The organism is Gracilinema caldarium, from assembly GCF_029265695.1.
Taxonomy (GTDB): Bacteria; Spirochaetota; Spirochaetia; order Treponematales; family Breznakiellaceae; genus Gracilinema; species Gracilinema caldarium_A.
In genome coordinates, this window is sequence record NZ_JAJUHW010000005.1 from 1 (window position 1) to 57671 (window position 57671).

Here is a 57671-nt window from a genome sequence, read left to right on the forward strand (position 1 = left end):
CCCTTGCTTGAATCATACTTAAAATAGGGAAGGGCTATAATGTTCCATGTGTCGGTAGTTCTAACAGCAAGATACACCGGAATACGGCCGTCTGTGTCAGGTTCCCCCAGGGTATATTCCAACTGAGCGTCTTCTAAAACCCGATTATTCAGCAGAAGCTGAGTTCTATCTTTTATATAATTGTCAAGGTCGTTCTTGCTGGAAAAGGCTTCTCCCTCTTTAAGACCTGCAGCATTCCGCAGTGCAAAGGGTTGGGTGATTCCTTGAATATTAAAAGTAATGGTATGGATATAATAGGGACTGTCAGTACTCTGTGCTGCTGCGGGCATTTGGATAAGAACAATCAATGAAAATAAAATGATAATGCCCGGATAAAAGACGTGTTTGTTATTTTTTGTGTTTTTCATAATACCTATCCTTTTTTATTTATTTTTATTTTATCCCAGAGTCTTAAGTACAAGGTCTATATCGCTTTTATCAATAGTTTTAATTACCGCACCTTCGGCGGCGGGGATGATAAATCGGAGCTTTCCCTGCTGCTTTTTCTTGTCTGAATACATGGCTTGAATGATTTTTTCAGGGTCCCAGAAAGAAAGAGGATAGCGGGAAGCAATACAATAACCCAGCTTTTCAAGTAAAGTAAGAATACGGGTTTTCCTTTCTTTTGGGGTAATGCCGAGTAATTCGCCGAGTTCACATGCCCTTCCGATCCCCCAAGCCACCGCTTCTCCGTGGCTCACCGTTCCAAGTCCTGCGACCGCTTCCAAAGCATGTCCGTAGGTGTGTCCCAGGTTGAGCAGCGCTCGTTCCGTCCCCGTTTCTTCGGGATCGGATTCTACAATTTTCCCCTTTGCGGCAACACAGCGGTGAATCAGATCAGAAAGCCATTCTTGTTTTGATGTATACGAAAGAAAATCTGGATCATCAAAATTGATAGGATACTGCTGCAAAATATCGATAATAGCAGGATCCGCTAAAATACCAGTCTTAAGAATTTCTGCGAAGCCCGATTTCCATTCGGAAGCAGGCAGGGTTTCTAAAACCGAAAGGGGCATAAAAATTTCATCCGCCGGATGAAAGGCTCCGACGAGGTTTTTAATGCCAAGAAAGTCAAAGCCGGTTTTGCCGCCCACCGAAGCGTCCACCATGCCAAGAACTGTGGTAGATACAAGGCGCACCACAATGCCCCGCATGTAAATAGCCGCCGCAAAAGCGGTAAGATCAGTAACAACACCGCCGCCAATACCGATAAATAGACCGTCTCGGCCAATACCAGCTTCGGCAGCGGCTCTTAATATCTGTTCCACCGATTGCCAATTTTTAGCATCCTCGCCGCTCCGGATAACGCAAAGACGAGCATGATTTATACCAGGAATTGATGATGCTATCGTCTTAGTGTTTGTATCACACACAACAAGACTCTGGGACAGGGAATAACCAGCGCTCAGCCGTTCCATCTCTGGGATACTTTGGCTTATGAGCACCGAACTTGTTTTCCCCTTAAAAGTAAAGGAGTGAAGCACATCACGAACCATGTATTTCTCCGGAGCCTGCCAGAAGGGATATCAAATACAAATGATGAGGTTTTTTAATTAGATGGACATCTTCAAAACTTTCAGAAAAAATAAAAAAATAATCTTTTGAAAAGAGTGGTGTTGCCGTTTCTAGATCAACCACCTTTAAATAAGTAAGACCATGACGTATGCAACTGTGTTCGACAATAAAATCTAAATCGCTAACACCAATCAAAACTACCGTAGTGCAGCCACGAATTTTTGCCCTGTTAATTTCTGCATCAATACTATCCCGGTACATAGCTACGTTTCTAATAGTACGCTTGAAGTACCGGTAACTGCGTCGGGCTATTTCATTGATCCCATCGGGCGTAATCGCATATTGAATGTTCCGGCTATTGATTTTTTTAATCGTAATCCAGCCCTTAAGGGTAAGACGCTTAAGTATTGCATTGGTCATGCCAAGGGATGTACCCGTACTATGGGCAAGATCCCGCTGTTTTACGGTTCCTGACTGCCGGCTAGAATCATAAATGGTTTCAAGAATTGCGAGTTCTGGGTCTGTTATTTCAACATTCATAGGATGATATAGAAACGAAGCACAACGCCGTTATGGCTGTACACAATGAGGGGTAAAAGCAGGACACGGATAGTATGTGCGGCCGAAACACGCTCCAATTCCAGTATCCAAATGTTCAAGTTTTGAACAACATATCACGGTTCAAAGACTATTTCAAGCGCTACAGCATTCAAAAAGTGAGAGCAGTCTCGATGCAACGGTACAGGCTTTTCTGTAAAAAATGGTGATTGCTCAGTTTTTCTTCTAATAATGCTGAACAATTGGCCAGTATGGTTTCCATATTTTTATTTCCAAGAGGTATGTTCTGGCCTACAAGATTTGTTTCGACATCCTTAAACCGTACAATCACAGAACCTACAAAAATGAGGTGTATCTCTGTAATTGTATTTTTCATGACATTACAAAGAATTAAAAAGGTCCCGCCCTCTGGATCATCACGGTGAAGGTCTCCTATCTTTTTATGAAAAATATAGCTCCAGCTTGTAAGGGGGATTCTGATTCGGCTAATAAGAGCTTTTTCTTCCTGCAAAAGATCCGCCCCGGCGGTAATAAATTTGCTGGCTGAGATCCATCGCGAACTAGCAGCGGACTTGAGTTCATAGGTTGCATCCAATGCAATTAAAACCGCATGGAGATCCGAATATCGGTGGGTGCTCATGATAGCTCCACCGATTGTAGCAAGATTACGGATCCTCGGATTCCCTATAGCGTTGATAATAGTGACCAGGGCCTCTGGAACTATTTTCCCCAGCCGGATGATATCAGAAAGACAAAGGGCAGCCCCGAGCTCAAGATGCCGTTCTGTTCTGCTGTATTTTTTTAATTCTTCTACCTTATCCAGTGAAATAAGATTTTTAGGCATATTGAATATCCTGCCGGTTTGCCCTCTCAGTAAATCGGTGCCTCCGGCAAAAAGAACTGAATCAGGAAAACGATTCCAGAATGTAAAAAGTTCTGAAAGGTTATAGGGGTTAAATACCTGGTTATGGGGTATGTTATTAAGATCTTCCATAGAGCCTTCTTTGCCGGATTTCTGAAACTGTTTTAACCGCCTGGATTAAAAGATTTGGATCGATACAGCGGCATTGTACGTCGATAAAAGCTGATAAAATCTCCTGTTGTTCAGGACGCAAGTTGTGGGAAAGCAGGGCCTCGGTCCCTAAAATAACCGGGGTTTGGCAGAATACGCAGGGATTAAAATTGGATTGGCTAAAACCAGAAAGGATATCCTGATATTCTATAGTTTGCATAAAACCTTCGATGGTAATCACTTCGCCGTCCTTAACCCTGAATGCAGGTATCATGCAAGATGGAACAAGTCTGCCATTAAAAATCACAGAACAGGCTCCACAGAAACCGCTGCGGCAGTCAGCCCTGGTTCCGGTGAGTTTAAAATTATCCCTTAATATATCAACGAGACGTTTATCAACAGAACACTGAGCGACTACATCTTCTCCATTCAAAATAAACGGAATAGTCATAGAGCTCCCTCTGTACATACCAGAGCCTGCTCAATATCCTGAGGCAATACCGGCATGTTTCGTATCGGTTTTCCGATTGCCTGGGCAACCGCCTGGGCAAAGGACCCAGGAATCAGCGTATAAGGCAATTCTCCGATTCCCTTAGGTTGTTCATTGTTATTCCATAAAAATTCAAGATACACCGGAGGAGGAGTGTTTTGCATCATAATTGAATAATATTCCATCGTTTTTGATGGGATTTTTCCATCTACATATTGAAGCCTATTACCGGATACCCACTGCAGGGCATGAATGCTCGATGTATTGAGAGATCTTCTAGCCGCATCTTCCGACAGAATTTTCCCGCCGTCAATGATAAGCCATATTCCGCGTGTTATGGGCTGTAACGTGATGGGTTCAATCTCAACCTCGACCACCGCGGCCCCCCAGCTGAGCATACTGAAGGGTAGTCCATCTTTCATAGCCTTGGTAGGTCGAAATTGGCGCTTTACCGTTATAGGCAAGGGATCCCGGAAACGCTGCCGGCGAATTGCTTCACAAGCCCGCTGTATCAATTTAGTCATGATAGTGGTATTTCGGGAAAGCGAAGAGGGCCCAAAATCAGGCACCATATCGGTTCTTACTGGCGCAAAGGAGATCTGAGAAGTCTCGATGCCAAGGATATCACTTGCAATTGTTGCCCAAATAGACCAGGTTTCAGGACTGGAAACAATGGCACTGCTTTTAATGAGTAAAGAACCATCTTTTTCAAGAGTTGCTTCTATTCCATAGGTTCCAGTATCAGCTCCTTCAAAAAGGAGTCCATTACCTTGGTAGCCCAGACTTACCCCTATACCCCTTAAAACTTTGTCTGTGGGGAAACGGGCTAGACTTCGATGATACCTGCTGATCATTTCATAGGATGCCCATTTACGATGAAAATCGCTCATGGCTGCAACCGTATCAAGCAGCGCCTCTGAAGGAACCGTGTCGCGAATTAAAGTGCCAGTTATAAGGCTGTCACCCTTACAGAGCGCATTCCGTTTTCTCCAGGCAAGCGGGTTTTCATGCAATTGGTCTGTCAGAGTCCAGATGTGGTTTTCTATTGCAAAACTTGCTTGTGAAAAACCGAAACCAGCAAAGGGGCCGGCGGGAGGAATGTTGCTCGAAACGGCATAGCCTTCGACTCTGGTATGGGTACAGCGATACGCGCCGGCGGATCCAAGACTCAAACGGGTTATAAATTCTTCCGCAAAGGGCCCAGCGGCTCCCATATTTACAATTGGTCTGCTTTCCAGCGCGAGAAGGGTTCCTTCATCGTTAGTAAGGCTTCTTAAAAAAAAATGTGAGGCAGGCCGTTTGGGACTGAACTGGAAATCCTCCAACCGGTTCAACATCATTTTAACCGGTTTTTTGCAGATGTATGTGGCAAGTCCTGCAAGACATGCCAGGAGGGAGGGGTACCATATTTTCCCATCCAAATGTATTCCCAGTTCTAAGGGTTCTACGAGTATATCCTCTACAGAAACGGCAAGAACCGATGCTACAGATTTACGAACCTGAAAAGGCCACTGGGTTGCGGTTCGTATCAACATTTTATCATAACTATAGCTTGCAACTGCTCCATGACATTCGGGATACCAGTGTTCCTGGATACCGGTTCTGTAGGTCCCTTCAAGTATGTTTTTATTCCGCTTAAAAAGCCCGTCGATTTCTTTATTTTGAATGTTTTTTTTTGCTAAAATCCGATCAGAATCAAAGGTTTCGCACTCAAAACGGCCATTGGTTTCTTCTACGACGATTTCGCTTGAGGCTGCCAAATCTTCGAGTTTGTTTCGGTCAGGTCCAATCAGGAGTGCCACCGGTTCGCCAATATAGCGAACTTCTGATGCTGCGAGTATCGGAACCGGATCAGAAAGACCTTCGAGGCGATTATTGCCGGGAATATCACGGGCTGTAATAAGGGTATAGGAACTGGTAAGTTTTGGCGTGTTTATTTTTACAAGGGAGCCTGCGGCTACAGGCGATCTTAATATCGTACCGTACAGCATGCCTTGCAATAATATGTCTTCTAATATTCCAGCAGCCCGTGACTGTGCCATCAAGTTATCCTTTAAGTTGCCCAATCGTTTTCATGACCGTTTCGATAACCCGATCTATTTGTTCTTCAGTCATGCCTGGCCAGATTGGAAGTGAAACGGTACGTATGAAGGTATCCATTGCATTTGGAAAATCTGATTCGGAAAAATGATAAAGGTCTGCGTAATAGGGCATAGTATGGAGTGGTATAAAATGGACTGAAACCCCAATACCCTGGTTTTGCAGTAGTTCTATGAATCGATCCCGCGCAGCCGAATCTGAAAAATCAGCGAGTCTCAGGGGATAGAGGTGCCAAGCATTTTCTATTCCTGAAGGGGGAACTATCAATTCAGGCACACTACTGAATCCCTGGTTATACCGTTCAGCAATGTGCCGGCGCATTTCGAGGAGATCGAAAGCTCTTCCAAGTTGGATTCGCCCGATTGCAGCAAGTACATCCGGCATATTGTATTTGTATCCCGGAGCCACAACAGCATATTTCCAGCTGGCCTTAGTGTCTGTATAACGATTCCAAATAGATCTGTCGATTCCATGGGATCGCATAACCGAAATATGATTTGCCACATCTTTATTGTGAGTTACCACCATACCGCCTTCACCGGTCGTGATTGTTTTTGTGGCATAAAACGAAAAGACACCTATGTCTCCAAGCAGTCCGACCCAACGGCCATCAGCAAGACGAGAAGGAAATGAATGCGCCGCGTCTTCGATAACCTGAGCACCGTATTTATGTGCAAGGCTCACTATTCTATCCATATCACAGGCAAGGCCTGCCACATGAACCGGGATAATAGCTTTGACTTTCCCTGTTGGACCATAGCCCATCGCCGGATCTCGGCCGCTTTGTCGGGGGCTATAAGCTGGCAGCCCCTGGGAAAGCCGCTCTAGCGTTCGTTCCAAACTATCAGGATCCATGAGATAGGTGCCGACTTTTACATCAACGAACACCACATGGGCGCCCAGATACCGGACCACTTCGGCGGTGGCAGTAAACGTATATGTGGATGTCACCACAATATCACCGGGGCCCACTCCGCAGGCCTCAAGGGCAAGATGCAAACCGCTTGTAGCAGAATTGACCGCCAGGGCATGAATTTCATCCTGTCTTTCACGAGAAAGGAAAGCAGCAAATTCTTTTTCGAATGAAAGCGCCTCTGTTCCCGTGGTCAGCCAGCCCGATCGGAGTACTCTAAGAACAGCTTCTTCTTCTTCCGCACCGATAAAGGGGCGGGCAAAGGGTATGGGATCAATGGTTTTGCTCATGTTCAGGAATGATAACCGTCGGAATGAACTCATGCAAGAGCCGTCTCAGGAGTACCTTGTCCCGATACTGTTCTGCTTTAGCAGGATCAAAACGGCAAATAGGACGGAGCCCTTCGAGAAGTTGGTGTGGGTTTACGAGCGGCGCTTCCTTCCGCTCCACCCGGCGAATTCGCGGATACTCGGTTTCTACCGGAATTTCATCCTGGCTCCAGAGCCGTTCATCAATCCGTTCACCAGGTCTGAGCCCTATATATTCAATCTTAATTTCCTTGTCCGGTTCAAAACCATAAAACCGGATCATCTGTTCTGCCAGTTCCCGGATTTTTACTGGTTCTCCCATATCAAGAAGGTAGAGCCTGCCATTTTCGCCGACCCCTCCTGCCTTAAGAACCAATGAACAGGCTTCTGGAATTGTCATAAACCAGCGGCGCGCCTCTGGATGGGTTACTGTAACAGGACCGCCCTTTTCAATCTGTTTTTGGAATAAGGGCATAATAGAGCCTCGGGAGCCAAGCACATTGCCAAAACGAACCACCATAAACTGGGAAGCTCCTGAGGCTGAAGCGGAGAGGACCAGCTGTTCGCAGAGAAATTTTGATGCCCCGTAAACTGATACGGGTTCTACTGCTTTGTCGGTCGAAATAAGCACAAAACGTTTGACCCCATATTTTCTAGCTGCTTTTATAAGGTTTTCTGTGCCAAACACGTTGTTTTCTATGGCTGCTACCGGGTTTTCTTCCATCATAGGAACGTGTTTGTAAGCCGCAGCATGAAAAATGACATCAACTTTTAATTTTCCAAGTATGTAATCCACATAGGCTTTATCTTTGAGATCCCCAATAATGGGAACAATCGTTGCCTTTTCGCCAACCCCTTCTTCCTGCAGTATCCTGAGTTCCTTATCAATTTGATAAATTGAATTTTCCCCGTGTCCTAGAAGGTAAAGCCGTTGGGCGCCTCCTGACAAAAGCTGTCTACATAGTTCGCTACCGATCGAACCGCCGGCTCCAGTTACTAGCACACGCTTGCCCCGGAGATATGCTAGGCTTTCTTTGAGGCCAATGGCGACAGGGGTTCTTCCTAGAAGATCCTGGGGATCGATAGAACGGGTTTGAATCAGGTGGGCATCCCCTTCGATAATTTGGGAAATGCCGGGGAGTATGCGGATTTTTTCGAATCCAGCCTTTTTTAAAATCTGGTACAGTTCCCGCAAATACTCCCGGCTTGCGCTGGGAATGGCTATGATAGCTTCGTCGGCGGGATTCATGCGCAAAAGCCGAGCCACATCTCTAATGGGACCCAATACGGGAACCCCTTCAATACTGCGGCCAATTTTTTCAGGATCATCATCAAGGAAGGCGACAACTTCACCAAAAATCCCTTTGGACTTTATTTCCTTAGCCAGGGTTTGTCCGGCAAAACCGGCGCCGATAATGTACAAACGGGCAGATTTGTAAGATGTCATTCGATTTATGCGAAAGCGGCCGATCGATTTTTAGACCCTGCTGATAACTTCAAAAGCCAGGTCGATGGTAAAGGGTGCGTTGTCCAGATCGAGCCGTATTTTCGCCCTCCCTTTTCTTTTATCGACCTTTATAATAGATCCCTCCAGTCCTTTTAGCGGCCCTTCTTGCACAACGATGCGATCCTGTTCATCAAAATAAACCTTGGATTTTTCTGCGATAGAACCGGATTTAATAAAATGGGTAACGATTTCTAAATCATGTCCGGAAAGGGGGTGTACATCCTGGTTTGATTTTAGAAATCTGAAAAAACCGTCGGTTTTTCGCAGGGCCCAGTACAGGGTGTTTGGAATTGGACCCTCGAGTTCGGCGAAAAGATAGCCGGGAAAAATGGGGGCCAGTTCCTGCAGTACCTTACCGTTTCTCCGGATTGCCATGCGCCGCTGGAGAAAGTGAAGGGTAATCGGGGATCCAGGATGCTTTGAGGTAAAAAGATGTATATATTTTTCTTCCGAACCAGTTTTAACTTGAATCGCATAGTATTCCATAGGCTTGTAATACCATAGCACAGACTCCGTTCTTGAGCAACGGAAAGGAACTCACAACCGATTTTAGAAATTGGCTCAGTATTACAAAAATTGTTCCGATATTGAAAACGGAGTATAGGTAGATGAAACGTGCCTTTATATTGTTTTTATTAGCCATAGGGTTAGGCCTTTATATGGAGGCAGAAACTATTTTTGTATCCGTTCTAGAAAAAACGCCCGATGCTGCCCTATACAATTTTGAATCCTCATCAGCGTGGGAATCGGGGGTTTTGGATGCTCTCTTTGATATGGGAGCCATAGTGAGTAACACTCCTATCCAGAACGCTTCCTCTTTTGAGCTTCAAAAAACACTACAGAAAGCACAAGAAGGCGGTGCTAGTTCTATATTAGTGGTTGAACTCGTGTATTTTGCTCTTCCAAATACCCAAAAAAAGGAGCGAGCAGCCCCTGCGGCTGCTAAGTTTTATCGATACTCTGTTGTCTCGGGAAAACTGCTTAAGCAGATAGAATATAATTTGCCTTCTTTGTCAAAGAACTTAGAAGAGGATATGCAGCAGGCAAAAGAACAGACCCGACGGCTGTTCGCAAAACAGTAAGTTATACAAAAGGCAGGTAGAATATGAAAAAATTGATGACGATAGTATTCATTCTCATTTCCTGCGTTAATCTGATGGCTGCCTCTATTTGGGAAGGAGCCGCCGCGATGGCTTCTGGCGGAGAATTACCAGAGAAGGGCTATTATATCGCTACGAATTCATTCCCCAGAAATACCATGGTTGATGTCATGAATCTGGAAAACGGCAAAACACTCCGTGCTGTGGTCGTGAGCGGTATAGATACTCCTGGCCTTTTAGGTATACTTTCTCGGGAAGCCGCTATGGTGCTTGGTATTGATAAGGGCATGGTAGGACGAATTAGGGTTAATATGCCTGCGGACCCTATAGCATTTTCGCGATATACTGAGGAACTTAATAGAAGGGGAGACCCTGATCGGGATCCTGTGGCGGCCCTCTCTTTGGTCGAAGATTCAAAACCTGAGACAAAAAGCGAGAATTCGGATGCATCAACGGCTGCAGTAACTGCCGCTCCAGATGCAGCTGCGGTCATGCCTAACAGGGTAGCCCAGGAACCAACCCCTGCGACTTCTGAACCCCTGTCTCAAACAGCTCTCGAGATTGCAGAACCACAAAACGATACAATACAGGAACTTGCAGATACGGTTCCGCAATCTCAAAATATGGAGACTGAAAAGCCAGAAAGCCAAGTTGCAGCGCAGCCAGAAATTGCCGTTTTAGATACAACACCAAGTAGTACTAATGGCGATGCTCTAGTAGAACCGGTTTCGGAAATCGTATCGAAAGAGACCCCAGAAATTCCGGAGACTGTGTCCCAGACTACTCCTGAAGATACAGAAGCCCAAACATTAGCAGAAGCAACTATAACATCCGCAATTGATGAGCGTTCTGAAGCATCAGAGGCTCCAAATGCCGGTCCGGTAAGCCCAGAAGCTACAACACCAGCTATTGAAGACACGATACCTGAAGGACCGGTAGAACTGGTTCTTGAGCCTGCGGAGGAACGGCCACCTGTTGCAGCTGCGCCAATTGAAAAACCGGCAGTCCCTGAGGCTGTACCGGACAGTGTATTGAAATCTCAAGCTCCTGTGCTGGTTGGCCCTATTCCGGAGGCAGCTCCAAAATTGGTAGATTCTGAACCAGCGCCGATGGTGCCGGAGAAGCCTGCTGTCACAGCACCGGTAGTGCCGGAAAAACCGGATGTCACAGAGCCGCTTGTGCAGGATATACCACCGGTGACGGTATCTCCTATCCAGGAAAAACCTGCCGTAACCCTGCCCATGGTACAGGAAAAACCAATCGTCACAGTACCAACAGTGCAGCCAGAAAAAAAGCCCGAGCTAGGAATCGTAACATTTAGTGTGCCCCTGGTTACCAGTCTTGAAAAGGGAAAATACTATGTACAGCTTGGATCCTTTACTCATGCCGATTCTGTGGAGTTACAGATTAAAAAAATAAGCGGCAAGTATCCCCTGCTTATACAGCTTGCGGGGACCGCTGATAAACCAGTTTATCGTCTTATGATAGGGCCCTTAAATCATGGTGAGAGCGGAGCTGTGGTAACCTATTTTAAAAAATCTGGCTATAAAGATGCCTTTGTGAAACAAGAAGGCTGAGCAGCTTTTAAGACTCCCTGAGTTAAAAAAGGCGGGGTCGGCAATTGGCCCCGCCTTTTATTAATGGTTAATCTTGCTTTTATAGTACTCTTATTTTCCGTGACAGTACTTGTATTTTTTGCCGCTGCCGCAGGGGCAGGGATCGTTTCGTCCAACCTTGGGGTAAGATCGGACCACTGTTACCGATTCCGGTTCTGAACGGCTCGACGGACCTGCAGGCCTGGAGGCGCTCGAAATGGGAGCCGCGCCGGAAGAGGAGGAACTGCTGCTCGCAGCTGCGGCTCCTGCAAAAGATCCTACACTGCCATGGCTTGCCGATTGAATCGTCGCAACTGGCCGAACACGTACTTCCCGATTGTCTGCGCTTTGTACTCTGACCAAATGAACTCGGCTGGCTATTTCTTCGCGGATATCGTCGATCATTTTTTCAAAAATCTGGAAGCCTTCAATCTTATACTCGGTGAGGGGATTTTTCTGTCCGTAACTTCTCAGGTAAACAGCCTCGCGAAGGGCTTCCATGCTTTCAAGATGATCCAACCATTTGCGGTCAATCGCCTGGAGATACTGCATCCTGATAAAGGTGTTCAGGTTTTCGCTGCCCACCAGTGATTCTTTGGCCTCAATATCCTGCTTTAGCTCTTCAATGATACGCTGTTCAAGTTCTTCGGGCCGCTGTGCCTCCGTTGAAGATGCATCAAGATGAATTTGATAGCCAAATTTATTTTTAAGATATTCAAGAAGTTCTTTTACCGCGGCAGATGGATCCCGCCGGAACGTGCTGCGGTACTCTTCCAGGGCTGCTCGGACCATATCGTTGGTAGCATTATGGACCCGTTCAACCAGATGCTGGTCCGCAAGAATTGCATCCCGCTGTTCATATATAAATTTACGCTGCTGGTTAAGTACATCGTCATATTCCAACAGGTGTTTACGAATTTCAAAGTTCCGCTCTTCTACCTTTTTCTGAGCCCGTTCAATACTCTTATTGAGCCAGGGATGATAAATAGGCTCACCTGGTTCCATGCCGATTTTGGACATGAGGTTCTTTATATTGGAACCGCCGAAAAGCCTCATGAGGTCATCGTCCATGGAGATAAAGAACTTTGAACGGCCCGGGTCGCCCTGCCGTCCCGAACGGCCCCTGAGCTGGTTATCGATACGGCGGCTTTCATGACGTTCAGTACCGATAACGTAGAGGCCCCCGAGGTTCTTTACCTCTTCATAATCGGCCTTCCATTTTTCGTATTCTTCTTTATAAATCTTAGCATATTGTTCGGGACTTGCTCCGGTTCCGGCTCGTTTTCGAGCCCGGTGTTCCGGGTTTCCGCCCAGCTTAATGTCCGTACCGCGGCCAGCCATATTGGTTGCGATAGTGACTGCTCCCTTGGCACCAGCTTCTGCAATAATGACCGCTTCCCTGGCATGATTTTTCGCATTCAGTACTTCGTGGCGAATACCGCGGCGGGTAAGCAGGCCAGAGACCTTTTCAGATTTTTCGATAGATACCGTACCCACCAGAACGGGCTGTCCTTTTTTATGAGCCGCTTCAATTTCATCGCAGAGGGCGTCGAATTTTTCTTTCTCGTTGAGATATACCACATCGTCTTCATCGATACGGGCGACAGGTAAGTTGGTGGGAATAACAACCACATCCAGGTTGTATATTTTATTAAACTCTACCGCTTCAGTATCGGCGGTGCCAGTCATACCGGATATTTTTTCATACAACCTAAAGTAGTTTTGAAAGGTGATGGTGGCGAGGGTGCGGTTCCTTTGGGCTATTTTTATCCGTTCTTTAGCCTCAATCGCCTGGTGCAGTCCGTCTGAATAACGGCGGCCATGGAGAATGCGGCCGGTAAATTCATCGACAATCTGGACTTGGCCATCCTGAACGACATAATCCACATCAATATGAAAGAGCTTATGGGCCCGCAGCGCCTGAGTAAAATAGTGAATGTATTCGAAATTTTCTTCATCAAATAGTGAACCTTTAATGAGACCACGTTTTTGGAGAAGCTTTTCTATTTTATTCATCCCCGCATTGGTAAATGAGATATTTTTATTTTTCTCATTTATTTTATAGTCCCCAATGACTTCTTCACCCTGGGCTTCATCAGGATATTCTCCATCTTCTTTCTTTTTTACCTCTTCCAGGGTATCCAGCAGCTTGTCGACTTCGAAAAATTTAAAGGTGTCATCTTCTGCGGCACCAGAAATAATGAGGGGGGTTCGGGCTTCATCAATCAATATGGAGTCGATTTCATCAACCACACAGAAGTGGTGTCCTCGTTGTACCCGTCCTTCCAGGTCCCAGCGCATATTATCCCGTAGATAGTCAAAGCCGAATTCGTTGTTGGTACCATAGGTAATGTCGCACGCATAGTTTTCTCTACGGCGATCATTATCCATGTCGGAAAGGATCGTACCAACGGTCATTCCGAGATAGTTAAAGACCGGGCTCATCCAGGCGGCATCGCGGCTTGCAAGGTAGTCGTTAACGGTAACTACATGAACTCCCTTGCCGGTTATGGCATTCAGGTATGTAGCGGCGACGCTCATGAGGGTTTTACCTTCGCCGGTTTTCATTTCTACAATTTTGCCCTGATGCAGGACGATAGAACCCAGCACCTGTACATCGTAGGGCCGTTCACCCAAGTTTCTTCGGGCTGCCTCACGGGCTAACGCAAAGGCTTCGGGCAACATGGAATCCAGACTTTCTCCATTACGATACCGTTCCCGGAACCGGTCGGTCATGCGTTTGAATTCTTCCGGCGGGAGGGAAGCCGCCCAAGCTTCTTTTTCATTTACTGCGTGCAGAATAGGCAAAAGGGCCTTGAGGTCCCGTTCGTGCTGCGACCCAAAAAGGGCCTTAACTAAATTGTCCAACATAGTTTTGAATGTACCGCTATAAACGACGGTTGACAAGCGTCTCGCAGGCGTCTATCGTGAATTTATCATGATTAGATTTGTCACTGTTGCCTTTTGTAGTTTTTTAGTCTTTTTTTCCTGTTCCAATGCGGAAATCCAATCTGTAGACCGGCAAAATCTCTTTAGACTGGATATCGGCCGGCTCGAAAACCAGATAGACCTGTTCGGCCTGGACCAGTCACCGGCTATGATTAAAACCAATATCGCCATGAGAGATGGTATTTTCTATATATCTGACAGTAAGGGACAAAAGGTTACCAAATTTACATCCTATGGGGACCTCTTATCTATGATTTACAATCCGGAAACCAATCCCCCGCCCTTTACCCTTAAAAAGGGGGACCAAAGTTCGGAGGTTGTAACCCGAAAAGCGATTTCTTATCCGCTGATTCAAAATGGTAATTTGGTCGTAGACTCACGAAAACACCTGTATGTCGAAGACCGATTGCCCCCGGATCGCAGGACCTATGACAATGAAAAACGGGTTCTCTTTGATTCAACGGTGCTCCATTTTGATAACGAAGGAAATTTTATAGAATATTTAGGACAGGAAGGCATCGGCGGTACTCCCTTCCCCTACATAACCAATATTTATACGTCGGTTCATGATGAACTTGCGGTTGTTTGTCGTCTCCCTACCGGATGGAATGTTTATTGGTTCGACTCAAATGGCACCGTGCTCTATGTGGTCCTCATACGGAACGAGGACTTGCCCCTACCTAAAGGGGAAAGCCTGTATCCCTCTCTGGATTCTATAAATGCAGCCCCAGATGGCCGGCGGCTTATCATTAAGGTGGATTATTATAAAGACAGTTACGACGAATCTACAAAAACTAAATCGGGTATCGTATTTGACCGTTCCATACTTTGGGTTATGAATGTTGAAGATGGAACGTATCAAAATAATGTAGAAATTCCTCCCTTTGATCAGGCCCAGCAGAATATAAAAGAAAAGGTAGAACTTGTTTATTCTGTATTGGGGGTAAGCAGGGGCGGCAAGATATTTCTTTCTATTCCTGACACGGGAGGCTACCACATTTTGGTACTGGATCTAGAATCCAAAGACCAAAAGCGTGGTTTTATCCGGGTCGAACAGGATGAACTAGCCTTTAATACTTTTTACCTTTCGGAAGAAGGTATTTTATCTGCCCTGCTTGCCACCGACTATGAGGCAAAAATTGTGTGGTGGAGAACAGAGAAATTTACCGGAGATGTGCGGAAATGATCCTTGCGGATAACCATGCGGCTCGTCACATTGATGAAATTGCTATGCAGGACTGGGGCCTCGCTTCCTCTGCATTGGTAGAAGCCGCTGGCAGGGAATGCGCTTATGCGCTTGTGCGCTCTTTCCGCCGTTTTCATGGTTTTAACATAAAAAATCTTTTTATTCTTCTTGCAGCAGGCTCGGGTAATAACGGCGCCGACGGCATGGTGTTACTAAAAACCCTTATACTTAAGGGCTTCTGTAGACCGGACCAATGTACGGTGGTGCTTTCAAAGAAACCAAGCAGTGCAACGACTGAGTCAGAACCAGTTAATCCGCAGACCCAGGCTTTGCGGGCTCTCCTCACTATGGGCCTGACGGTCGTTGCATGGCAGGATCTAGCAACTACCGAACGGGAAAAGCTTTTTTCTAAGGCCGACATAGTAATAGATGCGCTGAGCGGTACGGGACTGCAGGGCCCGCCAAAAGGGTCTGTTGCTGAACTTATTTTCTTTATCAATGAGAATAGAACAAAAAAAGATGCTCAGCGGATTGTTGCGATAGATGTACCTTCAGGTCTTTCTGATCTATGGGATAAGAGGACTCCTCTCGTTCATGCAGACCTGTGTCTTGCAGTAGAACCGGTTAAGGTGTGTCTTTATAAGCCTGCAGCGCGGCTTTTTGCAGGCAGAATTGTTCCCGTACAGGGCATATTCCCTCAACAGCTTTTAGAAAAAGACGGACAATATAAGCTCGTGTCTTATACACAGATCTCTCTGGATAAGGCCGCGATAGCCCCCTTTGTGGTACCTCCTTATGCCTATAAGCACCGCCGAGGGGTAGTGCAGGTTTTTGCAGGCGCACCCGGTACGAGCGGGGCTGCTTTGCTTGCTGCGCGGGGCGCCCAATCAGGCGGGGCAGGGCTTGTTCAGCTGGTTACCGATGACAGGCTTGCAGAGCACCTCCTGTCCCACGCAGGAGGAATACTGCTTACCTGTCCTACATGGTTAAAGGAACAGGTCCAATCCGGTTCCAGATCCCCCCTCAGTCCCGATGCGGTGGTTATCGGTCCCGGCCTATCCTGGAACGAAGATCTGCAAACCCGATTAGATGCTATCTATGAAAGCCAAAACCAGAAGGCTGTCGGACTCGTCATCGATGCGGAGGCTCTCATCCATGCTTCCCGGAAAACCTTTAGAGGTCCCACCGTCTTTACTCCCCATCCGGCTGAATTTGCGCGGATGCTCATCAATCTCAATGCTTCATCACAAGAGCCAATTCAGGGTGCCACTGATACAGTCATAGAAACACTAAGCGTAGATCCAGTTCCGCTGCTGCGTCTGGCTTCGCAAAATACCAACGCGGTCATGCTGCTGAAAGGCCATGTGATTCACATTGTTGCCCCCGACGGCACTTGTTATATAGTGGATGGGCTGGAACCGGTTCTTGCCATGGGCGGCAGCGGAGACCTGCTCTCCGGCATCATCGGGGCTCTTATGGCCCGTATGAAACGGAACACCGGCCATATCGATCCCGTCCTCTGTGCCCGATGGGCTGCGGTATTGCTGGTAAAAGCAGGGCATCTGCTCTGTCGACAGCATGGCTTTACCGATCCTGGCTCTTTGGCTGAAATAGTTGGAAACTTGGCAGGTGAACTTTGGTTGCAATAAAACGGAGCAAATATGGAAGGTGAAAAAAAAGGGCGAAACAACGAAGAACTGGCCTTTTATTATTCCCGGGATCGTCGTATCGCGTCAGCCCCTGAAAGGGTCAAAATGCTTTATTCCGGATCCTTTGGCCGGCGAAGGAGCTTGTTTGGTTCTTTATTAGCCACAAAATCTCTGGCATTTCTCTTCCTTGCTATTCTCATGCTCAGCGCCACCGCCATGGTAATGTCCTTTCTCTTGCATCGTGAAACTAACCAAACAGTCCTGGGTAATGTGTTTTCACTGGAGGCTTTCAGGTTTCAGGGAGCAACCTATATCGCCATTAAAAAAGAAGCCCGCAGCGATGATGCCTACTCTGGACCCATGGATGTGGCCGTATCTCCCTCTACTAAATCAACTAACCCAGAACAGGTCCAGGTATACACACAGTCCTTTTTTATCGGACTAAAACCACATGAAGAATTTCGGTTTTCTGTACCCTTGGAAGCGGAAAAAATAGTCGTTTTACTTAGATTAAACGAATCTCTCAGTCGTTTTGTCCTTTCAGTAAAGTAGTATCCATCTGGCTCCATTGACCCAAAATAGGATATTCAGTATTGTAAAATCGGAATCAAGAGGCGAGGTCTTAAGCATGTTACAGTTTTATTTTTTGTCGATTCTATGCAATGCGCTGGCTGGCTATGCACTTATAACCGACTCTGAAGCCAAATCCTCTATTTTAGATGGTATCCGTTCTTATGTTCTCGATGAAACCTTCCGGCTTGTTTTAGGGGTGCTTACCATGGTCGTAGGGTTCTTTAAAATACTCTCGGTAATCCGGGGAGACATTCCAGTCATTGGGGATATTCTGCCTGCGGCGGCGGGATTAGTTGCCGGTTTTTCGCTTTTATTTGAATTTTATAAATCCCGATCTACGGTAATTGATGAGCAGACAGAAAAAATCGAAACCTTTCTGACCTCCAATCGTAAATGGGTTGGATATGCGGCCATTATAAGCGCCGGAACCCATTTCCTTTTCCCGACTGTACTGTTTTTTTGATATGGGGAGCCTGTGGAAAGGGATAAAAAACAACGGTCTGTGGCCGGAATTTGTATTAAAGGAGAAAAACTCTTTATTGCAAAACGTATTCCGGGCGGCTCAATGGGAGAACGATGGGAATTCCCTGGCGGAAAGGTAGAAGCAGAAGAGTCGGACCAGGACGCCCTCATTCGGGAGTACAAAGAAGAATTTGGAGTTCCCGTCACGGTCGGCCCCTGTATCGCCACTTCAGAATTTGAACACCACCAGCAAAAACGCTACCTTTTTGCATACCTCGTACATATTCCGGACCTGCAGTTTGAGATGACAGAACACACCCAATATCGCTGGGCAACCCTGGATGAAATAAAAGAGCTCAATTTTGCCGATTCGGATAAAAAACTCATACCTGATATTGCTCACTATTTACAGAATATACAGGGAAATTAAATGTATAAAATGAAAAATCTTCTTAAAAGTGGTCTTCTAGTCGCTCTCATGCTCAGCAGTTCATCCTGTTTTATTGCAAGTCCCGAAAAGGAACTTAAACCTCCCGCAACTTTTCCTCTTTCGCGTTCAGCTATCGGTTATGTTTTAATTACCGATACATACACCCAGTTGCTTGACAGCCTTGGAAATAACAGTGTATCCCTCGGCGTTTTAAGAAAAGGATCTATTCTGCCCGTCTTAGAGCGTAGAATCGTGCAAAGCGAAAGCAAGGCTGAACACTGGATTCTGGTGACGGCCCAAGAAAAGGGCTGGATTCGGGAAGCTTCGGGCCGCCTTTTTGCAACAGAAGCCCAGGCAAAAACAGCTCTCAATTTCATGCAAGAAAGGGAATGATGAACACTATTATTTTATACCTGGCCCCGCTGGTGATTGGGGCGATCATTGGCTATGTAACAAACGCAATTGCAATAAAAATGCTTTTTAGGCCCCTGTATCCCATTAAAATAGGTCCCTTTCAATTACCCTTTACTCCTGGTATTCTTCCCCGGGAACGACACAAACTTGCTGATAACATAGGACGCATGGTAGAACGGGAACTTCTTACCGAAGAAATAATCCGTCAACGTTTATCCAAACCGGATGTTATCCAAGCTGTCGAACAAGGAGTATCCTCTGCCACAGAACAGCTGCTCGATACAAAACTGCAGGGCAGTTCCGATTTCGCCAAAGAAGCTATTGATTTTCTTGTGCACACGATTCATAACCCAGGCTTTATCAATACTGTAGGTTCTCTGTTAGATAACGTTGCGATGGACCTCCAGGGACGGAAAATATCAGACCTTTCAGGAATAGAGATTGATGAACTGCAGGCAAAGGTGCAGCTTGTAATTTCCCAACAGCTTGAACAGCTGCTCCCCGCCGCATCCAGCAGTATCGGAAGCCTCCTGGATTCCCATTACATGGAATTAAAGGATAGGCTTATTAATTTTTTGCGTCTCCCAGAAATTCATGAACAGCTGGAAGTACAGGGCAGGATTTTTTTTGCAAAAAACGTTTCTTAAGCTCAATACATTCCAGAGATTTTTTATTTCCGCAGCCCAGTATGACAAAACCCTGGATGAACGGATGGGCGATATTATCGATGACCTCATTTACCAAATTGATGTTCTTTTAAGCAAAGAAGAAAATAAAATCATGCTTGTCCGTCATGTCCAATCTTTTATAGCCGATTTAGGAACAAAGCGAGAGACCCTGTATCGTCTCACGGGGATGCTGAACGGCCTTATTGCACCAGCCCTCCATAAAGAACTGGGAGACCTTGTACAAAGCATTACCGGCCTAGATCGGAAAGCCCAACGAGAAGTCCTCTGCACCAGGTTTCAGTCATGGATACAGGCAAGCAGCGAAGAAGCCATTAAGGCTTCTCTATTGAAGTATTTAAATCAACATGCAGACAGCCGTATAGGCGAAATAGTAAACATAGAAAAGACTCAAAAAGCCCATATTGATGGATTTATCGCCCATACTTTGATTGATATGGCACACAGAAAAATCGCCGATGCCCTCAAGATGATTAACATACGAAGCATCGTATCAGACCGCATCGAATCCCTCGATATGGAATCGGTAGAACGTATCGTGCTCGATGTTATGGCGAGCCAATTCAAATGGATTAACATATTTGGAGCTATTCTCGGGGCCCTCATCGGTGCAGGTCAGGTGGTGCTCTCATTCTTTCTTAAAGGTCTCAACTGAGCCAAGCTGTCCGCAGGCTCCGGACACGCCGCGGCCCTTTCGGTACCTTCTTGTCACCGTGAGTCCCCGCCGTTCAAGCTCCGCAACCATGGCATCTATTTCCCTGTCAGTAGGTTCTTCAAAATCTGTGCCATCAATACCCATACCATCCACCGGATTCCATGGAATAAGGTTGATGATAACATCGAGCCCTTTGGCAAACTGAGCCAGTGTGATGGCATCTTCTTTTTTGGTGTTCACGTCTTTAAGCAGAACCGCTTCCAAGGTTATCCGTTTGTCATGCTTTGACTGAAAGTATCTCAGGGCTTCCTTAAGCTCTGACAACGGATTGGTTTTACTGACGGGCATTAATTTTTCTCGCATTGCCTCATTTGCAGTCGTAAGGGATACAGCCAGTCTTACCTCAGGCCCATTATCCGCCAAATCTTTAATACCCGAAACAATACCGCTCGTAGAAATGGTTATTCTGCGCCGAGACATTCCGAGGCCCGCGGGGTCGGACCAAATATTCATGGCTGTTCTTAAATTGATTAGGTTGAGCAGGGGCTCCCCCATTCCCATGACTACAATATTTGATATATCACCAGCAGCAGCTTGGCAATGATAAAGCTGCTCGGCGATTTCTGCGGCATTTAGGTTTCGCAAAAAGCCAAGGCTGCCGGTTTTGCAGAACGCACAGGCCATAGGACAGCCAACCTGAGTAGAAATACAGGCTGTTTTCCGCCCCTCTCCGTCCACCAAAACCACAGCCTCAATTTTAGTTCCATCCTGGAGGGCAATCTGCAGCTTAATTGTACCATCCGAATCGGTGAGTGTATCGGCTACGTATGTTTCCATGACCAAAAAACGTTCACTCAGTGTTTTCCGCAATTCCTGGGAAAGATCGGTCATTTGGTCAAAATTTCGAGCTCCGCGGGAAATCCATTTAAAGATTTGCCGGGCCCGAAAAGCGGGTAGGGGTTTTAAAAGTTCGATTAACTCGCCAAGGGTATAGCCTGTGATACTCGGTAAAGCCATTATGCTTGTAATTTCTCTAAGTACTCGGATATGGCTGCATTTCGCTGACCTGTCTTTTGGAATTCAGCGAGAATTTCGATAGCCCGTTCTTTGTCGCCCTTCTTTATCCAGCAATCGGCCAGCTCAATGTACAGGCGGTAATTTTTGGGATCCTGCTGTACAAGACGCCGTAGTGATTCAATCGCATCATCATATTTGCCTTGCATCTTTGAAACCACAGCAAGACCCAGCACCGCATATATATCAAATTCAATATTTAAGGCCCGGTGATAATAATCAGCGGCCTTGTCAAAGTCTCCCATATTGCGGTATGCGTCTCCAGCACGGGTAAGAATGACCTTATTGCGGGGATCCTGTTCCAGAATTTTGTTCCAATATTCAAGAGATTTATGCTGTTGGTTCATGCCACGGTAACAGTCAGCGAGGCCAAATAGAGCATAGAAGTTGTAGGGATCCATTTTAAGGGCCCGTTCAAAATAAGGTACCCCTTCTGCAAAGGTTTTGAGCTTCCGGTGACAGTTCCCAATAGATGTAAGCACCCGGATATCAACATTGTCTTTGTGAAGGGAAAGCATCTTTTCCCAATAATATAATGCGTCCCGGTATTCTTTAAAATCGTAGTGCAGGTGTCCAAGGCCGATCAGTGCATAAGGATTGTTTTCTTCCATCTCAAGGACTCTTAAATAGACCGCCTTGGATTTGCGAAAATCCCGTACTTTCCGGTATGCGTCGGCAACACGGGTAAGCACCGTAATATTGTGATCATCATGGAGGAGGTACTGTTCCCAGATCTCAATAGCCTTTTGGTACTGATTTAATGCCTTGTAGCAATCTGCAAGACCAAAAAGGGCATAATTGTTACCCGGATGATGGGATAGACAGCGGCGGTAATATTCAACCGCTTCACGGAATGCACCCCGTTTGCGGGCTGTGTCTCCAAGGCCGACCAGGGCATAATTATTATCAGGATTCTTCGCTAAAATCTCTTCAAAGGCAGCCATGGCTTCTGCAAGTTTGTTCTCTTTTATAAGCTGATATCCCTTTTTAGACAGTTCAGAGATTTCAGAAAACTCATCCTTTTCTTTTTTATCCCCTTCATTGACAGGGGAGCTTTGTTCCATATTTGGATTTAAAAAATTCTGATCGTCACCCATACTATTTTTCCTCATCCTGTATCAATTTTTGTATCAAAGCACTCAGTTTTTCAATTAACGGTTCTGCTTTGTTTTTATCCGGTGCAAGCCAATACATTTTAAGGGCATCGAGACTGCGGCCATGTTCCAAATACCAGTCTCCAAGGCGGATAAGTCCATCCGAATAGCCAGTGGTGATAAAAATACGTTCCGCCGCCTTAATGTCACCCTTGTTGAATAATTCGTTACCCTTTCTGTTGAGTTGAACTTTTTGTGTCGAATCAAGCTCTGGTCGTGTTGTTGTTTTTATAAATCCGAGGTTTTCGAAACGACCAAACAAGGTATCCTTATTCAACTTTTATCCCTATAAATTATAATATAAAATATAGAGCAAGCGCAACCAAATTTGCAATAAAAAACTGTAAAAAACTCTAAAATATGAGATATGAGCCAATTTCAAAAGTCGGTCACTTTTGAAATTGGCTTTGCGATTGCTTGCGGTTGCGCGCAGTTTCTCTAAAACTGCATGCAACCGCTACGCCAAATCGCGGATTTCAAGGTAGCTCTTTCAAAACTCTCTAAGTTTTGAAAGAGCTTTAGATATTATTGTTCCATTCGATAAAAATCGACTATAGATCGCCCGTATTCTCTGCGATCTATCAATGTGAGTGTTTCAACCTGATCTGGAAAATGATCCTCCCGCGGCCGGTGAATAAGCAAAACAGAGCCCGGTTTCATCAATTTAGACCGTGCAATTGACGCAACGAGCTGCTGCTTAAAACGGTAAGGGAAGGGGGGATCGCAAAAAATGTAATCGAATGAGTGTTTTGCCCGTTTTACAAAGAGTTCGGCGGACATAAAATGACAATTTATCCGTACCGGCGATATAGAAACATTTTTAATGAGGGTGCTTCGTTTTAAGCTGTCCATTTCCACCGCATCAATCGGATCTGCTCCGCGGCTTGCGGCCTCCAGGGCAATAATACCCGAGCCGGAAAAAATATCTAAAAAGGACTTTCCTGTTAAGTCTCCCAGAATTGCGAATACCGATTCGCGCATGCGGTCCATAGCAGGCCGTATAACCCCGTCAGGGACTTCAACTTTTCTTCCGCATAATTGACCTCCGGTTATTCTCATAGGCTTACTCCTGTTTTAGGATCCCGTCGGCTACGCGGAGGCCGCTTGCCCAGGCTGCTGTAATGCCCCGGCTTGTACCAGCACCGTCCCCTGCAAGGTAGACCCCATCCAGGGCCATAAAATAGCGGGGATCCTTAAATTGGGGCTTATTAGCATAGAGCTTTATTTCGGGGTAATACATAATAGTGCTTGGATGTAATACTCCGGGCACGATAGTATCCAGCAGTTTCAGGGCTTTCCAGATGGATCTCAGAAATTTGGCCGGCATGACTAAGCTTATGTCTCCGGGGGTGCAGTCTTTAAGGGTCGGTTCAAAATCAAATAAATCATGATTAAAACCATCCCTAGTTGAACGCTTTCCCATCCTAAAGTCCCCGACCCGCTGCATTAAGGGTTTGCCGCCCCCGGCAAGCATAGCCTGGAGACCGAGCATTTCTGCAAAATCTTGCCCTGATGCTAAGGGTTCGGTAAATTCAACACTCCGGAGCATGGCAAAGTTAACTAATCCATTGGCAGGACGTTCCGCAGACCAGGCGTGGCCGTTCACACTGTAATAGGTTTGACCATGACCTGTTTCATACCGTTCTTTAACCACATGGGCACTACGAGAGTTGGTGCAGAAAGTACGTACCCGTTCGGGAAACAGAAATTTTGGGTCGTAATAATCTTTAACGATAGGGTAGTGGACTTCTCTGGTTTCTACCCGGATACCAACATCAATTGAATTGTCCGAATAGGGAATTCCTATGGTGGCCATGAGTTTTCTAAGGAAGTCAAAACCGCCCCTGCCGGGAGCAATGAGGATAGCCTTATACTCCAGTTCCCGTTTGTTAGTTTGAATAATCTTTTTTTGGGGATCGATACTGATCAACGTCTCTTCCAGGGAGACCTCAACTCCTTTGCTCTGCAGTTCTCCGATCAGTCTATTGATGAGACGCAAGCCCCCATCGGTACCCAAATGGGCCTGCTTTACATCCAGGAGTTCAACACCAATTTTTTGTGCCCGCTGGCCGTAGGCGCTCACATTTTTCCGTTCCATGAGGGATGGTTTTAAGAATGCAGTAACCCGTTCTAGATAATGCTCGGCCATATCTCGGGGCCAAAAATCTATGGGAAAACCTATAGGGTAGGTAAAATTCATTTTGCAATCATTTCGAAGGCCCCCAGAAGATACTTTTGCCTTATCGAGCAGAATGATACGGGATTGTGGCCTTTTTTCTATCAATTCAAATGCCGCACCGAGACCCGTCGGGCCTGTTCCAACAAGAATAACATCAGCCTTTTCCATGGGAGTTATAGTAACATATTTAGATGGCAAAAGACGAGGGGGCTTTTAGTCCTGCAATAATTCTCTCAGTTCCTGGGGACTTACCACCATTCCGTTATCCTGTTCGGCAGGACGCATAGAAAGAAGCTGTTCCAACTGAACAATGCGATTTTTAGAACCCGCTTTGTACTGTTCAAGCTTTTCGGATATCGGGATAAAAGCTGCCCCAATAGTTCCTTTACCCTGTAAGAGGGTATCCAAAAGCTCCACTAAATCTTCCTCTAGATCAAGCACATTATGGACCTGTTCTTCCCAGTCTATGAATTTTTCATTTTCTTGAATTGCATTAATGCAAAATTCCAGCAGGGACTGAAGGTTATCCAGATCCTGGATATAAAGCTCAAGAAACAAGTCCGGTTCAAGTATAAGAGATACCCCTTCGCTTAATAGCTTGAGCTTGCTGTGCAAATAAAATAGGGTGTCTTCAATGTTGATACGTTTTGGCATCACAATCCTCACTTAAGGTATCGGTATGGCAAGTATTCGACTTAAACCTTACTTGACAAGGAAAAACGCTTTCTATAGACTACCATAGCCTCTTTATCCGTCTGTGTCGACGGATCAATCATAAGTCCGTAAGGAGGACCCATGCGTCAGTATGAACTGACGGTCATCTTCCCACTAGAAGAAGACCTCTACAAAGCTGGACGTGAGCTTGTTCTGGCAGATCTTGCCAACCATGGAGCTCAGGTCGAAAAAACCGATGAAATGGGAGATAGAGACCTCGCCTATCCCATCAACAAAAAAACTCGCGGTCGTTACACCCTGTATACCGTCAAAATGGATCCAGCGCAGCTTGTTGCTCTGGAACGGGCCTTTAAACTGAATAATAACATTATTCGCCACCTCTTTGTAAAAGTAGAGGAATAAGGAAATAGTATGGCCGATCTTAACCATGTTATTCTGATCGGACGGCTTACCCGGGATGCGGAACTTAAATATACTGCCAATGGTCAGGCGGTATGTAAATTTTCTGTAGCCGTCAACCGGCGTCGAAAAAATGGTGACCAATGGGTCGATGAACCTAATTTTTTCGATGTAGTTCTCTGGGGCAGATCAGGAGAAACCCTGAATCAATATTTGGTTAAGGGGAAACAAGTCGCCGTAGAAGGTGAGCTCAAGCAGGATCGGTGGGAACAGGACGGCCAGAATCGGTCAAAAGTGGAAATCCTGGCAAACAATGTACAGCTTCTGGGCGGCGGTCAGGGGGGAGGTTCTGCCTCCGCAGGTGAAAATGGTTTTTCACCATCCCGCCGTCAGTCAGAAGCTCCGCAGGGAAGAGGCCCATCGGTGAATGATGGCCCTGGGGATGATGGTTTTGCCGATGATATTCCATTCTAAGGCTTTTTGTTAAGGAGATATTTCATGTCTGATGAGAATATGATGCAGAATGAACGGCCCGGACGGGATCGTTCAATGGATGCCCAGATGGATATGGGTATGACTGGTCGTGACGGCGAAGACCGCAGCGGTCGGGGCGGAAAAGGTAAAGTATATTTTAAGAAAAAGGTCTGCAAGTTCTGCACCCAAAAACAGAAGATCGATTATAAAGACGCTGATGGACTGCGCCGGTATACCACCGAACGGGGAAAGATACTCCCTCGCCGCATCACCGGCACCTGTGCCAAGCACCAGCGTGAGCTTGCGGTAGCAATTAAGCGGGCCCGAATCATCGCACTGTTACCCTTCGTCGCCGACTGATAGGGGTTTTTCATGACTTTCCGTACAAGAATCGTACCCTTTCTGTATCCAGCCTTTACGGCGGTCGTAATGGTGCTGCTTGTACGGAGCGGCCTTTTAACTCCGCTTTTTCTTCTTCCCTTAGGGCTCTTAGGGCAACGGGAGAAAAAAAACGAGGTTTTTTTAGCTATCCTGTTGATGGTACTTATCAATGGGGGACTATCGATCGGTGCATTGCGCACCGATCCTTCTGCATGGAAGCTTATTGCCGCTGATACCTTGTATGTATCTGCTCTGGCTCTGATTTTTGCGATACTGTTGATACCCGGTATAGCTCTTCGTGTTTTTTCATCGAATTTTCGCGGTACCTATCGGGTATTGCTTGCATCGGTAATTGGTACGCTTTTTTTGCTTCCCCTCGTGCTTCTTTCAATGTATGACGAGGGCGTTGCAGGCCTATTTAAGAAACAGGCCGAGACTATAGCGTCGATGCTGACAGAAATGTCTCAAGATACGGTGCAGGGAACTATAAGTGCCGATATCATATTAGAGCTTCTGAAATCAGTTGCTTTACGGGGCGGCCTTTTTGTAAGCCACCTGATGCTCTTTGGTTTTTCTGCATTTTTAAGCAGACAGGGCAGCAAATATCGCTGGGTTCTTTCCAACTTTCATGTTGATTTTATCATGATTTGGTTTTTTTCTTGTTTTTTACTTGCCATTTTAGCAGGCTATGTGTTCAATATCTCAATATTGGAAATAGCCGGGTGGAATGGGGCTTTAAGTCTCGCCCTGCTTTATTTTTTACAGGGATTGGGAATAGTGTTTTTTAATCTTTCCCATCCTATGATTTCGCGATCGGGGCGTTTTTTGCTTCGTACCTTATTGCTTGTTTTGCTGATTAGTCCTGGAATCAACGCAATAGTCCTGACAGGTGTTTTCCTGCTAGGTGTTGCTGAGAATTGGGTTTCCCTAAGGAGACCCCATATTACTGGGCCATCCTCTACTCCGGGGATGTGAAACCGGCGCGTTCGGTTTCTGTGTCCATAAACATAAGGAGCTTGTATCATGAAGGTCATTCTGAACAAGGATGTCAATCCTCTTGGCGAAGAAGGGGATGTCAAAGACGTAGCGAAGGGCTATGCCCGGAACTACCTGTTCCCCCGCGGGCTTGCAGTTCCCTATACGGAACGAAATATGAAAGTTTTCGAAGCCCGCCGGGAAGAAATTGAAGCCCGCAAGGCCGAAAAGCGCAAAGACGCTGCCAGTCTTAAAGAGCGTCTGGAAGGAACTGAACTGGTTATTACCATGCCCGCCGGTGCAAATGGCAAACTCTATGGCGCGGTTACCAACCAGACAATTGCGGATGAACTTATTAAACAGGGCTTCCAGGTAGAACGGAAACGAATTGAAGTACCCGGCAACCATATTAAGAGTGTTGGCAAATTCAAAATCCATGTAAAGCTCTATGAATCCACCACTGCTGAAGTTACCGTGGTGATTCAGGCTCAGGTTACCAAAACTGAAGAAAAGCCCGAAGCCCACAAGGGACACCAGCGGGGTCATCGTGGGGCTCATAAGGAAGAAGCGGCTGCTGAAACTTCCGCCCAAGAGAATGCTTCGGACGCAGCGGAAGCTCGCGAATAATTTTTTTAACCAATCTATTCCCCTGTGCTACATCATTTGCCATATAAAATGGAGTGTAGTGCAGGGGAATTTGCTTTTTAGGAAAGATAATTATGGCTGGAATACTAAAAGATAAAATTCCGCCCCATAACGATGAAGCGGAACAGGCAACCCTGGGGGCTCTCCTTTTAGACGAAGACGCTATCGCAGTTGCAATCCGCTATCTAAGACCCGACGATTTCTATTCGAACGCAAACCGCCGAATCTACAAAGCTATCCTTAATCTGTTTAACCAGGGCCGGAAAGCAGATATCATTACCGTCATAGAAGAACTAAAGCAATCAGGCGAGCTCGATAGCGCAGGCGGTCCCGCTTATGTGGCTTCTTTGACGAACGTAGTTCCCACCAGTGCTAATATCGATTATTATGCACAAATTGTTCAGGACCATTCAGTACGCCGGTCTTTGCTGCGCATTTCAAGTGAAATTTCAGCTAAATCATACGATGAATCTACCGAGTCCCGTCTTATTGTAGAAGAAGCTCAGCGATATATTTTTGATCTTACCGATAACCGGCAAACCCTTACCTATAAGAGCGCAAAGGAAATAATTCCTAAAACTATTGAGGCTATCGAAAAATTATATAATACCAAAGATGCCTTTACCGGTATTCCTTCGGGCTTGCATGATCTGGATTCTATGACGAGCGGTTTTCAGCGTTCTGAGCTTATTATTATTGGTGCTCGGCCTTCGGTCGGAAAGACAGCTCTTGCGCTTACCATGGCAGCCCACACATCAATTAAAGAAAGAATACCGACCGCATTCTTTACGCTCGAGATGTCAGACATGGCCCTCATGCAGCGTCTTATCTCTGCAGAAGCCAGAATTGAATCGGAAAAAATAAGAACTGGACTCCTAAAACCCAGTGATTTTCATAGCTTGATGGAAGCAGCGGGCAGAATTTATGATGCACCCCTGTATATTGTAGATATGCCGAACATGAAGCTGCTCGATTTGCGCGCTCAGGCACGGCGGCTGAGGGCCCAGCAAAAGGTAGAAATTATATTCATCGACTATCTTACCCTGATTACTTCTGAAAATTACCAGCTACCCCGGCATGAACAGATAGCGGAGATTTCCCGGTCATTAAAAAGCCTGGCTAGAGAGCTCGATATTCCTGTTGTTGCCCTTTCCCAGGTACGCCGCGATGCAGAAGGCAAGCGCCCAACCCTTTCTGATATCCGGGAATCCGGTTCAATAGAACAAGACGCCGACGTGGTTATGTTCCTGCACCGAGAGCGTGAATCGGATAAAAAAAGCGACGCCGAACGATCAAAGGCTATTACAACTGAGCTCATTATCGCAAAACAGCGTAATGGGCCTGTCGGAACAGTGGAAATTGTCTTCCTTCCGTCGTACACTAAATTTGAGAATTTATCTCGAGCCAGCGTGTAAATACGGAGGATTTCTATTATGGCATTCAAAGATAATTATGATTTTGACCAGCTCGTAAATGAAGCTGAACGGCTTGTTATCAGCGAACTGGAAAAACAAATATCAGATTATCCAGAACCGCTCTGTCTCTGTGAGGATTGCGTTCTTGATATGGCAACTCTTGCGCTTAATTCAGTAAAACCCCTCTATAGGGTTTCGCTGCTCGGAAGCCTTTATGCAGCCCATGCGATGGATGAGGCATCCTATGCTGAAAGCGTAAGGAATGCTGTCTCCACTGCTATTGCAAAGGTAAAATCTCACCCATCCCATGATTAGTTAAGCTCTATCGGCCCCTCGGATTACAGAAGGGCCACCGCTTAGTCTAACTCAGGCCGCAAGAGGTTTTGAACAGAAGTGTAGGCTCCAGATTTAATAGATTTAAATGGTTCTGTATCGGGATTTTTGCGGTATTCTTCGCGAGTTTTTGTATAGACTGAGTATGGGATGCGGCTCACGGCTACCTCTTCATTTCTGAGACCATGGACATGGAATTCTAAATAATCGCCCTGTTTTCCCACAAACCAGGCAGTAGCCTCTGCTTCTGGATTTGTTTCATCCGCTTTAAGAAGAAGATAGTATTTTAAGGCTTCTATAATGATGGGCTCTAACCCTTCTTTTATAACAATTATTCGGTCTGCAGCTTCTGGATATCCAATGACTATCTCTGTCTGGTCCGTCTGTTTCGTCTGGCCTCGGTAAAAGGCACCGCGGTCAAATTCAGGCAGTACCTGCAGATGGAGGTTCCGGCTCGGCCAATCGATAATAAGAGGAAACTCAGGCTTGAGCGGCGAATCACAGGATGGACAAACTATGGTAAGAAAACTGCCATTACAAAGTTCTTCGATGGCGTTTGGGTTTTGATCAAGATTAACTTCATCGGGAATCTCTACCTCAAAGGGGTGTTCGCATTGGCATGTAATTGTATGTTTCATAACAACTTCCTCCTATTTTTTCCCGAATAAAAATAAAATATCTCCAAATACTGAAAATATAAGCAGACTTAATATAAAAAGGGCGCCAAGCATCTGGAACCAATATACGGCTTTAGGATGGAGAGGCTTTCTCGTGATAAGTTCAATGAAAAATAAAAGAATAAGTCCGCCATCGAGGGCTGGTATGGGAAGTAAATTCATAATGCTCAGGGAAATAGAAATGAGGGCAAGGAAACTTGCGATTGCGGTGAAACCGGCTCCAAAACCTTGGCCAAAACCTTCGGCTGCAATATCCCCGACCATATAGGTAATCCGAACGGGTCCAGATACGGCCTTGGAAAGATTCACCCCCTTAAAAAGAACAGTAAGACTTTTAAGAGATACTGTAAGTGTTTTCAAGGTTTCGCTTGCTCCTTTTACAAAGGCGTCGGGAATAGAATGGGCTGCATTTCGATACCGTATGGTTTTAAACTCTATTCCAATATTGGTTTGCCCCTGTTCATCGTAGGAAAGGATGAGTTCTTTTGAAAGGGTTTGGCCGTTCCGCTCAATTTCAATTGGCAATACTGTCGGTCGATCTTTAAGAATACGATACAAGGCAACAGAATAGGGGATCGGGATTCCCTGTATGCTTACGATTCGATCACCCTGCATAAGGCCGGCTATGTGAGCGGGACTTCCTGTCTTTACTGTTTCTATAATGGGATCGGTCCAAAAATAGATACCGATTCTGCCAGCTCCGGTGTTCGTATCAAGCTGAGGTTTAACCTGTAAAGAAATCTGTTCCCCATTCCGATCAACGAGCAGATTCAGTGTTTCTCCCGGATTTGGTGCTATTTGCTCTTGAATCTCAGTGTAGTTGGAAACTTTCTTCCCATTAATACCGATAATTCGGTCTCCGCTTTTAAGGCCCGCCGCATCGGCAGGGAAACTGGTTCCCTCTATTTCCGATGCAAGTACAATTTTATTGTCCAAGGTTTGTACATCAAAACCTATAGCCCAGACCAAGGTAAGAACCAGCACCGCAAAGATGGCATTTGCAAAGGGGCCTGCAAAGGCAGTAAAGATACGCTTTAATGGACTTGCACCGTAAAAGGTCCCCGGTTCGCGGGGAATGCTTATTGAATTATTTGTTAAGGCTTCCTTAAACTCCGCTTCGCCTTTCATGCGGCAATAGCCGCCGACAGGGAATATACCTATACGATACTCAACGCCGTGGAAGTTTTTTGAAAAGATGGGCTTCCCCCAACCGATAGAAAAGGCTTCCACATCAATACCAGAAAGACGGGCTGCAATAAAATGACCTAATTCATGAACAAAAACGACAACGCCAAGGCCTATAAGACCCAAAATAATTTTTACAATCAATGGTGTAACTCCTTAATACATTCCTGAGCAGCAGCTCGAGACCTCTGATCTACATCAAGAATGGACTGTAAATCAAATTCATCACAGGACCACTCTTTTTCAAGCACCTGTGCAACTATCCGGCCAATATCAACAAATGAAATATGGCCCTTCATGAAAGCCGCAACCGCTTCTTCATTTGCCGCATTATATGCTGCAGGATATCCTTCTCCTAGTCTTGCTGCTTCATAAGCGAGGGGTAAAAGCGGAAACAGTTCAGTTTTGGGCTGTTCAAAATGTATGGTTTGCCCCACAAGATCAAGCCGGCCAAATTGGCAGTAACGCACCTCCGGCCAGAAAAGCGCATTGTGAATAGGCACCCGCATATCAGGTTTGGATATCTGCGCATAGAGCGAACCGTCTTTGAGACGTATTAAGGAATGTACATAACTTTGGGGATGAACCAATACAGAGACCTGTTCAACTTTGAGCGAAAAAAGGCGCACCGCTTCGATTACTTCAAGTCCCTTGTTGGCAAGACTCGCAGAATCTATGGTGATTTTTCCGCCCATTTTCCATGTTGGGTGATTGAGGGCATCCTGCAGGCTAACCTGTTCAAGTTGTTCTCTGCTGTATTGACGGAAAGGGCCTCCCGATGCGGTAAGGATTACCTCTTCTATCGCATCTGCTCCATGGGCTTCGAGAAGATGAAATACCGCGGAGTGTTCCGAGTCCACAGGCAGAATTCGGCAGTGGTTCTTTTTGGCGATAGAAGCAACCAGGGGCCCCGCCATTACGATGGTTTCCTTATTGGCTAAAGCTAAATCGGCTCCTGTTTCAAGGGCTGTAATAGAAGGTAGAAGCCCTGCGGCTCCGGCAATCCCGTTTACTACAATATCGGCACCACTTTCTCTGATTGCCTGTACAAGCCCATCCTGACCCCAATAAGTAATAGCAGATCGGGTCTCTGGAGTTTGCTTTTCCCATTTTTGATGATCAGTTATCACTATTTTTGCTCTCGGGAATTGAGTCCCTAAGGAAAGCAATCCACGAGTATCCTGATGAGCGGAAAGTAAGACTATTTCAAAATCGTTTTCATTAGCAGCAATAACATCCAAGGTGCTCTTTCCGATGGAACCAGTTGCGCCAAGGACTGCAATTTTGCGTTTCATTAGAATAATATCCAGTAGAGGGCATAAAAAACAGGGGCAGCAAGGGCAATCGAATCAACCGAATCGAGTATGCCTCCCCGTCCAGGAATTATAAACCCAGAATCCTTTACTTCCCCGCTTCGCTTAATTGTGGATTCAGCCAGGTCCCCTATAATTGCCACAATACCGACGCAGATTCCCAAAATAATACCAGCTAAGAGCCTGGGAAGAGTATGATTGGTGGTAAAAGCGATCGGAAAGAGCAGGGGAGCTATGATACCAATGAGCAATGACCCCGCCATGCCGCCGATAAACCCTGCAATACTCTTATTGGGACTTGCGGGAATGAGGCCCCGGTTCCCTTTGCCAAAGAGCATACCAATAGCCCACGCAAGAGAGTCGTTGGCAAAGACCATGAGTAAGAAACTAAGGATGATGACCGTCGCATGACTGAGACGGGTCATTCTAATAATCCAAAGCATGAACATACCAGGATAAACCATGACAGAAAGACCGGTTGAAATACGGTCCAGCACAAGGGAAATATCCTGCAGGGAAGAAAACACTCGAGAGGCAATGAGCCAACCAGCTCCAAAAATAAAGGCCGCGGGCACAAGCTCTCCTGGAATTTGAAGACTAATACTTATAGTCATAGCCACAGGGGCTAAGGAGCCCAGGATGGCAGCCTCTATAACAGGCAATCTATAATGTTTTTTTGCTAGAATTTGAGAAAACTCGACAGCCCCTAAGGCGCTGATAATAGTAACGACAATATTTACCGCCAAATGATTGTAAAAGGGTAAATAAGCCACAAGCCCTATAATAGCAGGGATTCCTAAAGAAAAAATGAGCAGACGCTGAGCCAGTTTTGTCATGCTGTGATACCACCAAAACGACGTGTTCTTTTCTGAAAGTTATCAAGTGCAGCTTTTAAATCTGCTGCATCCCAATCGGGCCATAGTTTATCTGCGAAATAGAATTCGCTGTAAGCACTTTCCCAAAGCAAAAAGTTACTTGACCGCTGTTCAGAAGCAGTGCGGATTATGAGATCCGGATCGGGCACATCGGGATTGTCAAGGTGCAAACGGACTAATTCTTCAGTAATTTCGTTCTCTGGTATGCCTTTTTGGATAATTTTTCTGATAGCTCGTACTATTTCGTCTCTGCCGCCATAGTTAAGGGCAAGAATTACTGAAAGGCCAGAAAAATGGGATGTTTTTTCACAGGCTTCTACCACTTCATCAGCAATCTCTTGAGGAAGCCCACTTAAATTGCCTGTAAAACGTATTCTGATCTGGTTTTCTTTGTAAAACTCAAATTCAGCCATAAGGTATTTTTTAACCAGCCCCATAATAAAACCTACCTCTTCCTGGGTACGTTTCCAGTTTTCGGTAGAAAAAGTATACAGGGTCAGATATGAAATACCCATATCCGAGGCGGCTTTTACAATTCTTTTTGCAGCCTTAAGCCCTTCTATATGACCCTGGGTCCGCGGCATATTACGGTTTTGCGCCCATCGGCCGTTGCCGTCCATAATTATGCCGACATGGGCTGGTATTTTATGGCTTGTCATTAGACTTCCATTATTTCTTTTTCTTTTTCTTCGAGAATATGATTAATTTCTTTAATATATTTATCGGTAAGATTTTGCAGTTCCGTTTCTGCCTTAGCTTCCTCATCCTCAGTCAGCTCTCCGTTTTTCTGAGCCTTTTTTAGTTCCTCATTACCGTCTCGGCGGATATTGCGAATTGCTACCCGACTCTGCTCAGCCAGATTTTTTGCTTGTTTTGCTAAATCTTTGCGGCGTTCCTCGGTGAGCGGAGGAATAGAGATTCGGATTACTTTACCATCATTGGACGGATTGAGGGAAAGTTCGGATGTCCTAATAGCCTTTTCAATCTCTCCAATCATGGCCCGATCCCAGGGCTGAATGACAATAAGACGGGCTTCGGGAATAGAAATATTTGCAACCTGGTTGAGAGGAGTTTTATCACCATAATAGTCGACTCTGATCTTATCAAACAAAGCCGCAGAGGCTCGACCGGTTCTGATGGCGGCTAAATCTTCTTTCAAACTTGAAATGGTTTTCTTCATCCGATCTTCAGAGTTTTTTATGGCCGTATGCATGAATGTCTCCTTCCTGTTCAGGTTTGCAAAATGAGGGGCCACTATAACAGGTGGCCCCTCGAATTATCGTAAAAATAGGTTTACTGACCTACCCGGAAATATACATAGTCGACGATAGAAATTTTCGCGCCGACCTGTTTTCCCAGGTCTTCAACAACCTTGGCAACGGTAAGCTTTTCGTCCTTAACAAAGCCCTGGTCTACTAGGCAGATTTCAGCAAGATACTTGTTTACCTTGCCTTTCAGGATGTTATCTACCACATTAGCGGGCTTGCCTTTCATTTTTTCATCCTGTTCCATCTGTTTGCGGAAGATTTCTTCCTGTTCGGCCAGATGGGCGGGATCAACCTTGCTGCGATCCAGTGCATAGGGATTAAAGGCTGCAATATGGAGGGCCAGGTCGAAAGCAAAAGTTTTAACCCGTTCATCCTGAAGGGCTTCAGCCTTGTCAGCTGCAAGCTTTACCACAACACCGATGAGCCCATCACCATGGATATAGCTTGTCAGGTATTCATTAGCCGCTGCATTGACTACCTTAAGACGCTTAAGCCCCATATTTTCCCGAATCTTGGTGGCCAAATCGGTCACCATGCTATTAAGCTCATCGTTGGGTTCGCTGTAGCCTTTCTGGAGAGCCACTTCGGCAATTTTATTACCCAGGGCAATAAAATCGGGATTCCGGGCGACAAAGTCGGTTTCGGAAGCGAGTTCAACAAGGACAGCCTTATTGTTAGCAATCTTGATGAACACCTTTCCCTCATTGGTTGCGCGGTCGGAACGTTTTTCGACAGCGGCAAGCCCCTTTTCCTTGAGGTATTTCTCTGCCTTGGCAAAGTCACCTTCACAGGCTACAAGGGCATTTTTGCATTCCATCATGCCTGCACCGGTCTTTTCGCGCAGGGCCTTTACATCGGAAGCTTTAATTTCCACGCTGTTCTCCTTATTTGGATTCGTATACCCGGTCCACATCTACCGGAAGTTCATCCTCATCGGTATCCTCATCGATTTCACTGGAAGCAGGAGCTTCACCATTGTACGAATCGATATCAATTTCCCGATCCTCTTCACGGATGGACATATCGGTCATCATTTCTTCGGCGGATTCATCGTCTTCGCCCAGGGTTTCAATAATCTTGAGGCCCGCTTCGTTATCGGCTTCGACAACCGCATTAGCAATAATCTGGGTAAAGAGGGTAATAGCCCGAATAGCATCATCATTGCCGGGAATCGGATAGTCAATACCTTCGGGATTGCAGTTAGTATCGACAACTGCAACGATGGGGATTCCCATCCGCTGGGCTTCGGCAACAGCAATAGCTTCCTTGCGGGTATCGATGACAAAGAGAATGCCGGGAAGTTCCTTCATCTCCTTGATACCACCAAGGTTTTTCTGGAGCTTTGCCCGTTCTTTTGCGAGGGCTGCGATTTCTTTCTTGGTAAGATTGTCAAAGGTTCCATCAACTTCCATTTTCTCCAGCTTCTTAAGACGGAGAAGGGATTTTTTGATGGTTGCAAAGTTGGTAAGCATACCGCCAAGCCAGCGGTTGTTTACATAGAACATGCCGCAGCGTTCGGCTTCTTTCTGAATAGCCTGCTGGGCCTGTTTTTTGGTTCCGACAAAGAGCACAGTCTTGCCGGAGCTTACGGTCTTGCGAACCGCGTCGTAGGCATCTTTAATTGCCTGAATAGTTTTCTGCAGGTCGATAATGTGAATCCCGTTTCGTTCGGCGAAGATGTATTTCTTCATCCGCGGATCCCATCGCTTGACCTGATGGCCGAAGTGCACGCCTGATTCAAGCAGGCTCTTCATGGTAACTACTGCCAAAATTTCCTCCCTGTTCGTTTTCTACGGTTTTTCCCCGTTTTGAAAACCAAACCTTCTCTGTATCTCACCGCTATTGCGGCGGAAAATTAAATGGTTTAGGCCCCGTAGGGATAACCATTCTCCCGTAACATGCCATAAAATTCATGAATTGGCAAGCCTACTATACCGCTATAAGAGCCTTCTATATGAGAAATAAAACAGGATGCAAGCCCTTGAATCTGGTAGGCCCCCGCAACGCCCTGCCATTCTCCGGTTTCCAGGTACCATTCTATTTCTTCTGTACTTAAAGAAGCAAAGCGTACCTTACTCGAAACCGATTTTATAGCTATTCTTTTTTCCCGCCCTACATACAAGGCCATGGCGGTAATTACTTCATGGGTTCTCCCGGATAGAGTTTTGAGCATTCTATAGGCACTGTCCCGATCTTCCGGTTTCCCGAACACCCGATTATCGATGCAAATAATTGTATCCGCCCCCAGCACCCAGAGCGGGAGCCGTCCATCCAGAACCTTTAGGATGGCAGATACTTTGCGTTCCGCAATTTGTTCAGCCTGCTCGCGGGGTTCCAAATCTGCCGGAGCAGTTTCATCCACATAGGAGGGCATAATATTGAAAGGAAGGCCCAGAAGCCTAAAGTACTCCTGCCGCCGTAGAGACCCCGATGCCAGTATGATTGGTTCCATAATTTTTTATGCCGTACCGAAGCATAGTCTGTCAAGCGGAGATGCAGGCGGCGACTTGACAAGCGGCGCAGAATACTATAGGGTATGGCCATACAAAATGAGAGATTAGCTCATCTGGATAGAGCGTCAGCCTCCGGAGCTGAAGGTGGTGGGTTCGAGTCCCGCATCTCTCATGAGAGTGGGCTATTTCCTTGCAGGGAATAGCCCTTTTTTTTATTTGTTCTCATATTGGTCTATAATATATCTATAAATCATGATATCATCGTACATCTATACTGCTAAATTACAGGATGGGATCGATGAATAAACGATGGTTGAGCAGTTTGTGTATTGCTATATTTTGTGCCGGCTCTCTCTTTTCTCAAGCAATTCCAAAGGCAAAAAACGGCAGTATTGATCTTTCTTCATATCAGTTTTCAGACCTCAAAACTGTTGAACTCTCAGGCGAATGGGCATTCTGGTGGAATAAAAAGTACACTAATGCTACTGAACTTGAGTCTGCCCCAACTCCAGATTCATACCCTCCGATACCAAGCTATTGGGGAAGCGGTTCTCATGGAGGAAAACAATTTCCTGCCCAGGGGAGTGCAACCTATCGACTCACCATACATTTACCCGATTCTCAAGTGTACGGCCTCTATGTTCCCCAGATGGTCAGTTCCTATGACCTGTATATAAACGGTGTATTGGTTGGTTCAAATGGGCTTACTGACATTAATCCTGCAAAGGTCCATGGAGTGTTCAAGCCCAACGTGTATTTTGTTACCCCACAAAATAATACACTGGATATTTTTCTCTTTATTGCCAATAGAGACTACCGTCATGGGGGGCAATGGAAACCGATTCTTATTGGCACGGCCCAGGCAGTACAAAACTATTATAACCGCTCCTTGATGATAGAACTTTTTCTGTTTGGTTCTATTTTGGTTATCGGTTTGTATAACATTGCGCTGTTTCTATTTAGGCCAAAAGACAGGTCACCCCTCTTTTTCGGTCTTTTTTGTATCATAGTAGCTCTGAGGGTCATTACAACGGGGACCATAGCGCTCTCCCATCTAACTTCCATTGTACCTTGGGAGATTCAAATTAAATTAGAACTCAGCGTGTTCTATCTTGGGGCCCTCTTTTTTGGGCTTTTTTTCAAAGAGCTTTTTCCCACTGATATTCCCTCTATCGGTTTAGGAATAATGCTGGCTCCTGCGGTCCTTTTTACATTATTAGCTCTTGTATTACCCTTAAAACTGTTCAATTTGCTGGTTACACCGATGGAAATAACAGCTATTGCGGGCCTGCTTTTTGTGTTGGTCTGCATTACTGTTGCTTGGATTCGAAAACGGGAAAACGCAGCCCTTATTTTAATAGGCTTTTTGCTCTTTACCATTACTGCAATTAATGATGTCCTGTATTCAAAAAATATTATCGCCACGGCCTATATGCTGCCCTTGGGTCTATTTAGTTTTATATTTTTACAGGCCATTGCGCTCGCAAGGGTTTTTTCTAATTCCTTTACGAGGGTGGAACAGCTTTCTGATGAGCTTTCTACGGTTAACAAATCCATGTCCCGCTTTGTTCCGAATGAGTTTTTAACCTTCCTGAACAAAAAAAGCATCAACGATATCAAACTGGGCGATCAGGTACTGCGCTCCATTACGATTCTGTTCGCCGATATCCGTTCTTTTACCACCCTTTCGGAGACCATGAGCCCCCAGGACAATTTTAATTTTATCAATTCGTACTTTAATAGGATTGGCCCCATTATCCGCAATCATCATGGATTTATTGATAAATATATCGGAGATGGAATCATGGCCCTCTTTCCTGAAATGCCCCAGGATGCGGTGCAGGCGAGCCTGGCCATTCAGGAACAACTCAACGAATATAATAAAGAACGTTTATCCTACGGATTGCAGCCCATATCAATTGGTATTGGCATCCATACGGGACTCGTCATGCTGGGAATAATTGGGGAGCAGCAGCGAATCGAAAGCACAGTCATTTCGGATACGGTAAATCTGGCAAGCCGTATAGAAAACTTAACGAGAACCTACAATGTACCGATTTTACTTTCCGGAAATATGCAGAGTTACCTTCAGGAAGCCGGTTTTCATGGAAGACTGATTGATACGGTTCTCGTAAAAGGTAAATCCCAGCCCTGTGATATTTATGAACTTTTAGACGTATATTCATCTCGGGAACGGATCTATTTCTTAGAAACACAAGGTATTTTTGAACAGGGTGTCCGGCTGTACCACGAAAAGGACTACGAAAAGGCAATGAAACTATTCAAATTGTGCTATGCAAAAAATCCTCAGGATAACCTCTCAGCCCTGTACATTTATCGTATACGAAATGCTCAGAGGCTTCGGACACTCCAGAAAGACGGAGCCTCAGCCAATAGCAAAATCGAGACTGATTCACAGCCTGTGCCCCGCAATTCTTAATTCCCTTTTGGGACGGCGCATGCTGTCAATTTTTTCTAGATGTTCCAATTCCAGGCTGACTGCACCCTGTTGCTGTGTCACAATACCGGTAAGAAGAAATGGCTGGATATCAAATAACATGGTTTGGTATTTCTGGTATACTTGGGGAAAAAGGACAGTTTCATACAGGGCTGTTTCATCTTCATAGCTGATGAACGCCATAGATTCTCCGCGCAGGGTCCAGACGTCTTTTCTCGTAATAGGCCAGCCGAGAACACGGACCCGCTGCCCGATATGCTTATGCAAGTCCTTTGCATATACCCTGTTTTTACCAACCATAACCGCTTCCCAGTTCCAGAGGTCCAGCGGATGCCCGGAACGGAGAAAACCCAGCCGTTCAAATTCCTGGATGCGTTCCTCCAGTGTCACCGCTCTATGCTGCTGCTGCGGGGCAAGCGGTTCATCAATAGGGCGGTGAACTATTGTTCTGGGAAAGCCGTTTTGAATTACTGTGTCTGTCGATGAAAAGAGCTCTGTCTCAGTTGCTTTATACTGGGCGGTGAGCAAAATACGGAATTGCAGAGCACGGTTTACCGATGAGATACTGTCAAAAATGCCGACACTGGTCATGGCCGCAAGCTCGTCCCGGGGTATACGGAGCCGCTTGGCCACATCCTGGAGGGTTTTGAAGGGCCCCCGTTTGTCCCGCTCCGCTACCAGTCGCTCCGCCGTGGCTTTTCCAAGCCCTTGAATTGCCATAAGGCCGATAAGAACACGATTTCCCTTTCCAACATACTGGTACAGGCTCGTATTGATATCCGGACCTTCCACAACTAATCCCATACGGTGGCATTCGCTGATATATGCCAGCGGGTGGTAGTATCCGCCCTGGTTAGAAAGGACTGCGGCCATAAAATACGCGGGGTAGTGCACCCGCAGGTATGCGGACTGGAAAGATACCATAGCGTAAGATGCCGAATGGGGTTTATTAAAGGAGTACCCATCAAAGGACAGCATCATGGACCAGATTTCATCAATGACCGGCAAGGGCACCTGGTTTTCCATACAGCCTGCATAAAATTTATCCTTATATGCGGCGAGTTTTGCTCCTCCTGCTTTTTTCGCGATAATTTTTCTCAGCCCATCCGCATCGGCCTCGCTAAAGGATGCCAGTGCAACCGCCACCTTGGATACATCTTCCTGGTAGCACATAATTCCGTAGGTTTCGGCCAAAATAGTTTCAAGCCGCGGATGCAGCACCTGGTAGGCCCCGCCCTTAAGACGGCGTACATACTCTTCTATAAACCGATTAGCCGCAGGACGTATGATTGAACTATGGATCACAATATGGTCAAAGTCTCCCCTGCCTGTTTTTTTCTGCAATTGGCGCATGGCGGGCGATTCAATATAAAAAACCCCCATGGTATCTCCCCGGGCAAGGGCGTCTATGGTTGCCTGGTCCCGGGTAGGGTCTTTATGTAGAAAGTCTATTTCGATTCCATCGGCCAGGAGGTTTTTCAGGGCGTCCCGAATAACTGAAAGGGAACGATTTCCCAAGAGATCCAATTTTACTAGTCCCGCCGCTTCGGTCCCTTCCTTTTCCCATGCAAGCAAAGGAAAACCTCCTGCGGACATTTCAACGGGAGCATAGCGGCTTACCGGTTCGGGAGTTATCACCAGGCCTCCGCAATGCATTGAAAGGCCCCGAGGAAGCCCTTCGAGCCGCCGGGCTATGCGTACCACGTCGGCCCACTCAGATCGATCTTGTTGGGCTAGTTCCGACAAGTCCAGTGACCTCTTTTGCAGTTCCCCTTCGAGGGCGGATATTTCGACCTCTGAATAACCGTATACTTTGGCGGTTTCCCGCAGGGCTGAACGAAAACGAAATCGGTTGTGATTTGCGACCCGGGCACAATAGGCCTTTCCGAAACGTTCAATCACCTGTTCGATCAGTTTGTCCCGTTCGTCCCAGGGAAAATCCACATCGATGTCGGGCGGATCCATCCGTGACAAATTAAGGAATCTTTCAAAATAGAGTCGGTGCGCGATAGGGTCCACATTGGTGATCCCAAGACAGTAGGCAACAATGGATGCCGCTCCGGAACCTCGTCCGCAGGTTCGGTTCGCAAGGGAAACGATGTCATGCATGAACAAAAAATATGATGCAAAGCCTTTCTGAATAATGATGCCCAGCTCATATTCGATTCGATCAAGTATGGCATCGGATAATTCTCCGTACCGGTGTTCTGCCCCCTCAAAAACGAGGCGCCGCAGCAGGGCTTCAGGATTTTCCGTGCCTTGTGTTTTATAGACAGGAAACACAAGGCGGCCAAAGAGATCGGAGGTTTGAATCTGGTTTACCAATTTTTCAGCCTCACAAAGAGCCTCCGGCCAAGAATGGTAAAAGTTGATGAATGTCCGCTGGTCCATCAGAACCCGATCTATAACTTCGCGGCTTGTAATGCAGTCCCCAGAGTCAAGGGTCCCCAGGGTCTTGTTTGTTCCTATAGCACGGAGCACTCGATGGATGTCATAGTCTTCCGCCGAGAGAAACGCCGCCTTCTGTATAGCCAGGAGAGGGATCTGGTGAGATCGGGCCCATCTTATTGCAGAAAGGCTGCCCGGCCCGCAGGCTCCATAGAGACGCGGGACCTTCCCCATCAGGTATTCAAGCCACACCGATTCGGAACTAACCAGTGAAAGATCCGGCTGGCTCCCTATGTCCTGGCTTGCAGCTGCGTTCACGATAAGGGGGCCCAACACTGAAAAAGGAATCTCCCTTCCCTTTGAACGGTATGGCCCCTGGGCGGTAAGCAGTTCGCAGAGCCGGGAAAAACCTTCCTTGTTCATAGCTAAAACGATTACCGATCCGGCGCTGCTTGTCAGTTCGCATCCAATAATGGGTTGTATATGCCTTTCTTTACAGGCTTCAAGAAATTCATGAAGTCCGTAAAGACTGTTCCGATCGATAATTGCCAACGCTTGTGTTCCATAGGACGCCGCCTGAGCTACCAGTGTTTCTGGATTATGCGGCCCATACAAGAGAGAGTAGGATGTCTGGATACCGAGCCGTATATTCATCGTCGAGCCGCCTGTAAACCTCTCGGTCTCTCTAAGGGCAAGGCTCCTGCATACCCTTGGGCTAAGAGGGTAGTTCCGCGGACCAGAATGGCAGGGCCAAAGCGGCGGCGGTTGGCATCCAGGGTATTCTGAAGACAGGTATGGATATGCCTGTGCTCAGGGATAAAAAGATCCTGTTCGCCATAGTCCCGGTCAAGCTGTTCAAGCCGCAGCCCAATCATCTGGACCCGCACTCGCCGGTCGAGGGCCGCATTAAGACAAGCTTCAGCTCCCTGATACAGCGCGTCATCCATGGATTGGGGACTGTGAAAGTTCTTCCGGACAACCCGCCGCACGCCGTCACCGTATATGAGCTCGAGCCGCAATGCACAGGCAGCCAAATGCTGCTGACGCAGGGCCATGCCGGCTTCTTCTGCGAGGGCCATGAGGCTCCCCCGCAGTACCTCCCGTTCCGCTACGGCTCCTTGAAAATATAGTTGCCGTTCTATCGACGGGGGCCTTTGGCTGCAATCATGGACCGGTTCTGCATCGATCCCACGGGCCGAATCAAGAAGTTTTTTGTATTGTTTCCCCAAAAGAACGCTTGCTTCGGTATCCGACAGCACTGCCAGATCTCCAATGGTATAGACACCCGCGGCATGCAGGAGTTTCAGCAGAACCGGTCCAACCCCCGGCAAAAGCCGAATATCCTGCCATGCAAGAAATTCTGCCGCTTCATCTCTACGGATCGCGGCAAATCCTACCGGTCGCAAAGTGCGGGTTACTACCTTGGCAGTCAGTTTGTTGGGAGCCAGCGCCATGGCCGGGTCTATATTAAGCCGTTTAATAATGTTGCGCCGTATCCGGAGGGCCGTATCCTGGAGCGGACCGAAGAGTCGTTCGGTGCCTGATAGATCCAGATACAGGTGTCCCCCCGGCACATATTCGATCAGGGGCGCAAATGCTTTGACCGCTTCGACCATTTCCTGGCTGGCTTTTTCAAGTGTTTTCGGTTCTGGGGGGAGAACCTGCAGTGACCGAAATCGCCGTTCCGCTTCAGCAAGGGCCATCCCCGGCATAAGGCCCTCTTCCCGCGCCCGGGGGGACACATCGAGCAGTACCGCCCGGCCGGCCCGCGGTTCGGCCACCACAAAGACTTTATCACGTAATGTCTTATCCCGGGCCATGGCTACCGCCGAGGCAAAACCGGTGACATTGACGTGTACAATCCCGGGAACCTTTTCGCTTAACTGGCGGCACATGGCACACCTGACTTTTCCAATAAGGAGAGAAGGCTTTTGGCATTTTGAACCGCCTGACCTCGGCGATGGTTGTTAAAGAATACAAAAACCCGTTCAGCGTGGAGCAGTAAAAGCCCTATTCGTTCCACAAAGGACTGGAGTTCATGCTCGTTGTACAGATAGTTATATCGTTCAGCTCCGTCGGATCCCCACCAGGTTTGTTCGTTCCGACCATGAAGTCTGAGATAGGCAAAGGGTGCGGTTACCACATCCAGTACGGGGGGCAGCCCCTTAAGGGCAGGCATATCCAGCGATACAAGGCATATATTACGCTGACGGAAGGCGTCGATAACCCGATTGTTGAACCATTGATTGTTTCTGAATTCTACCGCAACCGGATAAGAACAAAGTTCTTTGAGGAGTTTGTCCAAATAGCGCCGCCGATCCACATCATAGTGGAACGCATAGGGAAATTGCAGCAGAATCGCGCCCAGTTTACCCGCTTCGGCTATAGGCTCCAAAGCTTTGCAGAAGTGGGCCGCATCTTCCTGCCAGGAAGCGGGATTAATGGTATGGGTAAGAGATTCGTGACCTTTAACCGAAAATATCACTCGATACTGGCTTTCTTCGAGTATACGTTTTATCTGATCCTGTTCCGGCATCCGGTAGTAGCTAAAATTGAGCTCCACCGCAGAAAACAAGGTACTGTAGTAGGAGAGATATTCAGCAGTTTTTATGCCTTCAGGATACACCGGACCAACCCATTCATGATAGGAATACCCCGAAGTCCCTGTCAGTACGATACCCATACCATTATTATACTTAACATTTGTATAGCTATCAAGGGCGAAAAAAGGGGATGTCCTCAACTTATTGGACATCCCCATCTAAGCCTTTTGAAATTGGCCGTGTGGTTGTTAAGTTGCAGCCGCACGGAATCGCAACTTTAAAAGCAACTATTTCTGGCCTGAAGTTTGACCGGAAGCCTTATTATTCTGCTGGGCTGTATATTTGCGCAACGTGTTCAGGGTCTCCCGGGCACGGGTCTGGACGGGACGGATATAATTTCCCTCGGCAATTCTTATAATAGTGCGAATTGCGGAAGGATCCTTGATTCCCCCATTCTTTTCGGCGATTTTTTCATAGGTTTCCAGGGCAGAGAGGGCCAGAATGTTATCAGGATTCAAAATGTCAAAACGGGTAACAATCCAAGAAACGGCGGTGGTGACTTCATCATTGTCATTAATCGCTATTTTCCCAAGGGATTTGATAGCCTCAGTCAATACCATAGGTTCAGGATCGCTCAACACAACTTTTACGAGAATATCTTTAGCTTCCTTCGTGCCCAGTTCTCCGAGATACTGAGCCGCCTTGGCCCGGACATCGGGATAGTTATTAACAAGCCTTCCAACACCGCCTTCTCTGGCTTGGTATACAATACCTTCCAAAGCAAGAAATTCAAGGGTTTTTTGAATTTCCGGATTGACCCGTCCGCCCTTAATAGCATCGCCGATATATTCCAGGGCTACTAATTTCATATCCCTGCTGTCGGCTCTAGCCTGTTCACGGATAACCATCTGTTCCACCGATTCCTGCAGATAGGATTCCTCTACAGAAAGCTCATTGCCCTTGTTTGCGGTCTGCGCAAACAAAGCGGTAGAAACGAGAAAACTTGCTATAAGCAATACGCCAAATCGATACTGTGCACCCATTATTTCCTCCTCGGAAGCTTAGTTTACAATATTCCAATTCCCCGCTGTTTTTTCAAGTTCATACAGCCTGAGACGTTGTCCCTTATTGGTTATAGTATACGCCTTAACCCTGTTTTGGCCAATAAATTCAATATCGTCCACCCGGTCATTTGCACGGGATGGAACGACTACATATAAGAAATAATCTTTAACACTATTTAAAACAATTTTTTGGTTTTTTAACCGCGTTGATTCGGATGTTTTTTTAAGGAATTCAGGATCGCTCAGTTCTGCAAGATAGCCAGGGCTGAGGTACTGTACCCAGGCATCATAGTTTTTATCCCTTATAATCTGGTTCAATTTTTCTATTAAGGTCTGAACCTCGGTTTTCGTGCTATCAAAGACTTCCTTCGTTATGGTTGAAGGATCAAAAACATCTATTTGTACTATGGGCTCAATCTTCTGATCCTGACCGGCATCTGGGTTTACTACAACCTCGTTTGTCAGAGGTTCAGTTGCTGTACTTTCTGGATGATTCTCAGCATCCGTAGATTTTACAGGAGCAGTTGTCTGAGAAACACAGGAAACAAAAAGTAGCGCAATAAAGGAACAAAGGTGCATGACCATGGATCTCTTTGTAAATATCATAGCCTATATTTTATCTGACCGGGGCTGGATCGTCAAACCATATTCATAAAATCTTGGTCTGTATTGCCCCTTGACGGAGCTTGGTAGCTTCCGTATGCTCTTTTTATTATGTTACGAGCTGTTTTTCCGGGATCCTTTGATCCGCCAACCTTTGGACATCTTAATATTATTGAACGGGCCGTCGGTATTTTTGATGAACTTCATATCATTGTGGCGGTTAATCGGGAAAAGAAATCTCTTTTTTCACCGGAAGAGCGTGTTTCCATGATGAAAAACCTTGTTTCTCACTGGTCCAACGTTCGTGTCGATATGTGGGATTCTCTGATCGTCAATTATCTCAGCAAAGAACAGATTCGGGTCTTGATTAGAGGTGTAAGGGGCGTTGCTGACTTTAGCTATGAGTTTGATCTTTCCATGATGAATAAGGGGCTTAACCCGTCTATCGAAACTATTTTTATGACCACCGATCCTAAATATTTTGTGCTTCGTTCTTCTGCCATTAAAGAACTTGCATCTTTTGGCGGAGATATTTCTTCCATGGTCCCTCCCATAGTTGCAGAAGCTTTGAAAAAAAAGTATGATAGAGCCTCTTTTTAACACTATCCGGCATTTTGATCTTGACAATCTACGACATTTTGTTTAGATTGTGTCAGACTCTACCGGTACTACGACTTAAGTGAGGTTTTTGATATGGCAGTTCCTAAGTTTAAGACGTCCAAAGCTCGGACCCGGCGTCGGCAATCCATCAATATGAAGCTTGTCGCGCCCACACTCGTTGAGTGCAGTACCTGCGGAAACCGCGTTCTTCCCCATCGGGTATGCCCGAAGTGCGGATTCTACCGCGGCAAGCAGGTAATCGTACCCGAGTCCAAAGCCTAATAGGATAAGGAGATTATCAAGATGGATGAATTATTCGAGAAAATGAAAAAGCTGATCGCCGAGAAGCTGGAGATTGATGAGGGTAAAATTACCCTTGATGCTTCTTTCCGACAGGATCTGGGTGCAGACAGTCTGGATACCTATGAGCTGGTTTACGCTATCGAAGAGGAAATGGGCATCTCCATTCCCGATGAAAAGGCTAACGAGTTCGAAACTGTCCGGGACGCATACGAGTTCATTAAATCCCAGCAAAAGTAAGACCGTGAAGGATCGCATATTACAGGCGGTCCCCGCTGGGTCGGTCAACATCAACAGTGCCCGGAAACAGGCCCTGCTTGATTTTCAGAAGGCCGCAAGCATAAGGTTCAGAAGTCTTGAACTTCTGAACCTTTCTTTCATTCACCGCTCTGCTTCTAACGAGTTTCCTCAAAAAATTAATAATGAACGTCTCGAATTCCTCGGGGATGCCATACTGGGCGCCTGTACCGCCACGTTGTTATACGAACAGTTATCAGAGCAGCCAGAGGGGGAACTAGCAAAAATTAAATCCGTCGTTGTATCAGAGGATACCTTGGCGGGTATTGCCCGGGAACTCCAGATTGATGGACTGCTGATCCTGGGCAAGGGGGAAGAAATGTCCGGCGGCAGGACTAAAAAGGCAATCCTCGCCGATGCCCTAGAAGCCCTCATCGGAGCCTATTATCTGGATTCGGGGTACAAAACCGTCTTTGATTTCATCAGTCCCTATATTTTAGAAGAAATCGAACGGGTTGTGGCTAATCAGCACCACCGGGACTATAAAACCCTGCTCCAGGAAACGAGCCAGCACCTGTTCAGAACCTATCCAACCTACACACTGCTCAAACGGACAGGCCCTGATCATGAACGGATGTTTTGGGTCGAAGTCAGCGTCAACGGCAATACCTACGGACCGGGAATCGGGAAAAACAAAAAAGAAGCTGAACAGGCAGCTGCCCGGCTTGCCTATGAGTCAATTTCCCAATCTGTGCAGCCAAAATAAACATAAATTGGCCGACTTTTGAAGTTGGTTTTACTGCTTCAGTTTTTCATACAGATTTCTGGCAATGAGGGATAGTTTTTCCTTCCTGTTTTCTTCCGGATCATCCAGTACGGTTTCAAAAAGTTCTTTAAGGATTCTTCCCATAATTGGTCCCCGGGGAATTCCAAGCTGAGCGAGGTCTTCCCCATTTACCGCAAGATCCTTTATCGAAAGGGCCTTATTTTTAGCCAAGAGTGCCATAATCCTATCCCGTAAGGGCTGATTCAATGCTGCCGGAGGTTCCCGCCCCGTGGTGCCCCAGGTATCGGCCCTGCGGAGATCAAAAAGGTCATTCAGAAAAGACTCTCCGACCCGGACAACAAAACGCCGCACCGCCGCATCGGTCCACTGGTCATCGTAATGGAACATGTGGACCGCAATAAGATGGCAGACCTGATCCATAAGAGAATTCGGATATCTGAGACGGGTCATAATATCCCGGGCAAGCTGGGCAGACACTTCTTCATGCCGGTAAAAGGTCCAAATCCCGAGTTCATCTTTATCTCTCACCGCAGGCTTTCCAATATCATGAAACAGCGCCGCAAGCCGCACCGCCGGCTTATCTTTTGGTGCGTAATCGCAGGCGAGCAGCAGATGGTCCAGCACATCAAATTGATGAAATCCCTTTTGGTCTACGCCGCGGCAGGCTTGCAGTTCCGGAAACAACAGTGCAAGGAGCCCCGTGGTCTCCATCAATCTAAAAGCTATCGAAGGCTTTTCGGATGCTAGAATTTTGTCCACTTCGTCCCGGACCCGTTCCATGGCTACCTTTTCAGTAATGTGGATGGTAAGCGGTATCGCCTTAAGGGTTTCGCCTTCAATAGTAAACTTTAGTTGGGCTGCAAAACGCAGGGCCCGCAGAGGCCTAAGTCCATCCTCGGAAAATCGTTCTATGGGATTGCCGACACAGCGGATCACCCTGTCCTTTATATCCTTTTGTCCCCCAAAGGGATCTACCAGGCGTTGTTCCGGCAGTTCAAGGGCCAGTGCATTCATAGTAAAGTCCCGGCGAGACAGGTCTTCCTCGATGGAGCTGGCATAGCTTACCGTATCGGGCCGTCTGCCATCGGAATAGGAACCTTCGATTCTAAATGTGGTGGTTTCTATGGATAGGCACTTATACAGGATTGTGACGGTACCGTGCTTTATCCCCGTAGGAATAACCCGGCGGAACATGGCTTGAACCTCTTCCGGCCGTGCATCTGTTGCCAGATCCCAGTCTTTGGCGGGCTGCCCCCGAACCAGGTCTCTGACAGCACCTCCCACTAAGTATACTTCCTTCTGATGCTTTTTAAAAATCTCTGCCACCTCAAGCACCGAGGGGTGTATGCGGAACTTGCCCATATGGGCCCACTATAATACAATGGGCACGCACAGGAAAAGGGGAGCGGCAAGGGGGCTTTTTCATGGATCAACATTCACAAGCACTGATATTTATAGGCGGTTCCGGTCCCGATCCTGAAAAATATAAAAAACTTTTGGGTCCAAGTGATATGGTCATTGCCGCCGATTCTGGGCTGATTCGAGCCGAAGCCTTCGGATATAAGCCTGACTGGATTGTGGGGGATATGGATTCTCTTACGGATGTGTCGCGCCTTTATGCATATCCCCAGGACCGCATTATCCGGTATCCGCCGGACAAGGACTTTACAGACACGGAGCTTGCATTAAGCCTTGCCTGGGATAAGGGCTATATCACAACTACCCTTATAGGTGGAAGCGGCGGTCGAACCGATCATTTATTGGCTATCATTGCTCTTTTTGAACGAGAAAAAACACCAAGCCGTTGGTTTACCGATTCAGAGCTGGTTTTTCCCCTTGAACACAGCCTTGAACGGGATCTACCGCTTGATACAATGATTTCTCTTTTTCCTGTCGGACCGGGGCCCTGGGAAGCCGAAAGTGAGGGACTCAAATGGCCTCTGAATGGACTAAACTGGGAACGGGGAAATTTTGGCCTGAGCAACCGAACTTGTTACCCATCAGTTTCTATTAAGGTTCTGTCCGGACGCTTCCTTGTATTCATCCCCTTGGAAATTTTAGATCCCCTTTGATTCTGCTGCCAACTGCTCAAAGGCCTGTTTCAGCCGTTCCAGGCTGTCTAATGGATGCTCAACAAGTACCCGTTTACCGGCAAATAGTTCAGCAATCCCGATCTCCCGGGGGTAACGGGGAATGATATGGTAATGTAAATGTTCTATTGATGCACCGGCATTCAATCCCATGTTGCAGCCAATATTGTATGCCGATGGATGGTATTCCCGATCGAGCACCGAAAGGGACAGATTCAAGATGCGATGGAAGGCGAGCTGTTCATCAATATGTAATTCCCTGAGATCCGTACAATGACGATGGGGAAACAAGATAAGATGTCCCGGATTGTAAGGATAGAGGTTTAAAGATACTGAAAATCCATCACGATCAAAAACGGTTAGATCCTGAACAAGGTCGCTCCTATCCCGAATGAGGCACAAAATACAGCCCTCAGGCCGTTGACCCTTTAGATAGGCAATCTTTTCAAAATTAAAAAAATACTCCATGCTGATATCAGCATAATCGAGCCTTGTTAAGGATGCAAGCATGAAATTCAGAAGGGTAGAGCCAAAATCGCTGCTCAGCATTTTAATAAAACGGACAGTTATTCTTTTATTTCTTATGAATTGCGTGCTCATTTTTTTGTATGGTATAGGAAATTATCAGGGCTTTCTTGCAGAGACCCAATTGCTTTTACTTAACCTCCTGTTGAACAGCAGCTTATTGCTCACCCTTATTGGAATCGTTACCGTTTTTTATGTTTTAATAAAAGAATCAAAATCCCTTAGATCGGCCCTCATTTATGGTTTAATCGCATTTTTTGCCTGCCTACTTTCTTTGGTTGCTGCTTTTTTGATACAAGTTACCAAGGGGACAACATAGTGAAAGACAAATATGAAAAGCTTTTTGCCTTAAGAGGGGCTACCGGTTGCAGTAATACGGAACAGGATATTCAGGATAAGGTATATGAACTCTACGAAGCTCTGTTAGAACGGAATAACTTGAAAGAAGACCAGATTGTATCCATTCAATTTACCGTTACACCGGATTTAACCGCCCTTAACCCCGCAGCGGCACTGCGAAGATCTGGAAAGGCACAGGATTTGGCTCTTTTTGCAGCCGCTGAACCGATAATAGAGGGGATGCTGCCCCGCATTATACGTGTACTTATTCATTGTTATTTACCGATAGATCATAGGGTCCAGCATGTGTATATAAACGGAGCGGAGGTTTTAAGGCCTGACAGGGTGAGTTAAAAACAAAAAAAGATAAAAATTCATATTGACCAAAGCGATGGTTTTCTGTATAGTGCAAACCATCACAGACGCCATCTTAGCTCAGTTGGCTAGAGCGCGTGACTTGTAATCTCGAGGTCCCCGGTTCGATTCCGGGAGATGGCTGTAGAGCAAGCGGATGGCGCGTTGCATCTAAAAGGTATATTTAAGGGGAGATTCCCGAGCGGTCAAAGGGGGCAGACTGTAAATCTGTTGGCTCAGCCTTCGAAGGTTCGAATCCTTCTCTCCCCAACAACGGGGCTGTAAAATAACAAGCGTTATTTTACAGCCTTTTTTTATTTTTTCCCTTTCTTAAAGGAACAGTCTCATTATGGCAACAAAACCTTTTTATTCTGATGGACTTAAGTTTTCCTGTATACGCTGTTCAGCTTGCTGTCGTTTTGATCCGGGCTTTGTTTTTTTATCTGACTCGGATATAAACCGCCTGGCACAGGCGCTTCAGATGCATTACACTGATTTTATAGAAACCTACTGCCGATGGATTCCATCCGGAGGCGGCTATGAACAGCTATCCCTTAAAGAACGGTCTAATTACGACTGTATTTTCTGGAAAGATGGCTGTACCGTCTACGATGCCCGGCCGCTTCAGTGCAGGACGTATCCATTTTGGGCTTCTATTGTTTTACATAAAGAATCCTGGGCAGCAGTAAAAGCTGAATGTCCTGGCATTGACCAAGGCCAGTGGCACAGCAAAGAAGAAATTGCAGCGTTATTACAAATGAGGGAGAAGGATCCAATAGTCGTACGGAGGCGATAATGAAAATACGGTTTTGGGGGGTACGCGGTTCAGTACCCGCTCCCCAATCGCCAGCCCAAATTAAAAGTAAAATTTCCAGTATACTAGAACGGATTACTCCCGCAGACATAGAATCAGCTATTTCTCGAGAACGGTTTCTCGCAGATCTTCCGCAATGGCTTTTTGGTACCGTGGGAGGCAATACTCCCTGCATTCAGGTAGAATCGGATCAACAGTATCAATTTATACTTGACGCTGGCAGCGGCATTCGAGAATTGGGGCTTGCGTTATCAAAAGCGCGGAGGAAACCAAAGCAGCTGCATCTCTTTTTTTCTCATCTTCATTGGGATCATATTCAGGGACTGCCCTTTTTTGGACCCGCCTATGATCCTGGGGTAGAGCTGCATTTTTATTCTCCTCACACCACGATGGAAGAGGCTCTGAAACAACAAATGAGTACCCCATGTTTTCCCATAACCATGGAGGCTATGAACGCACAAAAACATTTTCATGTTTTAGACAGTCCGCTCCATATCGGTGATATGCACGTTTACTACAAAAAAATGAACCATCCCGGGTCTTCCTATTCATATATGTTTACCGACGGCAAAAAACGATTTATTTATGCTACTGATACGGAACTGTCGCCGAACGATTTTCAGCGTATTGATGAAAATGCAGCATTTTTTGGCGGCGCTGACGTCCTTGTCATAGATGCCCAATATACCCTTGGAGAAGCGATAGAAAAATATAACTGGGGCCACAGTGCTTTTTCACTTGCGGTTGACTTTGCTTCTAACTGGGGAATATCCAAGCTTGTGCTCTTTCATCATGATCCAGCCTATGATGATAAAAAGCTCTATGGCATCCTGCAATCAGCCCGTTGGTATACAGAACATTCGGCCATTAAGGGCCTTGAAGTGCTTCTCGCAACCGAAGGTATGGAAATTCAACTGTAATTATGAACAACAAAGAACCATCGATCGAACTGTCGTTATCGGAAATTTTAATTCTCTTTCCCCGGCTCAAGTCTCAAGAGGACCGGCTTTCCGAACCGGAACGGGATATCCTTTCTAAAATGGAAGCTCTGCTGTATGAGAATCTTTCCATTGATGAACTGGAATCCTTGTTGAAAAGGAAATGAAATGCATAAATCCCGGTATATTCTTATCAGCTCGCTGCTGATGTTTACAGTACTTTTATATTCTGAAGCCTTTCCCAGTTCCGCGGGGCTTTCCCTGCCCGGAACCTATATGGGGTGGACAGATCCTTCGCTGTTCCTTGACAGCACCGTAGCAGATGCTCGATTGCCTTTGATTAATCCCGCAGGAGCAGCATCTTTTGAATTGCCCCAATATACTTTCGCATTAGGAAGCATATTCCCCAAACATGCTTCATCCGAAATGGCCGCTGCTTTTGATGTGTCCCTATCGGCGCTGTACCCTTTACCCTTTGCTGTGCTATGGGGAGGTATCGAAGGCCTCTTTATTCCGAAACAAATCCCCGATATGAAAGACGATGGCGGGCTGAGTCTTGCTGTGGGTTTATCGAAAAGACTGGGAGAACATTTTTCTGCCAGTTTTGGTATTAGTTCTGTTTGGCCCCTCAATCCTGGCAACAATTGGACTCTCGGACTTGCTCTCGGGTTTCAGCAGTTTTTGCCTTCTTTGGGCGCCGGGGGCAGCATCTTTTATGGCTCTCTGGTAAACGGCGGCAATGGGCCTGAGCATTTTTATCCTTTTACCTTACTTGCAGGCTGGAAAACTATATTGCTCAAGTCTCCGGTAGATTTAGCCGTGGGGCTGCAAGTTGCCAGTCCCGCATTTAAGGACCTTCTTGTTCAGCCCGCCTTTTCAGCAAGCTTCGGCCGCCTTCTTTCACTGTCTGTGGGCTGGAACAGTTCACTGTTTTACGGAGATAAAAACTCGTGGTTCCCCACGATTTCACTAACCCTGACCAGCAACGGCAGCCTGAAGTTGCAGAATGTACATGTTATTCCCCGGTTAAAGGTCCAGCCTGTATGGTCCCAAGGGATCGGCGCGGAAACAGCGGTTACCCTGACCAAGGGAGAAAAGGATCGTCAAGGTCCTCAGATACAAATAACCGCAAAAGGGGGAGATGTTTATTCATCAAAAGTACAGCGGGCTATTGATTGGGAAATCAATATGGAAGACGATACGGACATTGCAACCTGGAACGCATCGATTGAAGATGAATCAAAATCTGTTCTGTTTACCCGATCAGAAACAAATCCAAAGCATGCAAGGTCACTTCGTTTTTCATTATCCGTACCGCTTGATTCATCATGGAAAGACGGCGCATATACAATGGTGTTAATCGCCCAAGATCGCTATGGAAATTCAAGCAAGGCGAGCTATCCCTTTACACTCGATTCAAATCCGCCGGCCGCATCAATCCGCATCGAAGCAAACGGCGGTTCTGGTTCGACAATTTTTAGTCCCAACGGAGATGGAGAAAGAGACCTCCTCTTTATATACCAACGGGGAACAAGAGAATCGCTGTGGACCGGTTCTCTTTTGAATGCCGCGGGAAATATAATTCGATCCTTTACATGGACTGAAATGGAAGCGCCGGATGTGGTCTGGGACGGCCGCGACGGCGAGGGCCGGCTTGTACCAGACGGAACCTATTTGTATCGACTCAGTTCTACCGATAAGGCGGGTAACAGCTTTTCTGTTATCTCAGAACCTATCATCGTGGATGCCCAACCCAGAAGGCTTGCAATAAGCCTTTCTTATAGCACCATGTCAACAGATCCAGCCGCTAGTGTGTCTGGAATTGCGGCTCGTTTTTCTGACTACCTATCCGCTGGTCTCTCTGGATGGACAATTCAGATAATAGATTCACAAGGACGGGTCTACCGATCTTGGCAAGGAAAAACGGCAAATCTTGACCAATTTCCAAACACGTTAACATTTAACGGTCTTACCGATCAGAAGGATGCAATTCCCGATGGAACCTATCGCTTTATGGTCATCATGGACTATACCAATGGTGATAGGGTACATCAGACTAGCGCCTTTTTTTCGGTAGTGTCACAAAAACCGTCTGGACATGTTCGTGCTTCCCAGAACATTGTATCCATTCAAAATCCTGAGGGGGTTCTGTTATTTCACGATCTGTCTCCCGATGCTGAATGGCAGGGAATCATAACCGATACCAACCAAAAGGTCATTAAACGTTTTCCGATAGGACGCATTACCGAACCGGTTATTCGCTGGCAGGGGGATACTGATACAGGAGCCTTTGCTGAGCCTGGGACCTATTTGTACCTTGCGGAAGGAATGAATGCGGTGGGCCTTGTAGGCCGCACTGTTCCGGTTCGGCTTACTGTGGATCCTTTGAAGCGGGGCACCTTAGTTCTCCAACCTAATGTAACGCTCTTTTCAGGGAGAACAGGGGACGGCCGAATTGTCATTACTCCCCGGTATCAAGATATAGGAACAATAACAGCCTTCGCGTTTTCTATTCGGAATGTACAAAGCCAGATTGTCGTAAAAGAAGAGAAGGGTACACTGCCAGGGATTTTTTTATGGGATGGACGGGATTCGCTCGGCATTCTTTGTCCAGATGGCACATATCAGGCGGAACTTACCCTGTATCTGGGAAACGGCTCTGTTCTAAGCGCAGCAAGCCTCCCTGTTACTCTGGATTCTACGCCACCGAAGGTTGCTGTTTCTGCCAAGGAAACTATTTTTTCGCCGAACGGCGATGGAAATCTCGATACAGTGACCTTTACTATTTCAGCGGAAGGATCTGCAACATGGACAGCTTCCATTGTTGATTTTGAAGGAAATACGGTACGACAATATGCCTGGAAAGAGGCCATACCTGCAACACTGGTATGGGATGGAAAAGATGGGGGCAATATGCTCGTACGGGACGGCTCATATCGTCTCTTTTTGGAAGGAACCGACCTGGCGGGCAACAAAAGCACCGCCATGTCAAATCCTGTGAGGCTCGATGCACGGACCCCTTCCGCCGCAATTACCAGTGACCTTCTTGCCTTCGCCCCCAATGGAGATGGGTTTGCTGATTCGGTGCAAATACGGCTCGTCACGGCCTTTTCTGATGGCATATCCCGACTTCAGGTAGCCGTGAAAGACCGGAACGGCGCTATTATACGCCGGTTCATTACTGGCTCTACGCTATCCCAAAGCAGCCAGTACCTGTGGGATGGAACAGCGGATAACGGCACCATAGCCCCTGACGGGGAATACATCCCCTGGGCAGAGGTCGAGTATCTTAAAGGGGATCTTATCACTGTTTCAGGAAAACCGATTCGGTTGGATAGAAGTGCACCCCAGGTGTCTATTACATTAGAGCCCCAGCCCTTTTCGCCCGACGATGATGGGGTCAATGATATTCTTAGCATAGCGATCACCGCAGTTGATGCAAGCGGCATAAATGGCTGGAAGCTGAGCATCGTGGATCCTGCGGGCAACATATTTACCAGTTTTTCTGGAAAAACCCTGCCTCCCGAACCGATCCGCTGGGATGGCTATAATCTGGATAATGAACTCATTGAAGCAGCCCAGGAATATTCGTATATTGTACAAGTACGGGATACCCTTGGTAACATGGCAACCGTAAAAGGCACACTGTCTACCGACGTATTTGTCATTAAAGATGGTGACCGGCTTAAAATAAGAATTTCTTCGATCGTATTTCCACCAAATTCTGCTAGTCTTTACGGTACCGATCAGGAAACTACCAGCCGGAACAAGGTTATTCTTGATCGTGTCGCAGCGGTCCTTAAAAAATATGCCTCCTACCGAATCCGAGTAGAAGGCCATGGAGTTAATCTGTCGGGGACCGAACGGGAAGAACGGACTGAACTAGAAGCCCTGTCACTGGCCAGAGCGAGGGCGGTATTGGATGCGCTCGTTGAACGTGGAATAGACCGAAGCAGGCTTGAAGCCCGCGGACTGGGTGGCCGTGAACCCCTGGTGCCCCATACCGATCAAGCCA

60 protein-coding genes and 3 tRNA genes (1 of these 63 running past the window's edge) are annotated in these 57671 nt (G+C 46.5%); 31 read left to right on the forward strand and 32 right to left on the reverse strand.

Features of this window, described 5'->3' with window-relative positions:
• The 9 genes from Q7P68_RS02835 to loaP form a co-directional block, all read right to left on the reverse strand.
• A partial coding sequence (locus tag Q7P68_RS02835; RefSeq protein ID WP_304222533.1) for a hypothetical protein occupies positions 1-407 on the reverse strand: 407 nt, incomplete at its 3' end.
• A 30-nt stretch (positions 408-437) separates the two neighbouring features.
• A complete protein-coding gene (locus Q7P68_RS02840) occupies positions 438-1535 on the reverse strand; it encodes a 3-dehydroquinate synthase (protein ID WP_304222536.1) in 1098 nt (365 codons plus the stop codon).
• Positions 1525-2094 (reverse strand): winged helix-turn-helix transcriptional regulator, encoded by a 570-nt coding sequence (locus Q7P68_RS02845; RefSeq protein WP_304222539.1) that lies wholly within the window; start codon positions 2092-2094, stop codon positions 1525-1527. Before Q7P68_RS02845 ends, Q7P68_RS02840 begins: the two co-directional genes overlap by 11 nt.
• A gap of 169 nt (positions 2095-2263) precedes the next feature.
• Positions 2264-3106 (reverse strand): FAD binding domain-containing protein, encoded by an 843-nt coding sequence (locus Q7P68_RS02850; protein WP_304222542.1) that lies wholly within the window; start codon positions 3104-3106, stop codon positions 2264-2266.
• On the reverse strand, positions 3093-3575 hold the full coding sequence (locus tag Q7P68_RS02855) for a (2Fe-2S)-binding protein (RefSeq protein WP_304222544.1): 483 nt from the start codon (positions 3573-3575) through the stop codon (positions 3093-3095). The genes Q7P68_RS02850 and Q7P68_RS02855 overlap by 14 nt, the downstream gene beginning before the upstream one ends.
• Positions 3572-5656, reverse strand: coding sequence for a xanthine dehydrogenase family protein molybdopterin-binding subunit (locus tag Q7P68_RS02860; RefSeq protein ID WP_304222547.1), 2085 nt, complete (start codon positions 5654-5656; stop codon positions 3572-3574). Before Q7P68_RS02860 ends, Q7P68_RS02855 begins: the two co-directional genes overlap by 4 nt.
• Before the next feature lie 4 nt (positions 5657-5660).
• Positions 5661-6917, reverse strand: a complete 1257-nt coding sequence (locus Q7P68_RS02865; RefSeq protein ID WP_304222550.1) for a DegT/DnrJ/EryC1/StrS family aminotransferase — start codon at positions 6915-6917, stop codon at positions 5661-5663.
• Entirely contained in the window at positions 6901-8382 is a 1482-nt protein-coding gene (locus Q7P68_RS02870; protein WP_304222553.1) for a polysaccharide biosynthesis protein, read from the reverse strand. The genes Q7P68_RS02865 and Q7P68_RS02870 overlap by 17 nt, the downstream gene beginning before the upstream one ends.
• A gap of 30 nt (positions 8383-8412) precedes the next feature.
• On the reverse strand, positions 8413-8928 hold the full coding sequence (gene loaP, locus Q7P68_RS02875; protein WP_304222556.1) for an antiterminator LoaP: 516 nt from the start codon (positions 8926-8928) through the stop codon (positions 8413-8415).
• 122 nt (positions 8929-9050) lie between these two features.
• Between loaP and Q7P68_RS02880 the strand changes: the two genes are divergently transcribed.
• On the forward strand, positions 9051-9524 hold the full coding sequence (locus tag Q7P68_RS02880) for a hypothetical protein (protein WP_304222559.1): 474 nt from the start codon (positions 9051-9053) through the stop codon (positions 9522-9524).
• Positions 9525-9547: 23 nt separating this feature from the next.
• Positions 9548-11119 carry an SPOR domain-containing protein gene (locus Q7P68_RS02885; RefSeq protein WP_304222562.1) on the forward strand — a complete coding sequence of 524 codons (1572 nt, stop codon included), beginning with the start codon at positions 9548-9550 and terminating at the stop codon, positions 11117-11119.
• Positions 11120-11209: 90 nt separating this feature from the next.
• On the opposite strand, the gene secA is transcribed toward Q7P68_RS02885, so the two are convergent.
• Entirely contained in the window at positions 11210-14008 is a 2799-nt protein-coding gene (gene secA, locus Q7P68_RS02890; protein ID WP_304222565.1) for a preprotein translocase subunit SecA, read from the reverse strand.
• A gap of 67 nt (positions 14009-14075) precedes the next feature.
• Here secA and Q7P68_RS02895 point away from each other — a divergent pair, with 67 nt between their 5' ends.
• From Q7P68_RS02895 to Q7P68_RS02930, 8 genes are all read left to right on the forward strand, one after another.
• The gene (locus tag Q7P68_RS02895; RefSeq protein WP_304222568.1) at positions 14076-15272 is read left to right on the forward strand and encodes an LIC_12708 family protein; all 1197 of its coding nucleotides are present in this window, start codon (positions 14076-14078) and stop codon (positions 15270-15272) included.
• Entirely contained in the window at positions 15230-16921 is a 1692-nt protein-coding gene (locus Q7P68_RS02900; protein ID WP_304222571.1) for a bifunctional ADP-dependent NAD(P)H-hydrate dehydratase/NAD(P)H-hydrate epimerase, read from the forward strand. Before Q7P68_RS02895 ends, Q7P68_RS02900 begins: the two co-directional genes overlap by 43 nt.
• A 12-nt stretch (positions 16922-16933) precedes the next feature.
• Complete coding sequence (locus Q7P68_RS02905; RefSeq protein WP_304222574.1) at positions 16934-17473, forward strand: hypothetical protein; 540 nt, start codon at positions 16934-16936, stop codon at positions 17471-17473.
• 76 nt (positions 17474-17549) lie between these two features.
• A complete protein-coding gene (locus tag Q7P68_RS02910; protein ID WP_304222577.1) occupies positions 17550-17957 on the forward strand; it encodes a hypothetical protein in 408 nt (135 codons plus the stop codon).
• A gap of 12 nt (positions 17958-17969) precedes the next feature.
• Positions 17970-18386, forward strand: coding sequence for a (deoxy)nucleoside triphosphate pyrophosphohydrolase (locus Q7P68_RS02915; protein ID WP_304222579.1), 417 nt, complete (start codon positions 17970-17972; stop codon positions 18384-18386).
• Positions 18387-18779 (forward strand): hypothetical protein, encoded by a 393-nt coding sequence (locus Q7P68_RS02920; RefSeq protein ID WP_304222581.1) that lies wholly within the window; start codon positions 18387-18389, stop codon positions 18777-18779.
• Positions 18776-19447: a DUF445 family protein gene (locus Q7P68_RS02925; RefSeq protein ID WP_304222584.1), complete on the forward strand. Its 672-nt coding sequence runs from the start codon at positions 18776-18778 to the stop codon at positions 19445-19447. Before Q7P68_RS02920 ends, Q7P68_RS02925 begins: the two co-directional genes overlap by 4 nt.
• Entirely contained in the window at positions 19428-20141 is a 714-nt protein-coding gene (locus Q7P68_RS02930; RefSeq protein ID WP_304222586.1) for a DUF445 family protein, read from the forward strand. The genes Q7P68_RS02925 and Q7P68_RS02930 overlap by 20 nt, the downstream gene beginning before the upstream one ends.
• Here the strand turns inward: Q7P68_RS02930 and rlmN are convergent.
• The 6 genes from rlmN to Q7P68_RS02960 all read right to left on the reverse strand — a co-directional run bounded on the left by rlmN (position 20115) and on the right by Q7P68_RS02960 (position 25202).
• On the reverse strand, positions 20115-21158 hold the full coding sequence (gene rlmN / locus Q7P68_RS02935) for a dual-specificity RNA methyltransferase RlmN (protein ID WP_304222588.1): 1044 nt from the start codon (positions 21156-21158) through the stop codon (positions 20115-20117). The two genes, Q7P68_RS02930 and rlmN, sit on opposite strands and share 27 nt — an antisense overlap.
• Positions 21158-22279: a tetratricopeptide repeat protein gene (locus Q7P68_RS02940; protein WP_304222802.1), complete on the reverse strand. Its 1122-nt coding sequence runs from the start codon at positions 22277-22279 to the stop codon at positions 21158-21160. Before Q7P68_RS02940 ends, rlmN begins: the two co-directional genes overlap by 1 nt.
• 34 nt (positions 22280-22313) lie before the next feature.
• Positions 22314-22646: a hypothetical protein gene (locus Q7P68_RS02945; RefSeq protein ID WP_304222589.1), complete on the reverse strand. Its 333-nt coding sequence runs from the start codon at positions 22644-22646 to the stop codon at positions 22314-22316.
• Between the two features lie 248 nt (positions 22647-22894).
• Complete coding sequence (locus tag Q7P68_RS02950; protein ID WP_304222592.1) at positions 22895-23428, reverse strand: RsmD family RNA methyltransferase; 534 nt, start codon at positions 23426-23428, stop codon at positions 22895-22897.
• Positions 23429-23432: 4 nt separating this feature from the next.
• Complete coding sequence (locus tag Q7P68_RS02955) at positions 23433-24716, reverse strand: NAD(P)/FAD-dependent oxidoreductase (RefSeq protein WP_304222594.1); 1284 nt, start codon at positions 24714-24716, stop codon at positions 23433-23435.
• Positions 24717-24761: 45 nt separating this feature from the next.
• Complete coding sequence (locus Q7P68_RS02960; protein ID WP_304222597.1) at positions 24762-25202, reverse strand: hypothetical protein; 441 nt, start codon at positions 25200-25202, stop codon at positions 24762-24764.
• A gap of 141 nt (positions 25203-25343) precedes the next feature.
• On the opposite strand from Q7P68_RS02960, the gene rpsF reads away from it, so the two are divergent.
• From rpsF to Q7P68_RS02995, 7 genes are all read left to right on the forward strand, one after another.
• Positions 25344-25625 carry a 30S ribosomal protein S6 gene (rpsF, locus tag Q7P68_RS02965; protein ID WP_304222599.1) on the forward strand — a complete coding sequence of 94 codons (282 nt, stop codon included), beginning with the start codon at positions 25344-25346 and terminating at the stop codon, positions 25623-25625.
• A 9-nt stretch (positions 25626-25634) separates the two neighbouring features.
• Positions 25635-26096, forward strand: coding sequence for a single-stranded DNA-binding protein (gene ssb, locus Q7P68_RS02970; protein WP_304222600.1), 462 nt, complete (start codon positions 25635-25637; stop codon positions 26094-26096).
• A 24-nt stretch (positions 26097-26120) separates the two neighbouring features.
• Positions 26121-26456: a 30S ribosomal protein S18 gene (rpsR, locus tag Q7P68_RS02975; protein ID WP_486187661.1), complete on the forward strand. Its 336-nt coding sequence runs from the start codon at positions 26121-26123 to the stop codon at positions 26454-26456.
• Between the two features lie 12 nt (positions 26457-26468).
• Positions 26469-27452, forward strand: coding sequence for a hypothetical protein (locus Q7P68_RS02980; protein ID WP_304222603.1), 984 nt, complete (start codon positions 26469-26471; stop codon positions 27450-27452).
• Positions 27453-27500: 48 nt separating this feature from the next.
• Positions 27501-28079, forward strand: a complete 579-nt coding sequence (rplI, locus tag Q7P68_RS02985) for a 50S ribosomal protein L9 (RefSeq protein ID WP_304222606.1) — start codon at positions 27501-27503, stop codon at positions 28077-28079.
• 92 nt (positions 28080-28171) lie between these two features.
• Positions 28172-29512 carry a replicative DNA helicase gene (gene dnaB / locus Q7P68_RS02990; RefSeq protein WP_304222608.1) on the forward strand — a complete coding sequence of 447 codons (1341 nt, stop codon included), beginning with the start codon at positions 28172-28174 and terminating at the stop codon, positions 29510-29512.
• An 18-nt stretch (positions 29513-29530) separates the two neighbouring features.
• Positions 29531-29827, forward strand: a complete 297-nt coding sequence (locus Q7P68_RS02995; protein WP_304222611.1) for a late competence development ComFB family protein — start codon at positions 29531-29533, stop codon at positions 29825-29827.
• A gap of 41 nt (positions 29828-29868) precedes the next feature.
• Here the strand turns inward: Q7P68_RS02995 and Q7P68_RS03000 are convergent, their stop codons facing one another.
• The 9 genes from Q7P68_RS03000 to Q7P68_RS03040 form a co-directional block, all read right to left on the reverse strand.
• Complete coding sequence (locus tag Q7P68_RS03000) at positions 29869-30483, reverse strand: CpXC domain-containing protein (protein WP_304222614.1); 615 nt, start codon at positions 30481-30483, stop codon at positions 29869-29871.
• A 12-nt stretch (positions 30484-30495) separates the two neighbouring features.
• Positions 30496-31851, reverse strand: coding sequence for a site-2 protease family protein (locus Q7P68_RS03005; protein WP_304222617.1), 1356 nt, complete (start codon positions 31849-31851; stop codon positions 30496-30498).
• Positions 31848-33002: a 1-deoxy-D-xylulose-5-phosphate reductoisomerase gene (dxr, locus tag Q7P68_RS03010; RefSeq protein ID WP_304222619.1), complete on the reverse strand. Its 1155-nt coding sequence runs from the start codon at positions 33000-33002 to the stop codon at positions 31848-31850. The genes Q7P68_RS03005 and dxr overlap by 4 nt, the downstream gene beginning before the upstream one ends.
• A complete protein-coding gene (locus Q7P68_RS03015) occupies positions 33002-33856 on the reverse strand; it encodes a phosphatidate cytidylyltransferase (protein ID WP_304222621.1) in 855 nt (284 codons plus the stop codon). The genes dxr and Q7P68_RS03015 overlap by 1 nt, the downstream gene beginning before the upstream one ends.
• The gene (gene uppS, locus Q7P68_RS03020; protein WP_304222625.1) at positions 33853-34554 is read right to left on the reverse strand and encodes a polyprenyl diphosphate synthase; all 702 of its coding nucleotides are present in this window, start codon (positions 34552-34554) and stop codon (positions 33853-33855) included. The genes Q7P68_RS03015 and uppS overlap by 4 nt, the downstream gene beginning before the upstream one ends.
• The gene (gene frr / locus Q7P68_RS03025) at positions 34554-35108 is read right to left on the reverse strand and encodes a ribosome recycling factor (RefSeq protein WP_304222627.1); all 555 of its coding nucleotides are present in this window, start codon (positions 35106-35108) and stop codon (positions 34554-34556) included. The genes uppS and frr overlap by 1 nt, the downstream gene beginning before the upstream one ends.
• 80 nt (positions 35109-35188) lie before the next feature.
• Complete coding sequence (gene tsf, locus Q7P68_RS03030) at positions 35189-36037, reverse strand: translation elongation factor Ts (protein WP_304222630.1); 849 nt, start codon at positions 36035-36037, stop codon at positions 35189-35191.
• Between the two features lie 10 nt (positions 36038-36047).
• Entirely contained in the window at positions 36048-36932 is an 885-nt protein-coding gene (gene rpsB / locus Q7P68_RS03035; protein WP_304222632.1) for a 30S ribosomal protein S2, read from the reverse strand.
• Between the two features lie 95 nt (positions 36933-37027).
• On the reverse strand, positions 37028-37615 hold the full coding sequence (locus tag Q7P68_RS03040) for a Maf family protein (RefSeq protein WP_304222635.1): 588 nt from the start codon (positions 37613-37615) through the stop codon (positions 37028-37030).
• A gap of 99 nt (positions 37616-37714) precedes the next feature.
• Here Q7P68_RS03040 and Q7P68_RS03045 point away from each other — a divergent pair.
• Both Q7P68_RS03045 and Q7P68_RS03050 read left to right on the forward strand, forming a co-directional pair.
• Positions 37715-37788, forward strand: a tRNA-Arg gene (locus tag Q7P68_RS03045).
• Positions 37789-37914: 126 nt separating this feature from the next.
• Positions 37915-40056: an adenylate/guanylate cyclase domain-containing protein gene (locus tag Q7P68_RS03050; RefSeq protein WP_304222638.1), complete on the forward strand. Its 2142-nt coding sequence runs from the start codon at positions 37915-37917 to the stop codon at positions 40054-40056.
• Here Q7P68_RS03050 and Q7P68_RS03055 read toward each other — a convergent pair.
• From Q7P68_RS03055 to Q7P68_RS03075, 5 genes are all read right to left on the reverse strand, one after another.
• Positions 40030-43116: a DNA polymerase III subunit alpha gene (locus tag Q7P68_RS03055; protein WP_304222641.1), complete on the reverse strand. Its 3087-nt coding sequence runs from the start codon at positions 43114-43116 to the stop codon at positions 40030-40032. The genes Q7P68_RS03050 and Q7P68_RS03055 overlap by 27 nt on opposite strands.
• Positions 43113-44357 carry a DNA polymerase Y family protein gene (locus tag Q7P68_RS03060; protein WP_304222643.1) on the reverse strand — a complete coding sequence of 415 codons (1245 nt, stop codon included), beginning with the start codon at positions 44355-44357 and terminating at the stop codon, positions 43113-43115. The genes Q7P68_RS03055 and Q7P68_RS03060 overlap by 4 nt, the downstream gene beginning before the upstream one ends.
• On the reverse strand, positions 44342-45145 hold the full coding sequence (locus Q7P68_RS03065) for a DUF72 domain-containing protein (RefSeq protein ID WP_304222646.1): 804 nt from the start codon (positions 45143-45145) through the stop codon (positions 44342-44344). Before Q7P68_RS03065 ends, Q7P68_RS03060 begins: the two co-directional genes overlap by 16 nt.
• A gap of 147 nt (positions 45146-45292) precedes the next feature.
• Complete coding sequence (locus Q7P68_RS03070; protein ID WP_304222649.1) at positions 45293-46048, reverse strand: HEAT repeat domain-containing protein; 756 nt, start codon at positions 46046-46048, stop codon at positions 45293-45295.
• Between the two features lie 18 nt (positions 46049-46066).
• On the reverse strand, positions 46067-46675 hold the full coding sequence (locus Q7P68_RS03075) for a hypothetical protein (RefSeq protein WP_304222651.1): 609 nt from the start codon (positions 46673-46675) through the stop codon (positions 46067-46069).
• Between the two features lie 108 nt (positions 46676-46783).
• Here Q7P68_RS03075 and coaD point away from each other — a divergent pair, with 108 nt between their 5' ends.
• From coaD to rnc, 4 genes are all read left to right on the forward strand, one after another.
• Positions 46784-47272, forward strand: coding sequence for a pantetheine-phosphate adenylyltransferase (gene coaD, locus Q7P68_RS03080; protein WP_304222653.1), 489 nt, complete (start codon positions 46784-46786; stop codon positions 47270-47272).
• Between the two features lie 93 nt (positions 47273-47365).
• Positions 47366-47554 (forward strand): 50S ribosomal protein L32, encoded by a 189-nt coding sequence (gene rpmF / locus Q7P68_RS03085; RefSeq protein ID WP_013968862.1) that lies wholly within the window; start codon positions 47366-47368, stop codon positions 47552-47554.
• A 21-nt stretch (positions 47555-47575) separates the two neighbouring features.
• Positions 47576-47812: an acyl carrier protein gene (acpP, locus tag Q7P68_RS03090; protein ID WP_013968861.1), complete on the forward strand. Its 237-nt coding sequence runs from the start codon at positions 47576-47578 to the stop codon at positions 47810-47812.
• A gap of 4 nt (positions 47813-47816) precedes the next feature.
• Positions 47817-48575, forward strand: a complete 759-nt coding sequence (rnc, locus tag Q7P68_RS03095; protein WP_304222659.1) for a ribonuclease III — start codon at positions 47817-47819, stop codon at positions 48573-48575.
• 30 nt (positions 48576-48605) lie between these two features.
• On the opposite strand, the gene Q7P68_RS03100 is transcribed toward rnc, so the two are convergent.
• Positions 48606-49958: a CCA tRNA nucleotidyltransferase gene (locus Q7P68_RS03100; protein WP_304222664.1), complete on the reverse strand. Its 1353-nt coding sequence runs from the start codon at positions 49956-49958 to the stop codon at positions 48606-48608.
• Between the two features lie 62 nt (positions 49959-50020).
• On the opposite strand from Q7P68_RS03100, the gene Q7P68_RS03105 reads away from it, so the two are divergent.
• Positions 50021-50668, forward strand: a complete 648-nt coding sequence (locus tag Q7P68_RS03105) for a thiamine diphosphokinase (protein ID WP_304222666.1) — start codon at positions 50021-50023, stop codon at positions 50666-50668.
• On the opposite strand, the gene Q7P68_RS03110 is transcribed toward Q7P68_RS03105, so the two are convergent.
• On the reverse strand, positions 50654-51286 hold the full coding sequence (locus Q7P68_RS03110; protein ID WP_304222671.1) for an HIT family protein: 633 nt from the start codon (positions 51284-51286) through the stop codon (positions 50654-50656). The two genes, Q7P68_RS03105 and Q7P68_RS03110, sit on opposite strands and share 15 nt — an antisense overlap.
• Before the next feature lie 243 nt (positions 51287-51529).
• Between Q7P68_RS03110 and aroH the strand changes: the two genes are divergently transcribed.
• From aroH to Q7P68_RS03145, 7 genes are all read left to right on the forward strand, one after another.
• Complete coding sequence (gene aroH, locus Q7P68_RS03115) at positions 51530-51904, forward strand: chorismate mutase (RefSeq protein WP_486187662.1); 375 nt, start codon at positions 51530-51532, stop codon at positions 51902-51904.
• Positions 51905-51974: 70 nt separating this feature from the next.
• A tRNA-Thr gene (locus Q7P68_RS03120) sits at positions 51975-52048 on the forward strand.
• A gap of 44 nt (positions 52049-52092) precedes the next feature.
• Positions 52093-52174: transfer RNA gene (locus Q7P68_RS03125), tRNA-Tyr, on the forward strand.
• Between the two features lie 79 nt (positions 52175-52253).
• Entirely contained in the window at positions 52254-52700 is a 447-nt protein-coding gene (locus tag Q7P68_RS03130; RefSeq protein ID WP_304222673.1) for a YkgJ family cysteine cluster protein, read from the forward strand.
• Positions 52700-53638: an MBL fold metallo-hydrolase gene (locus tag Q7P68_RS03135; RefSeq protein ID WP_304222675.1), complete on the forward strand. Its 939-nt coding sequence runs from the start codon at positions 52700-52702 to the stop codon at positions 53636-53638. Before Q7P68_RS03130 ends, Q7P68_RS03135 begins: the two co-directional genes overlap by 1 nt.
• Before the next feature lie 2 nt (positions 53639-53640).
• Entirely contained in the window at positions 53641-53823 is a 183-nt protein-coding gene (locus tag Q7P68_RS03140; RefSeq protein ID WP_304222677.1) for a hypothetical protein, read from the forward strand.
• Position 53824: 1 nt separating this feature from the next.
• A protein-coding gene (locus Q7P68_RS03145) for a FlgD immunoglobulin-like domain containing protein (RefSeq protein ID WP_304222681.1) crosses the window boundary here: on the forward strand, positions 53825-57671 show its 5' portion. The gene runs 44 nt beyond the window's last position; the window shows 3847 of its 3891 coding nt (coding positions 1-3847); the start codon lies at positions 53825-53827; the stop codon falls past the right edge of the window.

Excerpts from the sequence above, each read along its gene's own strand:
- Q7P68_RS02840 (WP_304222536.1), bottom strand. The coding sequence starts at position 1,535 with ATGGTTCGTGATGTGCTTCACTCCTTTACTTTTAAGGGGAAAACAAGT.
- Q7P68_RS02845 (WP_304222539.1), bottom strand. The coding sequence starts at position 2,094 with ATGAATGTTGAAATAACAGACCCAGAACTCGCAATTCTTGAAACCATT.
- Q7P68_RS02850 (WP_304222542.1), bottom strand. The coding sequence starts at position 3,106 with ATGGAAGATCTTAATAACATACCCCATAACCAGGTATTTAACCCCTAT.
- Q7P68_RS02855 (WP_304222544.1), bottom strand. The coding sequence starts at position 3,575 with ATGACTATTCCGTTTATTTTGAATGGAGAAGATGTAGTCGCTCAGTGT.
- Q7P68_RS02860 (WP_304222547.1), bottom strand. The coding sequence starts at position 5,656 with ATGGCACAGTCACGGGCTGCTGGAATATTAGAAGACATATTATTGCAA.
- Q7P68_RS02865 (WP_304222550.1), bottom strand. The coding sequence starts at position 6,917 with ATGAGCAAAACCATTGATCCCATACCCTTTGCCCGCCCCTTTATCGGT.
- Q7P68_RS02870 (WP_304222553.1), bottom strand. The coding sequence starts at position 8,382 with ATGACATCTTACAAATCTGCCCGTTTGTACATTATCGGCGCCGGTTTT.
- loaP (WP_304222556.1), bottom strand. The coding sequence starts at position 8,928 with ATGGAATACTATGCGATTCAAGTTAAAACTGGTTCGGAAGAAAAATAT.
- Q7P68_RS02880 (WP_304222559.1), top strand. The coding sequence starts at position 9,051 with ATGAAACGTGCCTTTATATTGTTTTTATTAGCCATAGGGTTAGGCCTT.
- Q7P68_RS02885 (WP_304222562.1), top strand. The coding sequence starts at position 9,548 with ATGAAAAAATTGATGACGATAGTATTCATTCTCATTTCCTGCGTTAAT.
- secA (WP_304222565.1), bottom strand. The coding sequence starts at position 14,008 with ATGTTGGACAATTTAGTTAAGGCCCTTTTTGGGTCGCAGCACGAACGG.
- Q7P68_RS02895 (WP_304222568.1), top strand. The coding sequence starts at position 14,076 with ATGATTAGATTTGTCACTGTTGCCTTTTGTAGTTTTTTAGTCTTTTTT.
- Q7P68_RS02905 (WP_304222574.1), top strand. The coding sequence starts at position 16,934 with ATGGAAGGTGAAAAAAAAGGGCGAAACAACGAAGAACTGGCCTTTTAT.
- Q7P68_RS02910 (WP_304222577.1), top strand. The coding sequence starts at position 17,550 with ATGTTACAGTTTTATTTTTTGTCGATTCTATGCAATGCGCTGGCTGGC.
- Q7P68_RS02920 (WP_304222581.1), top strand. The coding sequence starts at position 18,387 with ATGTATAAAATGAAAAATCTTCTTAAAAGTGGTCTTCTAGTCGCTCTC.
- Q7P68_RS02925 (WP_304222584.1), top strand. The coding sequence starts at position 18,776 with ATGATGAACACTATTATTTTATACCTGGCCCCGCTGGTGATTGGGGCG.
- rlmN (WP_304222588.1), bottom strand. The coding sequence starts at position 21,158 with ATGGCTTTACCGAGTATCACAGGCTATACCCTTGGCGAGTTAATCGAA.
- Q7P68_RS02940 (WP_304222802.1), bottom strand. The coding sequence starts at position 22,279 with ATGGAACAAAGCTCCCCTGTCAATGAAGGGGATAAAAAAGAAAAGGAT.
- Q7P68_RS02950 (WP_304222592.1), bottom strand. The coding sequence starts at position 23,428 with ATGAGAATAACCGGAGGTCAATTATGCGGAAGAAAAGTTGAAGTCCCT.
- Q7P68_RS02955 (WP_304222594.1), bottom strand. The coding sequence starts at position 24,716 with ATGGAAAAGGCTGATGTTATTCTTGTTGGAACAGGCCCGACGGGTCTC.
- Q7P68_RS02960 (WP_304222597.1), bottom strand. The coding sequence starts at position 25,202 with ATGCCAAAACGTATCAACATTGAAGACACCCTATTTTATTTGCACAGC.
- rpsF (WP_304222599.1), top strand. The coding sequence starts at position 25,344 with ATGCGTCAGTATGAACTGACGGTCATCTTCCCACTAGAAGAAGACCTC.
- ssb (WP_304222600.1), top strand. The coding sequence starts at position 25,635 with ATGGCCGATCTTAACCATGTTATTCTGATCGGACGGCTTACCCGGGAT.
- rpsR (WP_486187661.1), top strand. The coding sequence starts at position 26,121 with ATGTCTGATGAGAATATGATGCAGAATGAACGGCCCGGACGGGATCGT.
- Q7P68_RS02980 (WP_304222603.1), top strand. The coding sequence starts at position 26,469 with ATGACTTTCCGTACAAGAATCGTACCCTTTCTGTATCCAGCCTTTACG.
- rplI (WP_304222606.1), top strand. The coding sequence starts at position 27,501 with ATGAAGGTCATTCTGAACAAGGATGTCAATCCTCTTGGCGAAGAAGGG.
- dnaB (WP_304222608.1), top strand. The coding sequence starts at position 28,172 with ATGGCTGGAATACTAAAAGATAAAATTCCGCCCCATAACGATGAAGCG.
- Q7P68_RS02995 (WP_304222611.1), top strand. The coding sequence starts at position 29,531 with ATGGCATTCAAAGATAATTATGATTTTGACCAGCTCGTAAATGAAGCT.
- Q7P68_RS03000 (WP_304222614.1), bottom strand. The coding sequence starts at position 30,483 with ATGAAACATACAATTACATGCCAATGCGAACACCCCTTTGAGGTAGAG.
- dxr (WP_304222619.1), bottom strand. The coding sequence starts at position 33,002 with ATGAAACGCAAAATTGCAGTCCTTGGCGCAACTGGTTCCATCGGAAAG.
- Q7P68_RS03015 (WP_304222621.1), bottom strand. The coding sequence starts at position 33,856 with ATGACAAAACTGGCTCAGCGTCTGCTCATTTTTTCTTTAGGAATCCCT.
- uppS (WP_304222625.1), bottom strand. The coding sequence starts at position 34,554 with ATGACAAGCCATAAAATACCAGCCCATGTCGGCATAATTATGGACGGC.
- frr (WP_304222627.1), bottom strand. The coding sequence starts at position 35,108 with ATGCATACGGCCATAAAAAACTCTGAAGATCGGATGAAGAAAACCATT.
- Q7P68_RS03040 (WP_304222635.1), bottom strand. The coding sequence starts at position 37,615 with ATGGAACCAATCATACTGGCATCGGGGTCTCTACGGCGGCAGGAGTAC.
- Q7P68_RS03050 (WP_304222638.1), top strand. The coding sequence starts at position 37,915 with ATGAATAAACGATGGTTGAGCAGTTTGTGTATTGCTATATTTTGTGCC.
- Q7P68_RS03055 (WP_304222641.1), bottom strand. The coding sequence starts at position 43,116 with ATGAATATACGGCTCGGTATCCAGACATCCTACTCTCTCTTGTATGGG.
- Q7P68_RS03060 (WP_304222643.1), bottom strand. The coding sequence starts at position 44,357 with ATGTGCCGCCAGTTAAGCGAAAAGGTTCCCGGGATTGTACACGTCAAT.
- Q7P68_RS03065 (WP_304222646.1), bottom strand. The coding sequence starts at position 45,145 with ATGGGTATCGTACTGACAGGGACTTCGGGGTATTCCTATCATGAATGG.
- Q7P68_RS03070 (WP_304222649.1), bottom strand. The coding sequence starts at position 46,048 with ATGGGTGCACAGTATCGATTTGGCGTATTGCTTATAGCAAGTTTTCTC.
- Q7P68_RS03075 (WP_304222651.1), bottom strand. The coding sequence starts at position 46,675 with ATGATATTTACAAAGAGATCCATGGTCATGCACCTTTGTTCCTTTATT.
- coaD (WP_304222653.1), top strand. The coding sequence starts at position 46,784 with ATGTTACGAGCTGTTTTTCCGGGATCCTTTGATCCGCCAACCTTTGGA.
- rpmF (WP_013968862.1), top strand. The coding sequence starts at position 47,366 with ATGGCAGTTCCTAAGTTTAAGACGTCCAAAGCTCGGACCCGGCGTCGG.
- acpP (WP_013968861.1), top strand. The coding sequence starts at position 47,576 with ATGGATGAATTATTCGAGAAAATGAAAAAGCTGATCGCCGAGAAGCTG.
- Q7P68_RS03100 (WP_304222664.1), bottom strand. The coding sequence starts at position 49,958 with ATGGGCAAGTTCCGCATACACCCCTCGGTGCTTGAGGTGGCAGAGATT.
- Q7P68_RS03105 (WP_304222666.1), top strand. The coding sequence starts at position 50,021 with ATGGATCAACATTCACAAGCACTGATATTTATAGGCGGTTCCGGTCCC.
- Q7P68_RS03110 (WP_304222671.1), bottom strand. The coding sequence starts at position 51,286 with ATGAGCACGCAATTCATAAGAAATAAAAGAATAACTGTCCGTTTTATT.
- Q7P68_RS03130 (WP_304222673.1), top strand. The coding sequence starts at position 52,254 with ATGGCAACAAAACCTTTTTATTCTGATGGACTTAAGTTTTCCTGTATA.
- Q7P68_RS03135 (WP_304222675.1), top strand. The coding sequence starts at position 52,700 with ATGAAAATACGGTTTTGGGGGGTACGCGGTTCAGTACCCGCTCCCCAA.
- Q7P68_RS03140 (WP_304222677.1), top strand. The coding sequence starts at position 53,641 with ATGAACAACAAAGAACCATCGATCGAACTGTCGTTATCGGAAATTTTA.